The organism is Flavobacterium supellecticarium (assembly GCF_004801375.1).
Lineage (GTDB): Bacteria > Bacteroidota > Bacteroidia > Flavobacteriales > Flavobacteriaceae > Flavobacterium > Flavobacterium supellecticarium.
On the sequence record NZ_SSNZ01000007.1, the window covers coordinates 1 to 57,671 of the forward strand.

General features: G+C 39.7%; 51 protein-coding genes, 3 tRNA genes and 1 pseudogene (1 of these 55 running past the window's edge). 33 read left to right on the forward strand and 22 right to left on the reverse strand.

Annotation, left to right across the window (positions count from 1 at the left end; genetic code table 11):
* Positions 1 to 352: 352 nt before the first annotated feature.
* The 13 genes from E6C50_RS17865 (at position 353) to E6C50_RS13345 (ending at position 11,720) form a co-directional block, all read left to right on the forward strand.
* Positions 353 to 1,117: a toxin-antitoxin system YwqK family antitoxin gene (locus tag E6C50_RS17865; protein ID WP_211089548.1), complete on the forward strand. Its 765-nt coding sequence runs from the start codon at positions 353 to 355 to the stop codon at positions 1,115 to 1,117.
* Positions 1,101 to 2,315: a hypothetical protein gene (locus E6C50_RS13290; RefSeq protein ID WP_136403719.1), complete on the forward strand. Its 1,215-nt coding sequence runs from the start codon at positions 1,101 to 1,103 to the stop codon at positions 2,313 to 2,315. Before E6C50_RS17865 ends, E6C50_RS13290 begins: the two co-directional genes overlap by 17 nt.
* Positions 2,290 to 2,637 carry a hypothetical protein gene (locus E6C50_RS13295; protein WP_136403720.1) on the forward strand — a complete coding sequence of 116 codons (348 nt, stop codon included), beginning with the start codon at positions 2,290 to 2,292 and terminating at the stop codon, positions 2,635 to 2,637. The genes E6C50_RS13290 and E6C50_RS13295 overlap by 26 nt, the downstream gene beginning before the upstream one ends.
* Positions 2,638 to 2,659: 22 nt before the next feature.
* Positions 2,660 to 3,115 carry a hypothetical protein gene (locus E6C50_RS13300; protein ID WP_136403721.1) on the forward strand — a complete coding sequence of 152 codons (456 nt, stop codon included), beginning with the start codon at positions 2,660 to 2,662 and terminating at the stop codon, positions 3,113 to 3,115.
* Complete coding sequence (locus tag E6C50_RS13305) at positions 3,112 to 4,233, forward strand: type II secretion system F family protein (protein ID WP_136403722.1); 1,122 nt, start codon at positions 3,112 to 3,114, stop codon at positions 4,231 to 4,233. Before E6C50_RS13300 ends, E6C50_RS13305 begins: the two co-directional genes overlap by 4 nt.
* 76 nt (positions 4,234 to 4,309) lie before the next feature.
* A complete protein-coding gene (locus E6C50_RS13310; protein ID WP_136403723.1) occupies positions 4,310 to 4,744 on the forward strand; it encodes a type IV pilin protein in 435 nt (144 codons plus the stop codon).
* Position 4,745: 1 nt separating this feature from the next.
* The gene (locus E6C50_RS13315) at positions 4,746 to 5,234 is read left to right on the forward strand and encodes a hypothetical protein (RefSeq protein WP_136403724.1); all 489 of its coding nucleotides are present in this window, start codon (positions 4,746 to 4,748) and stop codon (positions 5,232 to 5,234) included.
* Positions 5,231 to 6,631, forward strand: coding sequence for a GspE/PulE family protein (locus E6C50_RS13320; protein ID WP_136403725.1), 1,401 nt, complete (start codon positions 5,231 to 5,233; stop codon positions 6,629 to 6,631). The genes E6C50_RS13315 and E6C50_RS13320 overlap by 4 nt, the downstream gene beginning before the upstream one ends.
* Before the next feature lie 3 nt (positions 6,632 to 6,634).
* Positions 6,635 to 8,551, forward strand: a complete 1,917-nt coding sequence (locus E6C50_RS13325; protein WP_136403726.1) for a type II secretion system protein GspD — start codon at positions 6,635 to 6,637, stop codon at positions 8,549 to 8,551.
* A complete protein-coding gene (locus E6C50_RS13330) occupies positions 8,551 to 9,741 on the forward strand; it encodes a PilN domain-containing protein (RefSeq protein WP_136403727.1) in 1,191 nt (396 codons plus the stop codon). Before E6C50_RS13325 ends, E6C50_RS13330 begins: the two co-directional genes overlap by 1 nt.
* Positions 9,734 to 10,258, forward strand: coding sequence for a hypothetical protein (locus E6C50_RS13335; RefSeq protein WP_136403728.1), 525 nt, complete (start codon positions 9,734 to 9,736; stop codon positions 10,256 to 10,258). Before E6C50_RS13330 ends, E6C50_RS13335 begins: the two co-directional genes overlap by 8 nt.
* Positions 10,242 to 11,201, forward strand: coding sequence for a hypothetical protein (locus E6C50_RS13340; RefSeq protein ID WP_136403729.1), 960 nt, complete (start codon positions 10,242 to 10,244; stop codon positions 11,199 to 11,201). Before E6C50_RS13335 ends, E6C50_RS13340 begins: the two co-directional genes overlap by 17 nt.
* Positions 11,202 to 11,207: 6 nt before the next feature.
* Positions 11,208 to 11,720 (forward strand): hypothetical protein, encoded by a 513-nt coding sequence (locus tag E6C50_RS13345; RefSeq protein WP_136403730.1) that lies wholly within the window; start codon positions 11,208 to 11,210, stop codon positions 11,718 to 11,720.
* Positions 11,721 to 11,897: 177 nt separating this feature from the next.
* Here the strand turns inward: E6C50_RS13345 and E6C50_RS13350 are convergent, their stop codons facing one another.
* The 7 genes and pseudogenes from E6C50_RS13350 to E6C50_RS13375 form a co-directional block, all read right to left on the reverse strand.
* Entirely contained in the window at positions 11,898 to 12,968 is a 1,071-nt protein-coding gene (locus E6C50_RS13350; protein ID WP_136403731.1) for an ankyrin repeat domain-containing protein, read from the reverse strand.
* Between the two features lie 250 nt (positions 12,969 to 13,218).
* Positions 13,219 to 13,304, reverse strand: a tRNA-Leu gene (locus E6C50_RS13355).
* 146 nt (positions 13,305 to 13,450) lie between these two features.
* Positions 13,451 to 13,789 carry a hypothetical protein gene (locus E6C50_RS13360; protein WP_136403732.1) on the reverse strand — a complete coding sequence of 113 codons (339 nt, stop codon included), beginning with the start codon at positions 13,787 to 13,789 and terminating at the stop codon, positions 13,451 to 13,453.
* A 69-nt stretch (positions 13,790 to 13,858) separates the two neighbouring features.
* The gene (locus tag E6C50_RS18025; RefSeq protein WP_262712825.1) at positions 13,859 to 13,993 is read right to left on the reverse strand and encodes a hypothetical protein; all 135 of its coding nucleotides are present in this window, start codon (positions 13,991 to 13,993) and stop codon (positions 13,859 to 13,861) included.
* A 27-nt stretch (positions 13,994 to 14,020) separates the two neighbouring features.
* The gene (locus E6C50_RS13365) at positions 14,021 to 15,577 is read right to left on the reverse strand and encodes an OmpA family protein (RefSeq protein ID WP_136403733.1); all 1,557 of its coding nucleotides are present in this window, start codon (positions 15,575 to 15,577) and stop codon (positions 14,021 to 14,023) included.
* Positions 15,578 to 16,114: 537 nt separating this feature from the next.
* Positions 16,115 to 16,219: pseudogene (locus tag E6C50_RS18100) on the reverse strand (ABC transporter permease); the annotation flags it as partial.
* A gap of 205 nt (positions 16,220 to 16,424) precedes the next feature.
* Positions 16,425 to 16,504: transfer RNA gene (locus E6C50_RS13375), tRNA-Leu, on the reverse strand.
* A gap of 163 nt (positions 16,505 to 16,667) precedes the next feature.
* Here E6C50_RS13375 and E6C50_RS13380 point away from each other — a divergent pair.
* From E6C50_RS13380 to E6C50_RS13395, 4 genes are all read left to right on the forward strand, one after another.
* The gene (locus tag E6C50_RS13380; RefSeq protein WP_136403734.1) at positions 16,668 to 17,609 is read left to right on the forward strand and encodes a ribose-phosphate pyrophosphokinase; all 942 of its coding nucleotides are present in this window, start codon (positions 16,668 to 16,670) and stop codon (positions 17,607 to 17,609) included.
* A gap of 32 nt (positions 17,610 to 17,641) precedes the next feature.
* Positions 17,642 to 18,253: a 50S ribosomal protein L25/general stress protein Ctc gene (locus tag E6C50_RS13385; protein ID WP_136403735.1), complete on the forward strand. Its 612-nt coding sequence runs from the start codon at positions 17,642 to 17,644 to the stop codon at positions 18,251 to 18,253.
* Between the two features lie 108 nt (positions 18,254 to 18,361).
* On the forward strand, positions 18,362 to 18,985 hold the full coding sequence (gene pth, locus E6C50_RS13390) for an aminoacyl-tRNA hydrolase (protein ID WP_136403736.1): 624 nt from the start codon (positions 18,362 to 18,364) through the stop codon (positions 18,983 to 18,985).
* Positions 18,986 to 19,025: 40 nt separating this feature from the next.
* Complete coding sequence (locus tag E6C50_RS13395; protein ID WP_136403737.1) at positions 19,026 to 19,544, forward strand: hypothetical protein; 519 nt, start codon at positions 19,026 to 19,028, stop codon at positions 19,542 to 19,544.
* Positions 19,545 to 19,600: 56 nt separating this feature from the next.
* Here the strand turns inward: E6C50_RS13395 and E6C50_RS13400 are convergent, their stop codons facing one another.
* Together E6C50_RS13400 and E6C50_RS13405 are read right to left on the reverse strand one after the other, a co-directional pair.
* Complete coding sequence (locus tag E6C50_RS13400) at positions 19,601 to 22,303, reverse strand: reprolysin-like metallopeptidase (protein WP_136403738.1); 2,703 nt, start codon at positions 22,301 to 22,303, stop codon at positions 19,601 to 19,603.
* Between the two features lie 118 nt (positions 22,304 to 22,421).
* The gene (locus E6C50_RS13405; RefSeq protein ID WP_136403739.1) at positions 22,422 to 25,103 is read right to left on the reverse strand and encodes a zinc-dependent metalloprotease; all 2,682 of its coding nucleotides are present in this window, start codon (positions 25,101 to 25,103) and stop codon (positions 22,422 to 22,424) included.
* Between the two features lie 325 nt (positions 25,104 to 25,428).
* Here E6C50_RS13405 and E6C50_RS13410 point away from each other — a divergent pair, with 325 nt between their 5' ends.
* The 4 genes from E6C50_RS13410 (at position 25,429) to E6C50_RS13425 (ending at position 31,335) form a co-directional block, all read left to right on the forward strand.
* A complete protein-coding gene (locus tag E6C50_RS13410) occupies positions 25,429 to 27,507 on the forward strand; it encodes a T9SS type A sorting domain-containing protein (RefSeq protein ID WP_136403740.1) in 2,079 nt (692 codons plus the stop codon).
* A 162-nt stretch (positions 27,508 to 27,669) separates the two neighbouring features.
* The gene (locus E6C50_RS13415) at positions 27,670 to 29,706 is read left to right on the forward strand and encodes a M43 family zinc metalloprotease (RefSeq protein WP_136403741.1); all 2,037 of its coding nucleotides are present in this window, start codon (positions 27,670 to 27,672) and stop codon (positions 29,704 to 29,706) included.
* Between the two features lie 101 nt (positions 29,707 to 29,807).
* Positions 29,808 to 30,752, forward strand: coding sequence for a bifunctional riboflavin kinase/FAD synthetase (locus tag E6C50_RS13420; RefSeq protein WP_136403742.1), 945 nt, complete (start codon positions 29,808 to 29,810; stop codon positions 30,750 to 30,752).
* 127 nt (positions 30,753 to 30,879) lie between these two features.
* Entirely contained in the window at positions 30,880 to 31,335 is a 456-nt protein-coding gene (locus tag E6C50_RS13425) for a hypothetical protein (protein ID WP_136403743.1), read from the forward strand.
* Here the strand turns inward: E6C50_RS13425 and E6C50_RS13430 are convergent.
* Positions 31,329 to 32,090 (reverse strand): UDP-2,3-diacylglucosamine diphosphatase, encoded by a 762-nt coding sequence (locus tag E6C50_RS13430; protein ID WP_136403744.1) that lies wholly within the window; start codon positions 32,088 to 32,090, stop codon positions 31,329 to 31,331. The two genes, E6C50_RS13425 and E6C50_RS13430, sit on opposite strands and share 7 nt — an antisense overlap.
* 4 nt (positions 32,091 to 32,094) lie before the next feature.
* Positions 32,095 to 32,547 (reverse strand): 6-pyruvoyl trahydropterin synthase family protein, encoded by a 453-nt coding sequence (locus tag E6C50_RS13435; protein ID WP_136403745.1) that lies wholly within the window; start codon positions 32,545 to 32,547, stop codon positions 32,095 to 32,097.
* 91 nt (positions 32,548 to 32,638) lie between these two features.
* Between E6C50_RS13435 and E6C50_RS13440 the strand changes: the two genes are divergently transcribed.
* Positions 32,639 to 33,262 (forward strand): 2OG-Fe(II) oxygenase, encoded by a 624-nt coding sequence (locus E6C50_RS13440; protein ID WP_136403746.1) that lies wholly within the window; start codon positions 32,639 to 32,641, stop codon positions 33,260 to 33,262.
* Positions 33,263 to 33,318: 56 nt separating this feature from the next.
* On the opposite strand, the gene E6C50_RS17755 is transcribed toward E6C50_RS13440, so the two are convergent.
* Both E6C50_RS17755 and E6C50_RS13445 read right to left on the reverse strand, forming a co-directional pair.
* Positions 33,319 to 33,495 (reverse strand): hypothetical protein, encoded by a 177-nt coding sequence (locus E6C50_RS17755; RefSeq protein ID WP_168732822.1) that lies wholly within the window; start codon positions 33,493 to 33,495, stop codon positions 33,319 to 33,321.
* A gap of 1 nt (position 33,496) precedes the next feature.
* Positions 33,497 to 34,267 carry an enoyl-CoA hydratase/isomerase family protein gene (locus E6C50_RS13445; RefSeq protein WP_136403747.1) on the reverse strand — a complete coding sequence of 257 codons (771 nt, stop codon included), beginning with the start codon at positions 34,265 to 34,267 and terminating at the stop codon, positions 33,497 to 33,499.
* Positions 34,268 to 34,358: 91 nt separating this feature from the next.
* On the opposite strand from E6C50_RS13445, the gene E6C50_RS13450 reads away from it, so the two are divergent.
* A tRNA-Ala gene (locus tag E6C50_RS13450) sits at positions 34,359 to 34,432 on the forward strand.
* A gap of 116 nt (positions 34,433 to 34,548) precedes the next feature.
* Here E6C50_RS13450 and E6C50_RS13455 read toward each other — a convergent pair.
* The 4 genes from E6C50_RS13455 to E6C50_RS13470 all read right to left on the reverse strand — a co-directional run bounded on the left by E6C50_RS13455 (position 34,549) and on the right by E6C50_RS13470 (position 41,502).
* Entirely contained in the window at positions 34,549 to 35,955 is a 1,407-nt protein-coding gene (locus E6C50_RS13455) for a hypothetical protein (RefSeq protein ID WP_136403748.1), read from the reverse strand.
* 212 nt (positions 35,956 to 36,167) lie between these two features.
* Positions 36,168 to 39,590, reverse strand: coding sequence for a hypothetical protein (locus E6C50_RS13460; protein ID WP_136403868.1), 3,423 nt, complete (start codon positions 39,588 to 39,590; stop codon positions 36,168 to 36,170).
* 132 nt (positions 39,591 to 39,722) lie between these two features.
* Positions 39,723 to 40,976 (reverse strand): aspartate kinase, encoded by a 1,254-nt coding sequence (locus E6C50_RS13465; protein ID WP_136403749.1) that lies wholly within the window; start codon positions 40,974 to 40,976, stop codon positions 39,723 to 39,725.
* 43 nt (positions 40,977 to 41,019) lie between these two features.
* Positions 41,020 to 41,502, reverse strand: a complete 483-nt coding sequence (locus E6C50_RS13470) for a GNAT family N-acetyltransferase (RefSeq protein ID WP_136403750.1) — start codon at positions 41,500 to 41,502, stop codon at positions 41,020 to 41,022.
* Between the two features lie 105 nt (positions 41,503 to 41,607).
* Between E6C50_RS13470 and fbp the strand changes: the two genes are divergently transcribed.
* On the forward strand, positions 41,608 to 42,615 hold the full coding sequence (gene fbp, locus E6C50_RS13475) for a class 1 fructose-bisphosphatase (RefSeq protein WP_136403751.1): 1,008 nt from the start codon (positions 41,608 to 41,610) through the stop codon (positions 42,613 to 42,615).
* A gap of 74 nt (positions 42,616 to 42,689) precedes the next feature.
* On the opposite strand, the gene E6C50_RS13480 is transcribed toward fbp, so the two are convergent.
* Complete coding sequence (locus E6C50_RS13480; RefSeq protein WP_136403752.1) at positions 42,690 to 43,121, reverse strand: tellurite resistance TerB family protein; 432 nt, start codon at positions 43,119 to 43,121, stop codon at positions 42,690 to 42,692.
* A 148-nt stretch (positions 43,122 to 43,269) separates the two neighbouring features.
* Between E6C50_RS13480 and E6C50_RS13485 the strand changes: the two genes are divergently transcribed.
* The 3 genes from E6C50_RS13485 (at position 43,270) to E6C50_RS13495 (ending at position 46,045) form a co-directional block, all read left to right on the forward strand.
* Positions 43,270 to 43,863: a HupE/UreJ family protein gene (locus E6C50_RS13485; RefSeq protein ID WP_136403753.1), complete on the forward strand. Its 594-nt coding sequence runs from the start codon at positions 43,270 to 43,272 to the stop codon at positions 43,861 to 43,863.
* Positions 43,864 to 44,034: 171 nt separating this feature from the next.
* Positions 44,035 to 44,463 (forward strand): deoxycytidylate deaminase, encoded by a 429-nt coding sequence (locus E6C50_RS13490; RefSeq protein ID WP_136403754.1) that lies wholly within the window; start codon positions 44,035 to 44,037, stop codon positions 44,461 to 44,463.
* A 1-nt stretch (position 44,464) separates the two neighbouring features.
* Positions 44,465 to 46,045 (forward strand): S41 family peptidase, encoded by a 1,581-nt coding sequence (locus tag E6C50_RS13495; protein ID WP_136403755.1) that lies wholly within the window; start codon positions 44,465 to 44,467, stop codon positions 46,043 to 46,045.
* 26 nt (positions 46,046 to 46,071) lie between these two features.
* Here E6C50_RS13495 and E6C50_RS13500 read toward each other — a convergent pair whose 3' ends face one another.
* The 3 genes from E6C50_RS13500 to E6C50_RS13510 all read right to left on the reverse strand — a co-directional run bounded on the left by E6C50_RS13500 (position 46,072) and on the right by E6C50_RS13510 (position 47,523).
* On the reverse strand, positions 46,072 to 46,680 hold the full coding sequence (locus tag E6C50_RS13500) for an FAD-dependent oxidoreductase (protein WP_136403756.1): 609 nt from the start codon (positions 46,678 to 46,680) through the stop codon (positions 46,072 to 46,074).
* A gap of 3 nt (positions 46,681 to 46,683) precedes the next feature.
* Positions 46,684 to 46,884: a hypothetical protein gene (locus tag E6C50_RS13505; RefSeq protein ID WP_136403757.1), complete on the reverse strand. Its 201-nt coding sequence runs from the start codon at positions 46,882 to 46,884 to the stop codon at positions 46,684 to 46,686.
* A gap of 63 nt (positions 46,885 to 46,947) precedes the next feature.
* Positions 46,948 to 47,523 (reverse strand): MarC family protein, encoded by a 576-nt coding sequence (locus E6C50_RS13510; RefSeq protein ID WP_136403758.1) that lies wholly within the window; start codon positions 47,521 to 47,523, stop codon positions 46,948 to 46,950.
* Between the two features lie 205 nt (positions 47,524 to 47,728).
* Here E6C50_RS13510 and E6C50_RS13515 point away from each other — a divergent pair, with 205 nt between their 5' ends.
* The 6 genes from E6C50_RS13515 to E6C50_RS13540 all read left to right on the forward strand — a co-directional run bounded on the left by E6C50_RS13515 (position 47,729) and on the right by E6C50_RS13540 (position 56,955).
* A complete protein-coding gene (locus tag E6C50_RS13515; protein WP_136403759.1) occupies positions 47,729 to 48,295 on the forward strand; it encodes a DUF3109 family protein in 567 nt (188 codons plus the stop codon).
* A gap of 275 nt (positions 48,296 to 48,570) precedes the next feature.
* Positions 48,571 to 49,548 carry a ribonucleotide-diphosphate reductase subunit beta gene (locus tag E6C50_RS13520; protein WP_136403760.1) on the forward strand — a complete coding sequence of 326 codons (978 nt, stop codon included), beginning with the start codon at positions 48,571 to 48,573 and terminating at the stop codon, positions 49,546 to 49,548.
* Positions 49,549 to 49,642: 94 nt separating this feature from the next.
* Positions 49,643 to 52,024 carry a ribonucleoside-diphosphate reductase subunit alpha gene (locus E6C50_RS13525; RefSeq protein WP_136403761.1) on the forward strand — a complete coding sequence of 794 codons (2,382 nt, stop codon included), beginning with the start codon at positions 49,643 to 49,645 and terminating at the stop codon, positions 52,022 to 52,024.
* Between the two features lie 107 nt (positions 52,025 to 52,131).
* Positions 52,132 to 52,842, forward strand: coding sequence for an AAA family ATPase (locus tag E6C50_RS13530; RefSeq protein WP_136403762.1), 711 nt, complete (start codon positions 52,132 to 52,134; stop codon positions 52,840 to 52,842).
* A 33-nt stretch (positions 52,843 to 52,875) separates the two neighbouring features.
* Positions 52,876 to 54,210, forward strand: a complete 1,335-nt coding sequence (locus E6C50_RS13535; protein WP_136403869.1) for a deoxyguanosinetriphosphate triphosphohydrolase — start codon at positions 52,876 to 52,878, stop codon at positions 54,208 to 54,210.
* A 96-nt stretch (positions 54,211 to 54,306) separates the two neighbouring features.
* The gene (locus E6C50_RS13540) at positions 54,307 to 56,955 is read left to right on the forward strand and encodes a T9SS-dependent M36 family metallopeptidase (RefSeq protein WP_136403763.1); all 2,649 of its coding nucleotides are present in this window, start codon (positions 54,307 to 54,309) and stop codon (positions 56,953 to 56,955) included.
* 73 nt (positions 56,956 to 57,028) lie between these two features.
* On the opposite strand, the gene E6C50_RS13545 is transcribed toward E6C50_RS13540, so the two are convergent.
* Positions 57,029 to 57,671: the 3' portion of a DUF3078 domain-containing protein gene (locus tag E6C50_RS13545; RefSeq protein ID WP_136403764.1), read on the reverse strand. 308 nt of this gene lie beyond the right edge of the window; the window shows 643 of its 951 coding nt (coding positions 309-951); its start codon lies beyond the right edge, outside the window — the gene reads right to left on this strand; it ends in the stop codon at positions 57,029 to 57,031.

Sequence of the window (57,671 nt, forward strand, 5' to 3'; positions counted from 1 at the left end):
ACGGAAGGTATAGTTTATACTATTCCCTTCACCTTTAACTTCATCGTCCTTTTCCTGGTTTTGGAATCCATAACGATATGATTCTGAGGATTCATGACGGTTTGGCACTAGCATCCCAAACGGATAGGAATTATATTTGTGTAATTCGCATATTTATAAGAACTTAAATCACAATTGTAGTCCGATAAAAATACAAATTATAGCAAAAAACGCCTCTTTTTTTTAACTAAAAAAGTAGGATTTCAGCCCTCAAATTAACGTGCTTTTAGAAATAATATCGGTATAAAAAGGTTTTTTCTCAGGTTAAGGAAAAAATATTATCTTGCGACGATTAAAAATATAATTGAATCCCTTGAAAACAAAGACTTTATTTCGTTTTTTTTACATACCATTAGTAGTACTATTCCTTTCTTTTACGGATCCGTACCTGATAAAACGAATTTCTGATAGTAACTTTCGTTACGAGTTCTATACAACCGATAAAAGTATAAGCCCTAAATCCGGAAAAACGTATTATTGGTTTAAAGGCGGAGCCATCCATAACGCGCAGGGAGGTGTTGCCGGTCAATTGCTACACGACGGTTATACCAAAATGTACCACAGTAACCAACTCGCGGAACAAGGGAAATTTGACGAAGGACTAAAAACCGGCTGGTGGAAAACCTGGTATACCAACGGAACTTTGGAAACAACTCAATACTGGAACAACGGTTTAAAAACCGGAGCGTTTAACCGCTTTAACGATAAAGGGGAGCTGATCGAAAAAGGTTATTTTAAAAAGGATCAAAGACATGGTAAATGGATCGATCTGGCCAAAAAAGATACAGTAGTCTATAAAAACGGAGTTGTTTTTGTCGCCAAACCAAAGCTTACAAAAGAAGAAAAAGCCAAACTAAAAGAAGAGCAGAAAGCAGCAAAAGCAGCTAAAAAAGTGCAGGAGAAGCTGGATAAAGAGAAAAAGGCACGGGATAAAGAAAATAAAAAACAACAAAAGGAACGCGAGAAAGAACAGAAAAACCTGAATCAGCAACAACAGCCTCAGGAAAAAGAAAGTTTCTTTAAGCGATTATTCCGCAAAAAAGAACCAAAAGTAAATACCAATGGTAAAGGCGCATAGTCTGTTATACGCAGTCTATATCTGTCTGATTGTATCTATCATTTGCGGAGCGTTGTTGTATTTCTCCGGTTTGTACAATCAGCTGAATTTATATTACAATTTGCAGGAGGAATTATACATTCACAATCAGTCGGTGGTGAATTATGCGCTGGGGAATAAATTGGCAGGAGAGGAGCTTCCGGTTGACGAAGAATCCGGTGTGGAAGGAAGTTATGAAGCAAAACCGTATGGCTTATTGCACGTGTTGCTAGCTAAAACGATGTTGCGAAATGATACGGTAACGTCGGCACATATTATAGGAAGTTATTCCAAAGATAAAACCGCCATTCATTTGGCAAATCTGACGAAGTCGCTTCGGTATTCGGGAACGGTTCGGTTAAATGGCGATAATCAATTGCCGTCAACATTTATAGAAACATCCTATCTGACCAATAAAGCAAGTAAGCTTACGGTTACCGGACAAAATACAGTATCCGAAATCAAGCTTCCGGAGATCAATGCCAGTTTTAAAAAGATCTTCGAAGGAATCAAAACGGAAAAGGTGGCCTTGTCTGATTTCGAAAACGAAAAAGGGATGCCTTATTTTAATTCGTTTCTAAAGGATACCAAAGAAATTAAAGTGGGCGTAAACACGCTTTCTGGTTTAAACGTGAAAGGAAATTTTGTGTTGCGGGCGAAAGATTCCATCGTGGTGAGTAAAAATGCCATTTTGGAAGATGTGATCCTGATCGCTCCGAAAATAACGTTCGAAGAGGGATTTAAAGGAACGGTTCAGGCTTTTGCTACCAAAGGAATCGAATTACAGGAAAAAGTGATTTTAAAATATCCGTCTGTGGTTTGTGTATATAACGATACCGATGGGGAAAGTAAACTTAAAATCAAAAAAGAGTGTTCGATTGAAGGCGCCATAGTGTTGTTTGGAAGTTCAATTCTCACCGTCAATAGGAATCTTATGGTAGTGGACGAAAAGAGTAGGATACTTGGAGATATCTATTGTACCGGAAAGCTGGATTTAAAAAGCGATGTACAAGGTTCGGTTTATACGAATTATTTTTTTCATAAAAACGGCTCTTCCGTCAATGATAATATGATTGTGGATATTGAAATCGATCCGCAAAAGCGACCGGAATATTTTATGGCGATTCCGCTGTTCGAGGCGAAAAAAAATAAATATGGCATTATTAAAAAAGTATTGTAAAATCCCGGCAAATTCCATTTTGGAATCCGTAATCGCACTGACGATCATTTCGATTTGTCTCTATATCGCGATTTCAGTTTATGCGGCCGTATTTACACCGCGTACATCAGCGAAGTTTTACAATACGCAGAATAAAGTCAATGAAATATTTTACCTGATGCAATTACAAGGCGATTCGTTGCAATATGAGGGTGAAGATCCGAATCTGGAAATAGAAGAAGAAACCGTAAATCCCGGAGTGAAAAAAATATCCGTACACTATAAAGACAGTACCAATTTCAAGTTTGAAAAGAATTTTTACATACAAGGTAACGGCGAATAAAACGCAGCTAAAAGCCTTTTCAATGATTGAGGCGATTGTGAGTATGGCGATTACGGCTATTATTATGAGTCTGATTTTTGTCGTGTTTTCGATTGTAAGCGAAAGATTGCTGGATTTTAAAAACCAGAATCAGCCGGTGAACGATCTGAATCGGTTTACCTATTCGGTCAATAAAGACATTTTTGAAAATGAAAAAATAAAGCTTCAGGAAGAAGCACTCCTGTTTACCGGATATGCCGGCGAACAGGTTTTATATAGTATCGGGAACGAGTATCTGTTGCGGACAAAAGGGGAGTTTGTCGACACGTTTCGAATTCAGATTAAAGAAATACAACTGGATTCGGTTTACAGTCGATCGAAACAACTGGCTTTCCGAAAACTAAATGTAAAGCTCGATGTGAATGAAAAAGAAATGGGATTGCATTTTTATAAACAGATTTATGCCAGTGAATTAATACAGGCAATACAGAAACCATGAGCTTTGATTTAAGTGCCTATAAAAAGGATGCCCCGGAAAAAAAAGAGTTGAAACGCAATACTGGGCAGTTTCAGTTCTCGAAAAAACTATCCGATAAAAAGAAGGAGGTTTTTTACCGCGAATTGGGAATGCTGTTAAAATCGGGCGTGGATTTTAAAAAAGCGCTGGAAATATTAAGCAACCAGTCGGCGAATAAACTGGAAAAGGAAATCATCCTCCGAATTAAAGAACGGGTGGTCGAAGGAAGAAGTATTTACGAGTCGATGCGGGAAACGAATCAGTTTTCGCCCTACGAATATTACAGTATTCAGATTGGGGAAGAAACCCGAAAGCTGGAAGAGGTGCTAACCGAGTTGCAAAAATATTTTAACCGTAAAATCCAGATGCAACGACAAATTGTTTCGGTGTTAACGTATCCGACGATTGTAATGTTGGTGACGATTTTGGTGCTGTATTTTATGTTGAATAAAGTGGTGCCGATGTTTAGTTCCGTGTTTAAACAATTCGGAAGTGAATTGCCTAAAAGTACGCAGATCATTCTAAAAATCTCGAATCATTCGGGAACCATTTTTACGATGGTTGCGATTGTGATCTTTGGTTTGATTGCGGTTCATTTTCTGCTAAAAGGAAAAAACAGTTATCGGGCGTTTACGACTGGTTTGCTACTTCGGATTCCGTATTTCGGAAATCTGGTTCGCAAGATTTATATCTCCCGGTTTTGTCAGGCGATGAATTTGTTGATCACATCAAAAACAACCTTGATTAATGCGCTTACGCTTACGTCTAAGATGATCGGTTTTTATCCGATTGAAGTCGCGATCGAAGCGATTAAGGACGATATTACCCGGGGTGTTTCATTAAGCGATAGCTTAAAAAAACATACTGTTTTTGAAAATAAAATGGTTTCAATGGTCGAAGTGGCCGAACAGGTGAACCAATTGGATACCATGTTCGAAAGGCTTTCGGAACAGTATAATGAAGAAATCAGCCACCAAACCAAAATGATTGGTGTGGTTTTAGAACCGATGATCATCATTGTAATCGGGGTTATTGTTGGAGTCATCATGGTTTCGATGTACGCACCGATGTTCGATTTGAGTAAAATAATCAGGAATTAATACGGATGTCATTAATGTTTGTATTTTAGCGCCCGTTAATAATTAACACTTTTTTAATAAATAAAATAGGATAAAGATGTTTACCACTACTAAAAAATATCTTCAAAAAATAAAGAAAGCAGCTGTTAAGGCCTACTCCCTAACGGAGATTCTAATCGTTTTATGTATCATCGGAATTCTGTTGCTGATGGTGTTGCCTAATCAAACTTCGGTAATCAGTCAGGCGAAAGCGATCGAAGCGCAGGCGATGCTGAATCAGGTGTACGGTTTGCAGAAAAGTTATTTTTACCGCCATTCCAAATATTCCAACAGTTTGGAAGAATTGGGTTTTGAACAGGAAAAAACCGTTCAGGAAGGCGGACAGGCGGTTTATAAAGTAGAAATTATCGAAGCATCAAACGATTCGTTTATGGCAAGAGCTACTTCGGTTTCCGATTTGGATGGTGATGGGAATTTCAACACCTGGGAAATCGATAACAAAAAAGTACTGACAGAGGTTACAAAAGAATAATATGTTACTCGCAGTACTCCTTCTTTGTTTACTTCTAATGGTTTTTCAGGACTGGAAAAGCAGGATGATCCATGTGGCGTTGCCCGTGGTGGTGTTTGTGCTTTCTATGTTGCAGATAAAGCAGGATTATAACGCGACAGTTTGGTCCATAACGGCCTATAATGTTGCCTTTTTCGGGATAACATTTGTAGGGCTTGTCGCATATATGAGCTGGAAAAACAAAGGCTTTCTAAATCCGTTTGAGCATTATTTCGGATTGGGCGATTTGCTGTTCTATCTGTCCATAACACCGTTGTTTTTACTCAAAAATTATGTGGTTTATTTTATCGGATCGATGTTTTTTTCTATACTGTTACAGTTAACACTGAAAAAACGTATGAAACATCAAACCGTACCCTTGGCGGGATTTGCATCGCTTTTATTAGTGGTGCTTATTCTTAAAGATCTCTTTTTAAATGTTTATAAAATTACATTGATCAATAAAATATGACGATAGCGATCAATCAGGATATACAGCATATTATTTCCAGTGATATGGCCAACCATTACCGGGTTTTGCCAAAAGCAGTCACCGAAACGACTATCGAGTTGTATAGCGATGGCTCCGGCGATCGAAACGATTTGAAGGATGAATTGGAGTTGTTGCTTGGAAAACAGGTGGTGTTTGAATTGTGTGACGCAGTGGAAATCGAAAAAGCACTTTCCATCCATTACCGGAAAGAACGGGAAACCGGAAGTAAGAAATCGCTGAATATCGAAAAAGGGGATTTCCTGGAAAATCTGCTGGAAGAGGCGAAATCGCTTAAAAGTAGTGATATCCATTTTGAAGTGTACGAAGAATCGGCGCGAATCCGTTTCCGAATCGACGGTCAGTTGATAGAGCGGTATAAAATCGAAAAGGAGAATTACCTGGAGTTGGTCAATAAGGTTAAGATTCGCTCCAAACTGAATATTACCGAAAAACGATTGCCGCAGGACGGACGGATTACCAACGAGACATTCGATATCCGGGTTTCAATTTTGCCCACCTTGTTCGGAGAAAAAATCGTAATGCGTTTACTCGGTCAGGATGCGTCCAATATCGATCTGAATACGCTCGGATTGGAAAAAGAAGAGCTGAGAAGTTACCTGGAAGCGGTAAAAAAACCAAACGGAATTATATTGATCAGTGGTCCTACGGGTTCGGGTAAAACGACGACGCTATATGCGACGTTACGCTTGCTGAATGATTCGAAACGGAATATTGTAACCGTAGAGGATCCGATTGAGTATACGCTTAAAGGGATCAATCAGGTACAATTAAAAGAAGATATCGGACTAACGTTTGCGTCGGCTTTAAAATCGTTCCTGCGTCAGGATCCGGACGTGATCATGTTGGGGGAGATTCGGGATTCCGAAACGGCTTTAATGGCGATTCGGGCGTCTTTAACAGGGCACCTGGTATTGTCGACGATCCACACGAACTCGGCTATCGGAACCATTTCCCGATTGGTGGATATGGGGGTGCCTTCCTATCTGATTGCGGAAACACTCAATCTTTCCGTAGCGCAGCGATTGGTGCGAAAGCTGTGTAACGATTGTAAAAAAGAAACCGTTTGCAATAAAGACGATTTTCCGTCACATTTTGATTTTCCGTTTGAAATCGAAACCTATTTTAAACCGGTTGGCTGTAATAAATGTTACCATAGCGGCTACAAGGGACGACGTGCCATTTATGAAGTGCTAAACATCAATCATACGGTTTCGGAATCCATAAAAAATAATACCATCGCACAAACGATGGAGAATGATAAAAAACACCAGTCGTTGTCCGAAAAAGCCTTTGCTATTCTGGCCGAAGGAGAAACCTCACTGGAAGAAATATACTCTATTTTAATTAACGCATAAATAATGTTGAAACAAACCGTTTTTTTAATTATAAGTCTTCTGATTACTGGTCTGGCAGCAGCACAGGATGCGGATCTGCAGCAAAAACTGGATGAATTTGCCAAACAGAAAAAAGGACTGAATGAAGTGATCAAGATTGATGTCTCCGGATTGACATTACACGATTTTATCCTTTCCATTGCCGAGGAGCATCAGTTAAACGTAAGTCCGGATGCCGATTTGACACAATCCGTGGTGAATAACTTTTTTGATGTTACGGTAAAGGATGTGTTTGTATTCCTGGCGCAAAAATACGATCTGGAAATTGGTTTTGTGAGCAATATCATCACCTTTAAAAAACGAAAAGAGGTGAAGATTATCGAAAAGAAACAGCCTAAATTCGTTGATGTCAGTTATAATCCGCAAAACGATTTCTTATCGGTAAAGCTGGAAAACGATTCCCTTCCGGCCGTAGCCAAAGCGATTATCGATAAATCGAGTAAAAACCTAATTCTGGCACCGGATATTAAAGGAATGAAGGTGTCGTCGTATATCCTGAACAGACCATTTGATCAGGTTATCGATATGATGGCAAAATCCAACGATTTGATTGCAACCAAAGACGAAAATGGGTTCTTTTATCTGGAGAAAAATAACAATACCAATATGAATACCGGAAGTACAAGTATGTCGTCCGGTGGTGGTAACCGTAGTAAACAGCCGAAAGCATCGGTGGGCGTTCCGGGGTATTATGAAGTCGATTTGAATAAAGCGGGTTATCTATCAGTAAAAGCTTATGTGGCCGATGTGTCGGATTTGATTACCGAAGCCGCCGAAAAATTACACATCAACTATTTCTTGTATAACAAACCTGAAAATGAAAAAACGACTTTGGCAGCTGATAATATTACATTCGACGACTTGCTGGAACACGTTTTTAAAGGAAAAAAATATATTTTTAAAAAACAGGATAACCTATATCTGATTGGCGAACACGCTACGGAAGGATTACGGGCAACCGAATTGATCGCACTGGAAAATCGTTCGATTGAATCGGTGTTGCCGTCTTTGCCAAAAGTGTTTTCTGAAAAATTGGAGATCAAGGAGTTTGTAGAGCTTAACGGATTGGTGGTGTCGGGGTCTAAACTGACCATCGAGGAGCTTCGGGTATATATGAAACAAATCGATAAAGTGGTGCCTTTGGTACAGATTGAAGTGATCATCGCACAATACAATAAATCCTACGATATTCAGTCGGGAATTAAAGCCGGTATTGATAAGAGTAATATCCCGAAAACAAGTGGCGGTTTATTCCCGTCAGCGGATATGACGTTAAACGGGTCGTCTGTAAATAGTTTGATCAACGCATTTAACGGTTTCGGATTGTTTAAACTTGGAAAAGTAACCGAGGCGTTTTACCTGAATCTGAAATTGCTGGAAAACAACTCAATCGTAAAAATCGAATCGACTCCTAAAATCGCAACGATTAGCGGTCACGAAGCCAAACTGGCAATCGGGGAAACCAGTTATTATTTCGAACAAAACAACCGATTATTAACGAATAGTATCGGTAACGATATTTTACAATCCGGTACCTGGAAGTCGACCGATGCCAACCTGAGTGTGTCGATCAAACCGTATGTGTCGGCAGACGAAAATGTAACACTGAATATAGCCGTGGAGAAAAGTTCCTTCCTGGGAAGAGCAGGAGATACCGCACCTCCGGGGAAAGCAACACAGAAGTTTGAATCCCTAGTACGGGTAAAAAATAACGAAATGATTTTATTGGGCGGATTGGATGAATTGAAAAAGGAAAACTCCGGTTCGGGGGTTCCGTTAATTTCCCGTATTCCGATTATTAAGTGGTTTTTCAGTAGCCGTAAAAAAGCGAAAAACGACTCGAAACTGCATATTTTTATTAAACCTACCGTTGTTTACTAATGCTGACTTTCCTGTCTAAAATAATAAAGATCAACACGGTCAATATCGTCGGGGTTTCCAGAGATGAAAATACGGAAACCTATAATCTGCTTACGGTAAAACGCAAGGGGAATAAAATTGATATTGTCGAAACGGCGACCTACGATTCGTTCGAAAGTCTAAAGAAAAAGATCGATCTCAAATTGCCGGTCATTATTGCGCTCGAAGGTAAAGGCGTACTGAATAAAAAGATCGATTTTAATAATGAAGCCGATGTAAACTGGCAAAAGAATGTCGATTATAATTCGATTTACTTTACGGCCTATAAAGCGGGAACGGCCAATTATATGAGTTTTTGCCGGAAAAATGCCGTTACGGAAGTACTGCAAAAATTTACCGCCGAAAAATTTCAGGTAATCGATGTGTATGTCGGTGCTTTTCTGGCGGCTTTGTTGCAAACGGCTATCGGGGAACCAAAAATCCTGGCAAGCGATCTGATGTTGGAGTTTGACGATACCGGACTTTCGGGTTTTGAAAAACAATTCGCCGAAATCCCGATGAAGCTGAAATACAAAATAAACGAAGATACCATCAATAGCGATTTTATTCCGCTTTATGGGGTGCTGGTGCATTTCTTTTTACAACCAAAAGCCGTTACCAAGACGGAAAGCGGTATGCTCAACGTAGAGGAGATCATTTACAAAAAAGCATTTACGCTGTTCGGGACAGTGATGTTGGTTGGTTTCTTACTGAGTTTGCTAACGAGCTATCTGCTGATCCACTATTACGGGAGTAAAAATGCCGAACTCAATCTTCAGAATGTGTATTCCAATCAGTCGTATCAATTGGTGCTGGATATGGAAAAACAAAAAGAGAAAAAAGAAAATATCCTTAAAGAATCGGGCTTTGGATCGTCGCGTTTCCTTTCGTTTTATTCCTACGAATTGATCAAAATGACACCGGGTGATATCGTGTTGAATGAATTAAACGTTGTACCGCTGGCCAAAGAGGTAAAAGCGACCGAAAGAGTATTGCTTGATCCGGGAACGATCGTGTTAAAAGGTGAAACCTATAACGAAGCGTCGTTTAACAACTGGATGGGTAATCTGAAAAATAACAACTGGATTAAAAAGTTTGAGATTACGCAGTTGAAAAAGGATAAAAAGAATAAAACCCAGTTTGAAGTAAAAATCACGATTAAAGATGTTTGAGAATTATTCCTATAAACAGAAATGCGGTGCGCTGGTGGTGGTTTTTATCATGCTGTCGGTTACTGCTTATAAAAGGTCTTTTTCGTCCTTGTTTCAGGTGATAAAAGAATACCGGGAGCTTTCATCGCGCGTGGAGGATATTAACAAGAAAGCCAAAAATGCCGACGAATTGCGAAAAGAGATCGCCTACCTCGATGCCATGTTGGGTAAAGAAGGCGTAACAAAAGAAATGGTGCAACAGGGAATGGTCGATTTTGCTACGCGGTCACAACCGGGAGTGTCGATCCACGAACTGGCGCCAATTCACAGTTTTACGGACGAGAATTATACGGTTTTTACCAACCAATTGGATGTGGTTGGAAATACGAATCAGTTGTTGAAAATGGCTTATGATTTCGAAAAACAATACGATTATTCACGAATGGTCGGAATCAAATTGTTTACAGCAAAAAAGAATAATAAAGAAGAAGTTTTACATTTAAAAATGATATTTCAAAACTATGAGAACAATAAGTAAGATTGCCCTTTTTCTGGTAGCGGTTTTTATGTCTTCCTGTGAAGATATTTTGGAAAAGGATATTTCCAATAGTACGGTTCAGGCGACTTATCCGTTAAATGCGGCAGTTGTTCAGAGCAATGTGGTAAATTTCCAGTGGAATAAAATGGATGGTGCTAAAACCTACAGAGTTCAGGTTTATGATGTTCATCAGTCGCTGATCGCCGAAAAAGAAACGGAAGATTTGCATTTGGAACAGGAATTGCCATCGGGTCAGTACCAATGGCGTGTACGCGGGGAAAATTTTGCGTATCAGTCACAATATACGTTCCCGATTTCGTTTTCAACGCAAATTACCGAAGATCTAACCAATCAGTTGGTCGTGTTGTCCAGTCCGGATTCCGATATTTATACCAATCTGGCTACGATGACATTAAGCTGGCAAAGTCTGCAGGCGGCGACAAATTATAGTGCCGAAGTAGTGAATACTAGTACCGGTCAGTCGGTATATTCCAATACCAACCTAACGGCGACTTCTATTTCGTTGGATAATGTAGCCTTGACGTCAGATGGTGTTTACCAGTGGAAAGTTCAGGCGATGAACAGCAATAATAGTACACAAACACAATTCAGTACCCGTAAGTTTAATATTGATCGTGTAAATCCGAATCAGCCGCAAAATACGGCTCCGGCCAATAATGCTACGTTGAGTCTCAACCAGCAAATCACTTTTTCGTGGACGATTTCGCAGGATTCCGGAACGGTACAATCGCCGATAAGCTATGTTTTACAGTTTTCAGATAATCAGAGCTTTTCGAATATCACCCAGCAATTTGATGTAACATCAACCTCTTTCCAACAAACATTCACGACGGCTGGAACGTATTACTGGCGTGTAAAAGCTAAGGATAAAGCGGGTAATGAAGGAACGTATAGCGCAGGCTTTAAAATTGTTTTAAACTAAACTACTATGGCAAAAAAGAAAATAAATATTGTGCTAATTCTGGCTGTTTTAGGGTTATGGGGAACCGTGGCCTATAAAGCGGTATCTCAATATTTTTTTTCGGAGGAAGTCAAAACGGCAGCCATTGCATCCGATTATAATTTCAAAGCCAGAAAGATCGAAAGGGATACGTTTACACTTGAAAAAATAAACCGCGATCCTTTTCTAAACAAAGCATTGTTACGCGCGGAAAGTAATCCTGCTGTCGCGCCAAGAACGGCTGTTTCCGGAACGAGAAAGGTTGTGCCGGTAAAAACGGTCGACGATAAGCCTAAAGTGGCAAAATACTGGCCAATAGTGTCGTATTACGGTTATATCAAAAGTGGAGATAAAAACGAATTGGTCATGCTTAAAATCGGAAATAAGATTCATCGCCTTCATAAAGGTCAGGAAGTGGAAGGTTTGATGCTGAATAAAGTTTTTAAAGATTCCGTTGAGGTACGTTTTAATAAAGAAAACAGAATCATCCGAAAAGGATAATACAAAAAAATGCCCTGTTTGTCAGGGCATTTTTTGTTTCTTTTATGAAAGAATACACCTTCGTTAAAGCGCCTGAGTGATGCGGAATATCCTACTAAAAATGGTATAACCTTACAGGGATTAGCTTTCTTATATAAAATGAATTTAATCCAGTAAAACCCATGTTTGCTGTTGTTCTTAACGGTTGTAATCTGTAGCAGTAAGATGGATTGGAATTGGATTGTTAAGCACCCATTTTACACCTAATTCACTCATTACATAGATTTTTTCAGTGTTTCTGGCTTTTACTTCATTTGTAATAATGGCTAGTTCTTCTATTTCTTCCTGGGAAAGTGGCTTTTCTTGCTGAATATATTTGAAATAACCGTCCACCATTTTTTTATATTCAGTGTCCCAGTTACCGCCTCCGTTGTCTAATAACTCCCGGGCTACTTTTCCGGTGATACGAATAACTTCTCCCTGTACGGTTTGGGCTGAGCCACGTCCGGGAACCAAAAGCGTCCATAATTCTTCGTGTTGCTTCTGCCAGGTTGTAGCTGTGACGGTAATAGGCGATGTGCCATCATATATAATCCGTCTTGGGACAGGTGTAACCTCAAAGATGCTGTAAAGTTCGTCTAAAGCGTTGCTTGTCTGTTCTGTTTCTTCGTCATAAAAATTCGGCCGGAATTGTTCAAATGTTTTTCCGATTTCTGTAACGAACGCTTTCATTTTTTCGGTTTTCTGAGCACCTGCGTTCAATAATATTTTGGAAGCTTCAAGGGTATGTTCTATATCGATGTTGCGACAACTCATCAAAGCCAACTCCAACGCGGTATAATCACCTTTTTTTTCGCCATAACCTTCAGAAACCAAAGCGTCAATTTCTGCTCCGTATTCAAGTAGTGTTTTTATGTTCTCGGTGTTATGGTTTTTTGCGGCACAATGTAACGCTGTTCCTTTAGGGGTGTTTGTGTTTACGTTTGCGCCCAATTCTAATAAACTCCTGATGTTACCTGAATAACGATTCCCAGAGCGCTCCTGAAGTGGGGTGTAGCTATAGTCATTAAGCGCCTCTATATCGGCTCCCTGTTCAACCAGCCATTTGGCTAGTTCGTGCGGGCATTCTGCAAACGACAAGGCTGTTCCTTTGCTGTATCCGCCACGAGCTTCTATCTCGCATTTGTCAAATAGTTGAATAAGTTCTTGAATGTCTCCTTTCTTTAGAAGTTCCTGAAAGTCTTTCGGTAATGTTTTTCTTTTTGCCATATTGTTTTTTAATTGTAGCTATTGGTTCGGCAGCTTGGCGAGGCAAGGGTAAATTGGACGGAAAGTTCAATTTCGTGGAAACGTAGACAATGCAGCGAGCCCGTTGACTAAAATAGTAAAAATGCCAGTACGGGTAATATTAGTGAGAAAAAATCTATAAACTTTAAATTTTTCCTATTCTGAAGAAAATGTGAATTTTGAATTCAGGTTTATAAAACAAAAAAGCTCCAAACAACGTTTGGAGCTTTTGTACTCAAGGCGGGACTTGAACCCGCACGAACATTACTGTTCACTGGATTTTAAGTCCAGCGTGTCTACCAATTCCACCACTCGAGCATTTCTTGGTATCGGCTGCAAAGGTACTATTATATTTTAATCCTGCAAGCTTTATTTGTTATAGAGTGCCTTTAAATTACAGGGTTTTTCGAATGACGCTGAAAATAAGTACTATTAGCAATTCAAAAAATGTAAAAAAAAGTGTTTTAAAAGAAAACGTCAACGCTAAAATCCAGTACTTCGGCTATTTCGACATTGCGTTGGATCTCTTCAATCCCCTTGGCAATCCGTAATTCGGTAGTGAACTTCCGACTGGTGGCATAAATATGATCCTGAATCACCACGCGGAAAAAATACTTTCCACCCGGGGTTTTAAATTTCAAAAACAAAGTGTCGGCATGGTAGAGTTTTAACATCTGAATATCCCGTACGCAACCCACTTTCTGATTATGACTCGCGCCGGTAAGGATGATCTTTCCTTTCCGCGAAGTATAATTAAAGCGGTATTGTTCGTTTTCTCTTTTGGTGATTACAAATGCCCCCATTCTAAATTGATGCTGTTTTTTTAAAGGACGGCAAAACTAACAAAAAAGTCCCTTATTAGGGACTTTTTACTATGCTTCTTTTTGCATTTCTTTCTTTTTTGTCAGGTCATTTTTTACATAACTTGATTTGCAATTCCAACCGCTTGAGCATGATGCGGATAAAACAGATACAGTAATAATACCTGCGATGAATAATTTTTTCATGGCGTTTGTTTAAGTAATTATAGTGGTTTATTTTTTTATAATGAATTCAACCCGGCGGTTCTGACTTTCCTGTTCTTCAGAGCAGTTGCCATTGCATTTAAACTTAAGTTGCGATTTTCCGTAACCTTTGTACGCTAAACGATCTTTGGAAATGCCGTTGTTGATTAAATAATTGTAAGTTGATTGTGCACGTTTTTCGGATAAAAGCATATTGTAATCGGATTTACCTTTGGAATCGGAGTGCGCGTTAATGTTGATTTTCATATCCGGATTGTCACGCAATACTTCAAGAATCTTGTTTAATGATAATTCCGATTCTTTTTTAAGTGTCACTTTGTTGAAATCGAAATAAATGTTTTCAATCTCAATAGCGCTTTCGGTTACTTTTGCTTTTAACTGACTTAAGTCGATTTTACCGCTATAGGCAATACTGTTACCGTTTGGTTTAAAATAGTAAGTATTCGGTTCGTATCCTTCTTTGGATGTTTCAATAGTGTAATCCACTAATGGATCCATCTTAAGGCCGAATTTACCGTGGTCGTCAGATGTAAGGGTTCTGATGATATCACCAAATTCGTTTTTAACAACAACTGTAGCGTTTGGTAATGCGGTTTTGGTTTTGTTTTCTTCCACAATACCGTTGAAATTTTGTTCTAATACATCCAGTTCGAATTTATAAATATCAAAATCGGATTTGTCGGCTTTTCGGTTGGAAGAAATATAACCTTTGTTCTGATAGCTAAATGTAAAAGCAATTTCATCGTTATTGGAGTTGATCGTTTCGCCCAGATTGGAACGGTTGATAAAATCACCGTTTACCGATGAAATACGGAAAACATCATATCCACCAAACGTTTCGTGTCCGTTAGATGAATAATACAGGTAGCGGTTGTCGCCGGTTACATAGGGGTATTTTTCATCTTTGGACGAGTTAACCGTTGGGCCAAGATTGGTAACATTGGTTAAAGTTCCGTCGATCATTACGTCGGCACTATATAAGTCGTAACCGCCAAAACCACCTTTCATGTCCGATGAAAAGTATATTTTCTGACCGTTTGGTCCCATAAATGGTGTTTCGATCGAGTAGTTTCCATTAATTGCCAAAGGTTGGATGTCTTTCCAGAATCCTTTTGCTTCTAAATCAAGCGTAGCTTTATATAGTGAAAATTGTTTACTGTTTTCTTCTTTCGAACGGGTTAGGTAAATGGTTTTTTGGTCGGCCGAAAAAGTTACACCGCCTTCATTACCGTCGCTATCCAATAGTTTGGAAAAGATTACCGGGCGCGATAGGTTACCGTGTTTGTCAAATTCAACACAGAACAAATTGTGGTTTGGCGTATTTGTTTTCGGGTCGATTGAAACATTGGAAAAGCCTCTTTTCTTATTGGATAAGATGAGGTACTTATTCATAAAGAAGGCGGTGCCAATTTCCGATAGTTCACTATTTACACCTGCGTCATAGGTAGTAAAACTAAAACCGTTACTTTGCGGTATTTTAATGTTTTTAGTAAAACTGCTTTGTCCTTGTGCAAATAATTGAATGGAAAAAAGCAGTGAAAAAACAAAAAGAGTGGGAGATTTCATTTTTGCTATATTGTCAAAGTTTATACTATATTATTTTGATAGTGTCACGAATATAGACGCGATTATTATGATTGCGTTAATAAATCTTTAAACAGACGTAAAAAATCGATAAAATGCACGGATGTAGAATTAGGATTACATTATGCGGATTTTACGCCTTTTTAAGAAATAACAATAGAAGGCGGAAATGTGAAATTTAATTGCTGTTATTTCAGTAGTTTGTTTGTTGATTATGTGGTGATTATATTTTATTTTCGTAAGAGGATATTGCTTGTTTTGGAGTTGTTGTGATTCGTCCGTTTATGAAGAAAAAATTAAATTTTGACGAAATATTTGCGGTTTTTGAAAATGCGCATTTCGGACGTTTTTTTGTTTGACTAATGTAGCGTTTTTCTTTAAGATATTTATTTTCACAATGTTGTGAAAAATGTATATATACAAAATGTACTAACCCTAAAACGGAATTAGGGAGTTTTTTTCTTTTGAGTAGAGGTGATGATTTGGATTTTGCAGGTGAATAAGGTTGTTATAAAAATATTATTCGAAGTGTAAAGCCTCAATCGGATCGAGTTTTGAAGCCTTTAAAGCGGGATAATAACCGAAAAAAATACCGGTTATGGCGCAAACCAAAAACGAAAGTATAACCGAAGATCCTGAAATCAGTGTTGGCCACTGTAGGAATATTTGGATCAGTTTTGAGTAGGCAATTCTAATCTGTCCAATTAATAAGTAGATACATTGTTCCGGATTTTATACTATTGCTAGCTGTTCCTGTGCTAAGGGCTGTGTTTTGTAATTGGTATGAGTGCTAAATAAAAAAGCTCCAAACATCGTTTGGAGCTTTTTGTACCTAGGGTGGGAATCGAACCCACACACCGAAGTACACGAGTTTGAGTCGTGCGCGTCTACCAATTCCGCCACCTAGGCTTGTGGACAACTGGTTGTCAATTGTGGGTGCAAATGTAAATAAAAAAATTAGAAATAATCAAAAAAATAAAGGAAATTATTCTTTAAGTGTGGAATTTAATTTCTAAATTTGCACCTCGTTTAAACACGACAACACTAACTAACTACTAAACAACGAATTAAAATGTCACATATAGAACCGGAAGCAAAAATATTTGCATGTTCTCAAAGTGAATATCTTGCTGAACAGATAGCAAAACACTATGGTGTAGCGCTTGGTAAAGTTACAATTTCAAAATACAGCGATGGAGAATTCCAGCCGTCTTTTGAAGAATCAATACGCGGATTACGTGTGTTTTTAGTGTGCTCGACATTTCCGAGTTCCGACAATCTGATGGAACTTTTGTTAATGATCGATGCCGCTAAAAGAGCTTCGGCACGACACATTACAGCTGTAATTCCCTATTTCGGATGGGCACGTCAGGATCGGAAAGATAAACCAAGAGTGCCGATAGGGGCTAAATTGGTGGCAAAACTGATTGAGGCAGCAGGTGCTACCCGAATTATGACGATGGATTTACATGCCGATCAGATTCAGGGCTTTTTTGAAAAGCCGGTTGACCATTTATTTGCGTCAACTATTTTCTTACCCTATGTAAGAAGTCTGAACCTGGATAAATTAACAATTGCTTCGCCGGATATGGGGGGATCGAAGCGGGCTTATGCGTATTCGAAGTTCCTGGAGTCGGATGTGGTAATTTGTTACAAACAAAGAAAACAGGCTAATGTGATCGATACTATGGAGTTGATCGGAGATGTTACCGGAAGAAATGTTATTCTGGTTGACGATATGATCGATACCGGAGGTACGCTTGCAAAAGCAGCCGATATGATGATGGAAAGAGGAGCCTTGAGTGTACGTGCTATTTGTACGCATGCTATTTTATCAGGCGACGCTTATCAGAAAATAGAAAACTCAAAAATTCAGGAATTGATTGTGACGGATTCTATCCCGTTGAAAAAATCAAGCCCGAAAATCAGAGTGGTGAGCTGTGCCGAATTATTTGCCGATGTGATGCACATGGTACACAATAATAATTCGATCAGCAGCAAGTTTATTGTTTAAGAATTTTTTTATTAATTTAATTATATTTCAAAATGAAATCAATTACGATCAAAGGATCTGAAAGAGAAAGCGTGGGCAAATCGGCAACGAAAGCGGCACGTAATGCTGGAATGGTTCCTTGCGTGTTATACGGAGGAGAACAACCAGTACATTTTAACGCTGAAGAAAAAGCGTTCAAAAGTTTAGTTTATACTCCAAACGTACACACTGTTGTAGTTGAATTGGATAATGGTAAAACTTTCAACGCTATTTTACAAGATATTCAGGTGCACCCGGTATCTGACAAAATCTTACATATCGATTTCTATCAGTTACACGCTGACAGAGAAATCACTATGGAAGTTCCTGTAAAAATCGTTGGTAACTCTAAAGGTGTTATGGCCGGAGGTGTTTTACGTTTAAACCAACGTAAACTTAAAGTGAGAGCTTTACCTGCTAACTTACCTGATTTCGTTGAAGCAGATATCACGGATTTGGAAATGGGTAACAAATTGTATGTAACGAAATTACCTACAAATAACTTCCGTTTATTACACCCGGACAACACAGTAGTGTGTCAGGTGAGAATTTCACGTGCTGCTATGAAAGCTGCTCAGGAAGCTGCAAAAGCTGCAAAAGCACCAGCAAAAGGAAAGAAAAAATAATTATATTTTTTATATACCTGAAAAGCACCGGAATCCCGGTGCTTTTTTTATGGCTATAGCCCAATGCTAACGATTTGATCGCGTTTGGAAATAGCTTACTTTTACAACATGAAAATAATTGACTGGTTATTCCGGAAAAAAGAAATAGAAGAAAATACAGATCCGATGAAAAAGTTTTTAATTGTAGGCCTGGGAAATATAGGAGCCGAATATGTAAATACACGCCATAACATTGGGTTTAAGGTTTTGGATCACCTGGCAAAAAAGGAAGGTCTTTCGTTCGAAACTGTTAAACTGGGAAGTATGGTCGAATATAAAGTAAAAGGGCGTACCTTGTTTTTGTTAAAGCCGAATACGTATATGAACCTGAGTGGAAAAGCAGTTCAGTACTGGATGGATAAAGAGAAAATTGCAAAAGAAAATATATTTGTGATTACCGATGATCTTAACCTGCCGTTTGGAACCATCCGTATTAAAGCTAAGGGGAGTGATGGCGGTCATAACGGGCTTAAAAATATTCAATTAGTACTCAATTCAGTTGAGTACCCGCGTTTCCGTTTTGGAATTAGTGATCAGTTTAAAAAAGGGCAGCAGGTCGATTATGTTTTGGGAGAATGGAGTGAAGAAGAAAAGAATAAACTTCCGGAACGACTGGATGTTGCAGTGGAGTCAATCCGTTCTTTTGCCTTGTCTGGTCTGGATATCACTATGAATACTTTTAACGGAAAGTAATACTTTTAGTATATTTGTTTGATCACTAAATATTTAACGTATGAAGAAATTATTGCTCATCCCGGTATTGTTGACCATGTCGTTTTGCGATACCGCTAATCCAAATAAAAGTAATATGACAACTATAATCAACTCCGAATGTCCAAGCGATGGGAAATGTACTATCCAATTGCTTAAAAACAAGAGTATGGATAAAAAAATTGACGGTATTGGAAAGTTGTTTTATCAACTGGTAGATAGTGATAATAAATCCGTTATTATTTATGAATACAATCGCAATACGGAAGAAGGATTACAGGACGGACAACATAAGGAGGAAATTGTGTTTGAGATCGATAATGGAGTTTTTGATCTTAAATTGAAAGATGCGCAATTGGAAAATGTTAAGATGTTGTTTGGAAGACATTGTTTCTGTCGCGGACAGGCGGGTTTTTTTGCAGTTAGTAAAGGAACACTGAATTTGTCGCAAAAGGAAAGTCATGTAACCTTTGGTCTCGATTTTAAAGTAGACGAAGTGCCGCAGTTGTATACGAAAGTAAATGCTACGGTCGTAAAATAAGGTTAAAATAAAAAGAGTCCCAAGTGGGACTCTTTTTTTGTGGATATAAAATTGTCTTATTCGATAACAATTTTTCTTACTTCTTTGCGATCTCCGTCAAGAACAGATACGATATAAATACCGGACTGAACATTGTTTAACTGGATATCCTGGTTGAATAAACCTGCATTTTGGTAAGATTGGTTAAAGATCTCACGACCTCTGATGTCATGTAATACAACCTTAATTTCGTTGCTCGAATTTGAGTTAAATGAAACTTTGAAGTTTCCATTATTCGGGTTCGGGTAGATGTTGAAATCTTGTAATCCGAAGCTTTCACTACCTAATGTTACCGTTCTGGAACAGATGTTAACACCGAAGCTGTTTAAAGTTCCGCTGTTTGCTACTGTTAAATCAGCAATAACAAGTCTCCATCCTCCTAAAGAACTTTGTCCGTTGTAGATGTCTAACGTGTTTAATGGTTTGTAAGCGTTTCCAACGGTGTTGATACCAGAACAGTTTAAGTTTACTCCTGAATCGTCGAAAGTAGTGTTCATGTTGCTAAACAATGTAGAACAACCTTGTTGGTATACGATACGGATTTCCCCTACTGTTGTAGCACCTGGTTTTAATAAACCGATATATAAATCGTTGATTCTTGGGTGTGTGATGTTCACGTTTAAGTTAAGATCAGAAATCGTTACGTTATCCGGAACGTTAACAGTACCCTGAATTGCCCATGCCGGTTGCGCGGAACCTGCAATAGTAGTGTTAGGGTTAGCGGTATAGGTATTACAAGTTGTAGTTACAGTATAACCAACTGCGATATTTGGAGATAAAGCATAGAAAATGTTTCCTACGGCTTCGATCATAATTCTACAGTTTGGAGAAGCTACGTTTGGAACGGTAATCGCTTCTGAACCGTCGTTTGGAGTGTTGGCTACTAAAGTAGTAAATGTAGCTCCGTTGTCGCTGGAGAATAAAATGTTTACATTAGAAGTATTGATTCCGTTTGCTGTAGTTCCGGCTACGTTCCATGTAATGGTCTGCGAAGAACCTTGCGTCCAGGTAACGTCTGCTGTAGCAGGAGAAGTTACTTTAAATGGTCCGGTGTTGGCAAATGTTACTACCATGTTGCCACGGTTGGTTTGTCCGCCGTTTGGTGCTGCATTATCACGTACCGTTAAAGCGAAATTCATCGTTCTGGCTGCATTTGGTACTACTTCCCATGTTGGTGTAAGGTTGCCGGCTAATACGTCTGCAAATCGAGGCATATAGCGGTTTGGTGATGTTGTTGGAGGGAAGGAACGGAAGTTCGGTCCTGTTGTAGATGTTGCTACCGGTGGTTGTGTTGAAATTTGAGTGTCGGTCTGTTCCCAGCAGTATGTTAGTGTTTGTCCTGGTGTATCGGTTGCACTTCCTTTAAGAATAAAGGCAGTTCCGTAAGGAATCGTGTAGTTCGCTCCGGCGTTTACTACCGGTGCAGTGTTTCCGTTGTTTGTGGTAACAGAACAGGTTCCGGTTGTTGTTACAAATGTTTGCATCTGTGCAATGCTTACCGCGTGGAAGTGGGCATCTGAATTGTTCTGAACGTCAACTCCAGGGCAGATACCGGCATATCCCATAATCGTGTTACCACTACCTGGTTCTACAGCTGTTCCGGCACTACGGGTTGAAGTAGTACAGTTACCACCAATTCCGTTAAAAGTATGCGTTGCTCCGAACTGGTGCCCCATTTCGTGTGCTACGAAATCAATATCATACGGATCTCCAACCGGTGAAGGTGAACCTGTTATTCCTCTGGCTTTGCTGCTTGTACATGGGGAGTTTAACTGTGCTAAACCACCACCACCTGTACTTACAGTGTGTCCGATGTCGTAATTCGCTGCACCAATGTTGGCGTCAATTACCGTCTGGCTTTCGTTGATTAGGATGTTGGCATTGTCGTTTGTAAAGTTATCCGAATCGATAAAGATAATTACATCGTTGTTGGCTACAAGGTTCATGTGAATGGCCATGTCTCTTTCGTAAAGACCGTTAACACGTGCCATAGTAACGTTCATAGCGGCCAATACTGCTGCTTTTTTCTGTGCAGTTGTACCACTGCCTAATCCGGCTGCATTTACATGGAAAGCAGCATATTCGATAGTACAGGCCATAGCAAGACGGTATACTCTGTATTTTCCATCGGTTGCCATTGCAGTTGCACTATTGTTCAGTACACGTCCGGCTACTTCTTCCGCGTCGTCTTCTGTCATACAGCTAAAAGAACGATTTGTGGTTAGTTCGCTTCTGGAATAAACAATATAGTTGTTAAGGTCTTTGGTGTAGGTGTCGATATACGAAGTGCCATTTACACCTGATAAGGTCATGGTGTGAAGACCAAAAAGGGTAACGCTAAAGTTAATAGTCGCACTTGGATCGTCAATACCTTGACCAATATAGGTTTTAATACCAGGATATTTGGCTGCCAATTCGGCTTCCATTACCGGAGATTCGAAAATACGGTAGTTTTCCAGTTTTCCTTGTGGGTTAGGGAATGCTACGACAACATCAGAATTGCCATTGGAAACATCGCGCAAAGGAGCATTTTTTAGCTTGGCTTTCATCGCTTGAAGGTCAAGTGAAAATACTTCAAATTTCTGCGGCTGAGAAGCGCGTTCCATCTTTTCGTACATCTGGATTCGCTCTTCTTTGACTTTCGTCCAGAGAGAACCCTGGGCATAGCCCGATGCTGCGAGGCATAAGGCCGATACTACGAATAGTAATCTTCTTTTCATTAGTTATTTGATTTATAGTTAATAATTGTAAGGTTCGGATTGAAATGTACTCTTTTTAAATAAGCTTGCTATAAATGGAAAAGCCCCAGAAGTGTTTTCTGAGGCTTTTTGAATGGGATTATTCTATAACAATCTTTCTAACTTCTTTTCTGTCACCATCCTGTACCGTTACCAGATAAATTCCGGTTTGTACATTGTTTAGCTGTAAATTCTGGTTGAATAAACCTGAATTTTGGTACGACTTGTTGAAGATCTCTCTACCTCTGATGTCGTGAACAACTACTTTGATTTCGTTGTTAGAATTCGATTTGAATTCCACATTGAAGTTTCCGGTATTCGGGTTCGGGTAGATGTTGAAATCTTGTAAATTGAAGCTTTCAGATCCAAGGGTTACCGATGTTTCTGTTTTACAGAATTGGAAAGTGATGCTGTTTAAGGTTGCCGATCTTGATGCATTGGCTTTTTTAGCAGCAAAAATCCATTGTCCTCCAGAGTTCATTCCTTCGTATACGCTTAATGGTGAACTTGGCTTGTACGTCTGGTTCGTTGCTGTAGCAGCACAACTGAAGTTGGCTCCGTCATCGTCGAAAGTAGCTTTTAAGTTACCGATCGATGCTAAACAGTTTCCTCCTGTAAAGAATAAAGAGTTAATGGTTGAAGTGTTTGGAAGGGCGATACCTAAGCTCAAATCACTTGTTCTTAAGCTGTTGATGTCTACTTTGATGTTGAAATCAGAAATTGTATAGTTGTCCGGAACTGAAATGCCGTATCCGGTATAGCTTGTTGGTAATTCAACTGCTGCAAATGTTCTGGTGTAATCCGTACATGTTTTTTGTACCGTTACAGTATATCCTACAGAAATGTTTTTTGATAAAGCGTAGAAAATGTTTCCTACAGCTTCTATTTTAATTCTACAGTATGGAGCCGCTACGTTAGGAACGGTGATTGCCTGTGAACCGTCGTTTGGAGTATTGGCTACTAAAGTAGTAAATGTTGCTCCATTGTCGCTTGAGAATAAGATGTTAACATTAGCCGTGTTGATGTTGTTAGCGGTTGTGCCGGCAACATCCCAGGTAATCGTTTGTGTAGAACCTTGTGTCCATGAAACGTTGTCGTTTGCCGGAGATGTCACTTTAAACGGACCTGCAGAAGCGTTAACAGTGACAGCCATTGAAGACGTGTTTGTTTGGCCTACGTTGGCTACGTTATCTCTTCCTGTAAGGGTAAAGTTAAGGGTTCGGGCTACATCAGATACCGATTCCCATGTAGTCGTTAATTTGTTTTGTAATACAGTAGCAAAATCAGGCATATAACGTACCGGTGTTGCAGACGGTGCTACAGAGCGGAAAGTTGGACCAGTCGCTTTTGTTGGCGATGCCACACTGTTTGCTCCTGTGTTACCAGAAACAGCAGTGTCATTTTGTTCCCAGTTGTAAGTCAATGGGTTTCCGTCCGGATCTGTTCCTGTACCTCTCAATACGAAAGCTGTTCCTTTTGGAATTGTATAGTTTGATCCGGCATTGATAACCGGAGCCTGGTTTCCTGTTGGAGTGGTTACCGGACAAGATTTACCAGCCATATTCGTTTGAATCTGCAAGATACTTCTGTATGTGAAATAGTCATCAGAATGTGCCTGAACGTTGTAGTCGGTAATTCCGGCATATCCCATGATAGAGGATCCTGATCCCGGTTCAACGTTTACACCTGTTCCTTCGATGTTGTGTGAGAACGTGTGGTTGGCTCCTAATTGGTGTCCCATTTCGTGTGCAACATAGTCGATATCAAAAGTGTCTCCCATTGGTACGTTATCAGAAGGTGAAGTATAACCACTACCTTTGCTGTTGTCTACGCAAACACATCCGATACATCCTGCATTACCACCACCTCCGGAAGCACCAAATAAGTGTCCGATATCGTAGGCAGCATTACCAAGAACAGCAGTTAAGTTGTTTTGTAATTCGGCATTCCATGCACCACCCGCACCAGCTGTTGCGTCAGAATAAGGATCTGTTGCTGCATTGGTGTAAATTACTAACGAGTTGTTGGCAATAATGTTTAAATGTATAGCAAGGTCTTTTTCAAATACACCGTTTACACGTGTCATAGTTGCATTCATAGCCGCTAAAGCTCCGGCAACCGTACCACCGTGGAAAGTAGTGTATTCTCCTGTACAGGATAAAGCCAAACGCATCGTTTTTAACTGACCCGTGTTGGAAAGTTGTTGCGATGGGTTGATTTTGTGTAATAATTCATTGTTTAATACTTCTTCGTGCGGTGTAGAACAGTTAAAAGGAAGTTTTCCTTTCTCTCTTGCCGAAGTGTAAAGCGCATATGTTTTAGAATCTGCCGAATATGGCTCCATGAATTCCGCTTTTTTATCGGCTCTGAATACCATACTCTGAATACCTTCAGGGGAAATACTTAAGCGTAATTGTGCATATTGATCGTCAATTCCGATTCCGATATAAGAACGAATATCCGGAAATTGTAATTGCAATTCCGGAGCAAAGTTTGAAGCTTCGTAAATTCTGAATTTCTCAATTTTTCCGTCTGCATTCGGGATGGAAATAATTACATCCGAATTGTTGGAAAAACGACTAGGTGCTTTGGAAAGCTCTGCTTTTAAGCTGCTGAAGTCTAAGTTATAAAGAGAATAGTTAGTAGGGAAAGATTCTCTCTGTGCTTTTTGTGAAATAACTACTCTTTCTTGTTTTGCAGGGGTCCATAATCGGCCATTTTGGGCATAGCCAACGGACATAGCAAATACTGATGCGAAAGACAAAAGTATTTTTCTTTTCATCTGAGGGATTTTAGGTTGTTAAACAGTTAAGTTTTGTAAAAGTACACCATTTATATAAAAAAAAAAGATTTTTCCTTTTTTTAACAAAAAACGACAAACTAAAAGCATTGATATTGTATATTATAGTCAAATTTGGTAATTGCTACTGTATATTTTTTAGTGTTTTAAAATATGGAATTCAAGTGGGTAATGTTAAAAAACGATGATTAAATCGTGTTTTGTGTGATTTAATTGCGCTTATTTTTGCTTTTTATGGATTTAAGGTTGCTTTATATGAAAAAATAATATTTAATTTTGCAGGTTAAATAATTCTTACCAGAATATTATGAAAAAAACTACATTATTGACAACTTTAGGGTGTTGTGTTATAGCGGGAATGTTTTCCGTTAACACATTCGCTCAGGAGGTTCAACGAAAAAAAGAGTCTAAGCTTTTTGGAAAACCAGCGTTGTCGACGTCGGTGAATCCTAAAAATGGTTTTGTACGCTGTGCAACCGATGAATATGAGGCTTATTTAAGGGCTAATAATCCGAAGCGAAGTACTACTGAAGCTTTCGAAGCCTGGTTGGCTCCTTTGGTCGAGCAGGCAAAAGCCAATCGTTCGGAAGTGGGCGGGGTAATTACCATTCCGGTGGTGGTTCACGTAATTCATAGCGGTCAGGCATTGGGTGTGGCGCCGAATATCACGGATGCACAGGTAATATCGCAGATTACAGTTATGAATAACGATTACCGCAGATTGGCGGGTACTCCGGGATTTAATTCAAATCCGGTGGGTGCCGATACCATGATTCAGTTTGCATTGGCAAAACAGGATCCGAACGGGAATCCTACAAACGGTATCCATCGTGTAAATATGTGTAAAGAGGCCTGGTCGGAAGACGATATCGAAGGAATCCTGAAACCGGGAACCATATGGAATCCAACGCAGTATCTAAACATGTGGTCGGTGAACTTTTTGGACGATACCTTGTTGGGTTATGCGCAGTTTCCTTCGAATTCCGGTTTAGGCGGATTGGATACTGATGGAGGCCCCGCAACTACCGATGGGGTGGTGTCGAATTATTCTACTTTTGGTAGCTCCGATTATAATGACGGTACTTTTATGTTGGCTGCACCTTATGATAAAGGTAGAACCATGACACACGAAGTAGGACACTGGTTGGGATTGCGTCATATTTGGGGAGATAACAGCAGTTGTACGGTTAATGGAACCGACAGTTTTAAAGATTACTGTCCGGATACGCCGGCAGCTTCGGATGCTAATTTCGAATGTCCGGTGGGAACGGATTCTTGTCCGTCGAGTCCGGGATTGGATATGATCGAAAATTATATGGATTATACCGATGATGCCTGTATGAATATCTTTACCAACAATCAGAAGGCAAGGATTACGGCGGTGATGAATAATGCATTGCGCAGAGCCGAATTGAAATTGTCGACAAAAGATCAGCCGATTGCGCTTTTTGCGAATGATGCAGAAGTAATTCTGGATACCGATTGTACGGCTATTTTAGGTGCGGCCTGTGGCAGCGGATCACAAACCATGCGAAAAGTATTGTTGTATAACAGAGGAACCAGCACATTAACGTCGGCCGGATTGAATTATACGGTAAATGGTGGTGCGGCTACACCTTTTAACTGGACGGGGTCATTAGCGCCAAATGCTTATGCTGTGGTAAGTATTCCGGTTACGGTAACGGCAACGGTGCCTTTTACGGTAACGGTGGTAACGGCAAATGGAGTGACCGATCAGAGAAGTTCGAACAATTCGGCTACGGGTACTGTAATGCCATCTACGCCGGAAAATTACGGATCCAACCAGGTGGTATTTAAGTTGCAATTGGATAGATGGGGTTCTGAAACCAGTTGGAATCTGAAAAATGGTGCAGGAACAATCTTGTATCAGGGCGGTGGTTATACGGATTCGAATCCGAGTATGCCGGCTTTGATTACGCAAAACTGGACGCTGGCAAGTAACGACTGTTATACATTTTCGATTTTTGATGATTATGGGGATGGTTTTTGTTGTGATTATGGGAATGGATATTACCGTATCGAAACACCAACAGGGACAATTATTGCCTCTGGTGGACAATTTGGAGAGTCAGAGTCCAAAGCGTTCCGTATAAATGCTTTAGGAACGAACGATTTTACCATGCTCAATGCGCTGTCGGTTTATCCAAATCCGGCAAGAGAAATTTTAAATATCGTGGTGCCGGATGGAGCTGATTTACCGGATAGTTATGTGGTTTATAATAGCCTGGGACAGATAGTATTACAGCGAAATGTATTGGCAACAGCCGATTTAACGATTAATACGAATGGTTTAAGCAACGGGGTGTATTTTATTAAAGTGGCTAAATCGGGTAGTGTTAAAACGATCAAATTTATTAAAAGCTAAAAAATAATATAGGTTATTTCTTATCGAAAAGCTGCGGGTAAAACCCGCAGCTTTTTTTGTGAAGACAGGATTTCGTAAACCTAATTGGAAGTTTCTTATATCAAAATTCATAGGTTGTTTGTTATATTTACAACATTTGGTTTGTGAATTAAAACGAATAAAATGAAGAGAATAGGAGGAAAGCTATTCTTTTTGATTTTGTTGTTACTGCCTTTCGAAGAGAAGGCACAGGATATAATACAGCAAAACAAAGAAGGATATGCGAGATGTTATACGGTAGAAAATGAACTTTTTTTACAGCTTAAAAATACGGGGCGAGCCGCAACAAACGAATTTGAAGCGTGGTTGTCTCCATTGGTGGAACAGGTAAAACAGCATGCGGATAAGGGGATAAGCAGTAGGACAAGTAGTGTGATCAGAATACCGGTAGTGGTTCATATAATTCACAACGGACAAAAAGAGGGAGTTGGTTCCAATATTGCCGAGGCTCAGGTGTTGTCGCAGATCGAGGTGCTCAATCAGGATTTTAGACGGAAAATCAACACGCCGGGTTATAATCAGCATCCGGTTGGCGTGGATACCGAAATAGAATTCTGTTTGGCGCAGCGAACGCCCGATAATAAGCCGACTAATGGAATCGACAGGGTAAATACAGGTGTGTCTGGCTATACATCGCGACAACAAGTGGAGGGTGTGTTAAAACCAGCTACAATATGGGATCCGGAACGCTATCTTAATATTTGGGTACTCAATATTGAAGGAACAGGAGAATGGTCGAAACAGTTGGGGTATGCGCAGCCTCCTTCAGCTTCGAAATTAACCGGACTCAAAGAGCATTATGGAATAGCGAATACAGATGGTATCGTAATAAATTATAGCGCTTTTGGTTCCAGAAGTATTTATCCGGATGGGACCTATCAATTGTTGTATGATCGTGGCCGAACAGTCACCCATGAAATTGGGCATTGGTTGGGATTGCGCCATATATGGGGTGATGGCGGTTGTGATGTAGATGATTTTTGTGCCGATACTCCCTTAGCAGCGGGACCTAACGAGTCATATTGTAAAGATCAGAGAGTGGATTCCTGTCCGGATTCTCCAGGTATAGACATGGTCGAAAATTATATGGACTATACAACAGATGCTTGCATGGATATATTTACCCGGGATCAAAAATATAGAATGCAGGCTGTTTTGTACCATGCACCCCGGCGTTCGGCATTGCGTTTTTCAAATGCCTGCGTACCCTTATATCTTCAAACAGAAGCAGCTATTAGTATGAAGGAGTTGGCGATGCTAAAATGTGAAAATACAGTTGTGCCTTCTGTCGTTTTGAAGAATAATGGGAGTGAAACCATCACTAGTGCAACCATAATCTTTGGAATAGACGAAGCGGATGAACAGCGTTATAACTGGATCGGAACATTGGATAGTAATGCTTCGGTTACCATAAATCTTCCGGAACAAAATAGCACCCCGGGTATACATACGTTTTATGCGAGTCTGAAAACCGTAAATGACAAAGCTGATGAATATAGCGGAAATAATGATATAGGGAAAACGTTTGCAACCAGTTATACTGCCGATGAACTGATATTTACACTTCGAAGAGATTATTTTGGAGCGGAAACAACCTGGGCATTGACCGATAGTGTTGGAACCGTATTGTATTCGGGTGGGCCTTACAGGAATACGCCTAGATGGATTGGCTTTAAACCAAATCCACTTGATCCTCCTATTGTAGAAAACTGGAAACTGCAGGAAAGCGGTTGTTATACCTTTAGGATGTATGATCTCGGTGATGACGGAATTAACAACAGAAGAGGCGGGGCGGGCTATTATACTATAGAAACAGTAAATCATATCCCTATAGTTAAAGGGGGCGTTTTTGAAACGAAAGACGAACATAGTTTTAAAATCGATAAGTTGAATGCTGGGCTTGATGATGCCGATCAGGCAGGAGCAATTAGTCTTTACCCGAATCCATCGAACGAAAAAATAACAATTTCACTTCCTTCCGCAATCGGATTGCCGGAGTACATGGGCTTGTTTAATAGCTTGGGACAGGAATTATTGCGGGTTGATGTTCGAACGGATAACGATTTAACGATGGATGTTTCCGGGTTGAGTGTCGGTATTTATTTTGTCAGACTGAACAAATCAGGGCGTTTGAAAATATTAAAATTCGTAAAAAATTAAAAGGAATACTCTAATTATTGTTTCAATGAGGGTCGTTTTATTGCCATCCTCTTTTTTTATATAAACGGGAACATGTAAATTTGCGAATCAAAATCAATCCATTGAAAGTATTTTCATCAATTCAGGAATTTAAAACGAATACCAGAACGGTAGTTACGCTGGGAACGTTCGATGGTGTCCACTTGGGACACAGAAGTATATTGGAAAAAGTAATGGCCAGTAGTAAAAAAATGCAGGCCGAAAGTTTATTGCTGACCTTTTTTCCACATCCAAGGATGGTGTTGCAACAGGATTCGGATATTAAATTACTGAATACAATTGATGAGAAAATTATTTTACTTCGCGAATTCGGAATCGAAAATTTGATTATTCATCCGTTTGATCAATCGTTCTCAAGGTTAACAGCGGAAGAGTTCGTGAAAAACATACTGGTCGATCAGTTTAATATCTGTAAAATAATTATCGGTCATGATCATCGATTCGGACGAAACAGAACGGCAACCATTGATGACCTGATTCGTTTTGGGGAGGAGTATGGTTTTGAAGTGGAACAAATTTCGGCTCAGGAAATTGACGATGTGTCGATCAGTTCGACCAAAATACGAAATGCATTGGCCGAAGGAAATGTGGCGCTGGCCAATTCGTACCTCGGTTATGATTACTTTTTTACCGGAACAGTGGTAAAAGGAAATCAATTAGGAAGAACCATCAATTTTCCGACTGCCAATTTTAAAATCGAAGAAGATTACAAGCTGATTCCGCAAAATGGGGTCTACATCGTGTCGTCTATAATTAATGATCAGTTTGTGCCTGGGATGATGAATATCGGAGTGCGTCCAACGGTAGATGGGGTAGCGTTAACCGTAGAAGTGAATTACCTGGACTTTGATGGTGATTTATACGGACAAAAGCTAAGTGTTTCCATTTATGAAAAAATCAGGGACGAACAAAAATTCCCTTCCCTCGACGATCTGAAAAAGCAATTGGCGCTGGATAAGCAAACGGCTAAAAACTACTTTTTAGAAAGAGAAAATAAATCACTTTAACGATTAATTTGCTAAATTAAAATAACCAGGCTTAAAATTTTGTAAATTTGATAAGTGCTTGAGGCTGAAACTATTCATTTTTTAGCTTCAAAGACAAAATCCATGTCTCACTTTAAAATTTACGATTATGTTTAAGTCAAGAGAATTTAAAAACGGGATGGTTATTTTTATCGGAATTGCGCTATATTTCCTGATCATGGAACTATTAGGACTAACCGATAAATTGTATTTGCGATTGTTTAATGCGGTAATTGTACTCTATGGTGCCAACAGAACCATCAAAGAAAATTTCAGAGATGGCAATACCGAATACCTGAACAATATGCTTTCAAGTTTTAAAACCTGTGTAATCGGTATCGTAGTCAGTGTGGCCGCGCTTATTGTTTATGTCCATATACGAGGCGGCGAACCGTATCTGGCGCGTCTTTCAGATGGCTTCCTGTTTGTAGGTGGAAAACCAAAAGTAAACGAATATTGTATCGGACTACTATTTGAAGGAATTGCATCCTCTGTAGTAGGTTGTATCTTATTAATGCAATATTGGCATGGTAAAGTCCTAAAACCAAGACCGCATCATCATTGATCGGTGAATTTTTTCAGTTCGAAAGTGGCTCCGTCAAAAATACCGTAGGTAAAATAATGAATCCAGTCACCAAGATTGAAATATTTGGCCGTCTCGGAAAGCGTAATTTCGAGCGGTAAATGCCTGTGCCCAAAAACGAAATAGTCGTATCGTTTCGATTGCAGTTTCATTTTGGAATACTGTACCAACCATTCGTTTTCTTCGCCCAGGTATTTTACATCTTCGGCGCCCGAAATCAGTTTGTTTTTTACCGAAAGGTATTGTGCCAGGCGTACGCCCAAATCCGGATGTAACCAACGGAACAACCATTTCGAAAACGGATTGGTAAAGACTTTTTTCATCCTTTTGTAACCTTTATCGCCGGGACCTAAACCATCACCGTGACCAATCAGGAATAGCTTATTGTTAAAGGTGAATTCCTGTGGCGTATGATAGACCGGAATGTTTAATTCCCGTTCGAAATAATCGTACATCCACAAGTCGTGGTTACCCACAAAAAAATAAATCTGAATACCGCTATCGCGCAATTCGGCCAGTTTACCCAAAACCCGGATAAATCCCTTAGGGACAACTGTTTTGTATTCAAACCAGAAATCGAAAAGATCGCCAAGTAGGAAAAGTACTTCAGCGTCTTTTTTGATCAGGTCCAGCCAGGCCACAAATTTCTGTTCCCGCGGAAAACTTTTTTCCGGAGTTGGCGCACCAAAATGTTGGTCGGAGGCAAAATATATTTTTTTGTTTAACGGAATGTTCATAAGCCTACAGATTATCCGATTGATACCATTCTGCAAATGAAGTTTCCGTTTCCTGTAAGCGTAGGGAATGCAATTGAATGCCTTTCGGAAGTCGGTTTTTGATTTTTGAAGCAAAATCGATGACCATATTTTCGCTCGTTGGTTGATAATCGACCAAAATGACATGGTGACCACGGTTTTTTAATTCGTTCGCCAATTCAAGATGCGGCGTATTCTGGTTGAAAACCGTAGCATGATCAAAAACATCTACAATCTCTTCTTTTACAATATGCTTTAAATCGCCAAAATCGATGACCATGCCAAACTTTACATTCGAACTGTCCGTGATCGGAGTACCAATTACCGTCACCGATAACTTATAACTGTGTCCGTGTACGTTTTTGCATTTGCCGTCGTAGCCATATAGCGCATGACCGGTTTCAAAAGTAAATTGTTTGGTGATTCTGATGTTACTCATCCTGTAGAAATTAGATTGCAAATTTAGTAAATAAATTTAAGCGATCGAATTTCACTTTTGTCATATATTTGTTGCCACTTTATAACAGAGTATGAGCGATTTCCAATTGAATCCACTATACGAACAAATCATCGACGATTTGTTAAACCAACAATTCAGCATTGCTGATCACTTTTTCTCGGATGACGAGGTAATGGCCTTGCGAGAAAGTTTACGCCACAAATACGAAGAAGACCAGTTTAAAAAATCCGCTATCGGAAATCAAACCAACGAACAAATCGTAACAGCCGTTCGTGGGGATTTTATTTTCTGGCTGAATGAAGCCGAAAGTAATCCGGCCGAAAAAGCCTATTTCGATAAGATCAATGATTTTATAGAATACCTGAATCGGACGTGTTTTATGGGAATCCGTGATAAGGAGTTTCATTATGCCTATTACCCGGAAGGAACGTTTTATAAAAGACATTTGGATACGTTTCAGAATGACGACCGACGAAAGTTGTCAATCGTATGTTATCTGAACGATCAGGACTGGCAACCGGAGTATGGTGGTGAACTGGCGATTTATATCAATAAAGAGGACGGAGAAGTAACCGAAACGATTTACCCGGTAAAAGGACGTGTGGTTATTTTTGAAAGTCAGGTGCTGGAACACGAGGTAAAACCCGTAAAACAACCGCGGTTAAGTATTACCGGCTGGTTGCGAACCCGATAATTAAAAACACCTATATAGTACACCTGACAGGTTTCGAAAACCTGTCAGGTGTTTTTTTAAGAGTTGCTTTTATTCCTTTTTTTCGCGCGGTAATACATCAGATAGGCAATACAGGCGAGTACTACAAACGGAACCAACGAGCCAATAAAGACACCGATTTCATAATTTTTATCGGGTGCATTCTGGATTTTCTCTTCAATATTAACTTGTAGCAGTAGGAATAAAGCCCTCATTTTATTTCTTTTTAAATTGATTCAGTGCGTTTACGGTAAAATCGGATAAAACCAGTTTTCCGGAAATTCCGGCACGTTCGTATAATAAAGTGTCCCAGTTTTCGGTTCCTTCCCACAACACTTTTTTCATTTCGGATAAGGCTTCCGGATTATAGCTGGCTAATTTCGAGACAAATAAATCCAATTCTTTGTCCAGATCGGAAACATTTTCGAGTACTTTCGCATACAATCCTTTTTCCTGCGCCCAATAAGCATTTTTCCATTCGTGTGCGGCTAAGGTCATTTCGGCCAATGCGGCTTTTCCGATTTTACGGGAAACGGCCGGTTCGATTACAAAAGGTCCGATTCCAATCGCTAATTCCGAAAGTTTAATCGCGCTTTGTTCGGTAGCAAGGGCATAATCGCAGGCCGCGGCCAATCCAACACCACCGCCTACGGCTTTTCCGTGGATACGTCCAACGATTAGTTTGGAACAGTTGCGCATCGCATTGATCACGTTTGCAAAGCCCGAAAAGAATTTTGCGCCTTCTTCCAGATTGGATACGGCGAGTAGTTCGTCAAATGAAGCACCGGCACAAAAAGCACCGTCGCCTTCGCTTTGTAATACAATTACCGAAACTTCGGAATTCGTACTTAAGATGTTCAATTCGTCGGTAAGGCGTTGTAAAAGTTCGCCGGGAAAAGAGTTGCTGGCCGGATGACCAAATTCCACAAAGGCGATTTTATTTTCAATTCGGGTGTATAAAGAACCGTTTTGTCTGTCTGTTGTCATGCGTAAAAATAATTTGCCTTAAAATTACACTTTTTGCCACAAAGTATTGGTAGGTTCTCCGAAAAAGCTATATTTGTACCCGAATTCAAACGGGGATGTAGCTCAGATGGCTAGAGCGTTTGGCTGGCAGCCAAAAGGTCGTGGGTTCGAGCCCCATCTTCTCCACTGGAAAATAAAAACCTGTACTGAAAAGTGCAGGTTTTTTTGTTTGAAATCAAGGTATAAAAAAAGTCGGAAGATTTCCTTCCGACTCAGACTGCTCCAATAGAGACTTTTATCTTTTAAAATTCAAAAAAAGTAACCTTATAATAATCGTTATTATCGGATTCGATCAGCCAAACCCCTTTTTCGGATGCTTCACTATTAACAGATATTTCTTTTTTCGATGATTTGTTTAATTCGATCAGGTAATCCTGAACTTTTTTGTTACTACCGTTAAAATACAAAGTTGTAAAATCAAACTTTAATTTTTTGTATTCTTTTAATGTGAAAAAAGCTAAAACCGGAGTATGGCTAAGTTCTATTTGCCACATTTTATCAACACTGAATGGAACTTTAGCTGAATTTATTCTATTTCCCGATGCTAAATCGATCTGGCTATAGTAATAAAATTTTCTGGAGAAGTGTTGGTAAAAGGAAAGATGCCCTTGTTTGTTCACTATAGAAAAACCAAGATTGATTCGTGTTTTAGAAGCATCATGCGTTAGGTCGTCATCTGAAAATTCCTCCGTTTTTTGCCATAGCAGTTTTCCTTCGGCATCAAATTTAACAACATAATATCCGCCTACGTCAGTATTGTATAACCTTTTGTCTTTTTTTCCATACAATCCATAAATGTATAGCTCATTTGTATCTTCATCTAAATGATAATTATTAATAGATAATTGATCAACAAATTTAAGAGCGTTGGATGATACATGAGCACTCACATCCATTTTACCACCTCCATTATTCGAAAATATGAGTGGTTTTTCAATATTTACATTGTACGTTATGGTTTTAATGTTCTTCCCGTTAAGATCAAAAATAGCCCTGTGAAGGACAAAAGACTTAATGTCCTTATTGATATATTTAGTAGCGATCTCAAAAGAGTTTTTGTTATAGTATGCTCTATAAGCAAGGTCATCTAAATCATAGTAGTCCTTTTTATTTACGTTATTAAAAAAAGAAGGTTTTTGTAGTTTGATAACCTCCGTTTTCTTTAGCTTGTTGTCGTATTTATGCCAAAATAAATCATGCTTTTCAATATTGTCAACTATTTTGTTTTTTTCATTTCCCAGACCATAGGAAAAGTCTTTTGAAAAAAGAAAGAGTCTCTTGTCTCCATCTACTGTAGCGATTACTTTATTTCCGTCGTAAATTTTAGTGTCAGTCTGCCAACCCACAGTGTTAAATCCATCACCGGAATAGATGTTGTCGTCAAATGGTGACGGTATAAAGCGTAAGAATTTCTCATCTTTAACCAATTCTGTTGGTTTGGGGTTGTCAAAACTATATAGTTCTACTTTGTTAATTCCTCGGATAGTACCATACGCTTTTCCTTTTTTGAGGAGCAACTTGTTTTGCTTGGATAAGACCTCAAAGCCCATCGGGGTGTTGTCTTTTTCTATTTTTTCATTGATAATAGTGGTTTGAGCCGATGAAAGAAGAGATGTAAGTAAAGCAATGCTAAAAAATAGTCTTTGCATGAATTTTTGTTTTTTTAAATTGGCGGCAAAAATAGAATATTTTTATTACAAAAGGCTGTCAGATCCCAGAGTATGCGCCTTTAAAGGGTAATTTATAATACTTCTTTTTAGTGTTTGTTTTGTGGTCTTGAAAATCAGAATGATAATTGGTTTTAGACTGATGTCTGGTACAAAAAAAGTATTATGAATAATTGGAAGTTTTAGTCTGAATTTTAAAAATAAGCCCGCAATTGGATATTCCCGGTATGAATCGTCTGACTCGTTTCGCTTTTACGTCCCTGGTAGTTGAGGTTAACGTCCAGATATTGCGTCAGGTTTTTTTGTAAAAGTAGTCGCCAGGTTAGGTTTTCACCGGCCTGTAGGCCTTCCAACATCTGATAGGCCACTGGCGATAGTTCGTTTCCGGTAAATTTATTCTGATAGTAGGATAACTCTCCGTTTATCGTAAAACGTTTGTCGGAGGCATAGCTAAACGACGTTCCGATCCGTTGTTGGTTCAGTGTTTCAAAATCGGATATTTTATTCTCTTTTAATTGGTATTCGTAGAAAACATCCCAGCTGGCATTTTTGGAAAATAAATAGGATACTTTGGGTGCCAGTTGATAGCCTTTTAATTCAAAATTCCGACTCGCATAGTTTTCGGAATAGGTGTTGGATTGGATGGTTTTTCCGTTAAATCCAAACAGCCAGATTTTCTGAACCAGATGCGCATACTGAATCTGATGGGACGAATTGGTGTTTTCCTGCGAGCCTACCGATAGTAAGTTTTTCGAACGATTGGTCAAAAAAGTATAGGTCACGGAATGATCCTGTTTGCCGCGGTTGTAAAACAAACTGTTTCGGAAACTGGAATTGAGTCCGAGTAAGTCGTCGTCTTTTCCAAAAAAAGGATTCAGATCGAAGTTGTCGCTTTTACGGATGATTTTCCGATCGATGATAAAAGACGTCTGGTTATAAAAATACGATAACAGTTTTCGAAATCCGGTTTCGTTTTGCCATTGGTTCGGGTTTAAGGTTACCGATTGCGAAAATTTGTTCTGATGGGTTTTGATAAAAATCTGGTTTGGTAAAAATACGCGGACATATTTCGCCTGATCCGGGAATTGCGCAATCTCAAATTCCTCCAGTTCCTGAATACCGTTGCCGTTATAATCGTTCCACATATAAATCCCTTGTCCGGGTTCGACCTGTAAATAGGTAAATTCCTGCTGGGCAATGCGCCCGGAAGTGGTTTCGTAGGCGGTTGTAACCTGAATCAATTGATTAAAATAACGATCGTTATACAATAAACGGGAGTTTAAAGAAGGTTCGCTACCACGTGCCGGATCTTCGTATTTCAAGTTTCGGTAGTTGACAAATACCGATAAATCGCTTTTTTCAGTTTGTAGTAAACGCGATTTCAGATAATAGGAACGAGATGTATTGACTTTGGTGAGCAAGCCGTTTTGTAAACTGTCGTTTGTACGTTGTAAATACCCGAATTCCATATAAACTTTTGTACTGTCACCACGACCCATAAACGCACCAAATTCTTTAAACCGCTGACTTAAGGCGGTAAATTGGTTGGTTTCTTTTATTTTTTCTTCGTTATTTTCCATACGTACGCTACCGCCAACCCAGTTTTTGCCAATATGATATTTGGCCTGGGTATTACTTCGGATAAATTTGGAAGTGGAATACGTACTGCTGCTATTTAGAAAACTGCTGTTGTTTCGAAACGTCCATTTATCCAGTTGAAATTGACCTTCGATCACATGACGGGTTCCGGAAAAGCTTTCGGAAAAATCGAGTTTCTCCAATTGATAGCGCGCAAAACCGTTATTGCGGGAATGGGTTGTTTGTGGTAAACGGAAATTTAATCCCGAAACCAATAGGCTTTGATCACCAAGTGGATTCGTCAGGTTCCAGTCGCGGTCAAATTCGATACTGAAAAGACGTTCGATGGTTTTGAATTTCTGCTGTACAAACTGATAGTTTGCAAAACCGTCTATTTCCCAACGTTTGGACCATAGCCGTTGTTTGACGTTAAAGCGTCCGGCTAATCCTTGATTGTCCTGATCATCGATATTTGAGAATAAGTTTTTGTCGTTGTTGCTTAAACCGATTTCAAAGTCAACGAGTGTTTTTTCACTGGGATTAAATTTTCCAAGGAAGGTTGCAATCTGAATACTCGTTGGTGCCACCAGTCGAACAATCGGTTCGTAGTTTCCCTGCGGAATGCCGTTTAACGGTGCGATATATTCATAGATACGGCCAACGGCCTGGTTGTTGGCCAGAATATAATTTCCCTGATTGTTGCCAACTAAGGTAAAGCGAACGTTGTACAATTCGTCCTGTGGATTGTTGGAATACACATAGGTGGTCACACCGTTAACGATGACTTTTTTATACAGGATTTTGTTTTCGGAATAGCTGTCCGGATAAGCCGAAGGGGCATTCATCTTGGAGGGATCGTTCCCGGCCTCGCTCAAGATCTGAATTTGCTCGGCCGATAGGTTTTGTTGTAACGGCTGACTTTTAATATCGCTTTCGGAATACAAAAATCCACCTACACTCCAGGTGTCGCGTTCGTGGGTTACGCCACCATAAGCCACATATCGGGTGTAATTTCGATCGGTATATTGGTATTCGATGTTGATCCGCATTTCGGAAGTGATCGGAAATAAGGACGTAAAACGGATCTCACCTGCATTATAGTCGATAATATAATCGTTGCTTTCACCGCGTTTCAATAGGATTCCATTCACATAAACCCGTTCGGATCCGGAGATAACCAATACGTATAATTCGCCATTCGGGCCTTTAAGTTTATAGGGTCCCTGATTGCCTTCTTGTCCCACAAAGGTACTGCGGGTATATTGTCCGCGAACCAAGGCTCCGGCTGCGAAAATATCGGTTTTGCTACCCGTGTCGCCAAAGGTAAAATGTGTGGATAATCCCTGTACTTTTTTGTTGAAATTCAGAAAACGGGATTGTCGGTTTTCTAAAAATAAGTCTCCGGCACGGACATTCCATTTATCGGAAAATAATTCGATAAAAATCTGATCGAATTCGTCCAGTTTCTGCGAATAACCACCTTCCTGTAATGGAATGTTGCTGTCCTGAATCGACGCGCGAAGGCTTACTTTGTCGGAAATTTTTCCGGTGATTTGTAAGTCAAGATTGGAATTTAAAACGGTGTTCTGATTGTTTCCAATCGTGATACCTCGGGTGATGCTTCCGGACGTGTTTAATCCGTCGAACGGTTTAAAGTTGTTAACCGGTTCTCTTTTAATGGTGTATAATTGCTGGCCATTTCCGTTGCTCACTACGCGCGACGGATCGTAAATCGTATATTTTTTAGTGAGGTATTCCGGGAATTTTAAATAGCGGACGGTTAGTGTGTCGCTACTTTGGAAATTATTTCTGAAATGCAATTTGCCTTTCTGAAAATCGACGGCATAATAGGTGGTGTCAATTTCATTTCCGGCTTTATCCAATACTTTAAAAAAAGCTTTGTTGATGCTAACGTTGTCAATCGCAATGGTATCCTGGGTTACCCGGATTTTTTTGGATTTATAGGGCGTTTCAATTTCCTGGGCATAAAGGCCGGAAACACAAAACAATACCAGAATCAAAATCCATTTTTTCAGCATACAGATATAACTCCAAAATGCCAAAAGTAGTGTAATTTCAATAGAAATTTTAAAAAGCGGGAAGTGTAAGCCGAAAAAACCGGTAAAAAGAACCCTTGTTTGGCTGTTCCTTTTACCGGTTTGCGGTTTTATTTATTCTTTAGTGATGATCTGCATCGTCTCACGGCTCATTTGTTTTACCAGTACCGTTTTGTCTTTTTCGACCATTTGTACCGCTTTGTCTGTGAAATGACGAATTGTGTACAAGGATACATTTTCGTTATAGGTCACTTTGAATTTTTTAGAGAGTGCCGCTTTTAGTTCGTTGAAATGATTAAACTTGTCTTCAATGCAAACGGAAAAACTAATCGCCGTATTCTGGATCAGGCTCACTTTTATTTTGTATTGATGGAATAATCCGAAAATCGCACTGATGTTTTCTTCCATGATAAACGAAAAATCAATGGATGACAGGGAAATCAACAACTGGTTTTTCTTAACGATAAAGCAGGAAGTCTGTGGTTCCAGATCGGCTCCTTTGGAAACACTGGTTCCCGGTAATAATGGGTTGACAAACGACTTTACATATAACGGAATTTCCTTTTTTTGTAGCGGTTGTAAGGTTTTCGGGTGAATTACCGAAGCTCCGTAAAATGCCAATTCAATGGCTTCGCGATAAGAAATCTGATTTAGAAGGACTGCGTTTTCAAAATACCGCGGATCGGCATTTAAAACACCCGGTACGTCTTTCCAGATCGTTACGCTTTCGGCATTCAGACAATAGGCAAAAATAGCCGCCGTATAATCGGAACCTTCCCGTCCCAGGGTAGTTGTAAAATTGTTTTCATCCGAACCTAAAAATCCCTGGGTAATATTCAGTACACTCTTTTTGATGTTTTTGGAAATGGTTTTCTGCGTTAATTCCCAATCGACAATCGCATCACGATAGGTATTATCTGTTTTGATCAAATTACGTACGTCCACCCATTGGTTTTTAATGCCGCTATGGTTAAAATAATAGCTCAGAATGCTAGTCGATACAATTTCGCCATACCCGACAATCTGATCGTATACAAAGTTGTAGTTGGGCGATTTGTTGCTGCCGAGAAAATACTCCATATCCGTAAAATGCCGGTTTACCGCTGTAAAGACCTCGTGTTTTTCGTCTTCAAACAAATCCAGTAAAATCTGGTTGTGGTATTTCTTGACTTCCTGAATGGAAGCCTTGAGCTCCGCCGATTTATCAAAATAGTTCTTTATAACCACTTCTAAAGCGTTTGTGGTTTTCCCCATTGCCGAAACAACCAGAAGAACATCGTCAAAACCTACTTTTTGCAAAACGTCGTATACGTTTTTAATACTACTGGCGTCTTTTACAGAGGCGCCACCAAATTTGAATACTCTCATTGTTTAAAAATTAGACCTGTATAATAGTGTGATTACAGTCGCTTTAACGCGGCAGTAAGCTGTTTGTGAAATTACTGATTCCGGCTTCGTCCATTTGTACGACGTACCAGTCTTTTAAAACTTTTGCACCCGATTTTTCGTAAAAGTCAATCGCATTTTGGTTCCAATCCAGTACGGCCCATTCGATACGACGAACATTGTCTTTTTTACCTTGTTTGATTACTTCTGCATATAAAGCATGTCCCAATCCGGTGCCGCGCATTTTTTCATTTACAATCAGATCTTCCAGATGAATCGTTTTGCCTTTCCAGGTTGAATAGCGATAGTAGAATAAAGCCATACCAACTATCTCATGGTCGACTTCGGCGATAAAGGTTTTAAAAAGTGGGTTTTCACCAAAACCGTCGCGTATCAGTTCGTCTACGGTAACTACTACGGCATCGGGTTCTTTTTCAAATACAGCCAGTTCGCGGATCAGCCCGAGTACCGCCGGCATATCTTCTTTTTGTCCTATTCGGATATTCATTTTACGGAAATTAAGTGTTTTGTTATTGCCGGAATAAAATATACTGGCATTGCACAAAAATAGCGATATTTGTACTCGAAAACACAACAACAACTCTAATAAATAATGAAAGATCGCAATAAAACGTTAGGTGAGTTTATCATTGAAAAACAGGAAGAATTCAAGTACTCATCCGGGGAATTGTCCCGAATTATCAATTCCATTCGTCTGGCGGCAAAGGTGGTGAGCCACAAAGTAAATAAAGCTGGTTTGGTCGATATCGTAGGAGCGGCCGGGGAACAGAATATTCAGGGCGAAGATCAGCAAAAACTGGATGTATATGCCAATGAGGTTTTTATTCAAACGTTGATCAATCGTGAGATTGTCTGCGGAATCGCGTCCGAAGAAAACGACGATTTTATTACCGTACAGGGAAAAGATGCCAGTCATAATAACAAATATGTAGTGTTAATGGATCCGTTGGATGGATCGTCCAATATTGATGTAAACGTATCGGTGGGAACCATTTTCTCGGTTTACCGCAGAATCACACCTATGGGAACGCCGGTAACACTGGAAGATTTTCTACAACCGGGCGTAAATCAGGTAGCAGCAGGTTATGTAATCTATGGTACGTCGACCATGTTGGTGTATACAACCGGTCACGGCGTAAACGGTTTTACATTAAACCCGGCTATCGGTACATTTTACCTGTCGCACCCGAATATGAAATATGCGCCGGACGGAAAAATCTATTCGATTAACGAAGGGAATTATATTCATTTCCCACAAGGGGTTAAAGATTATATCAAATATTGTCAGTTGGAAGAAGGGGATCGTCCGTATACATCGCGTTATATCGGAAGTTTGGTGTCCGATTTTCATAGAAACATGATCAAAGGAGGGGTTTATATTTATCCGACCAGTTCCAAAGCGCCAAATGGAAAATTGCGTTTGTTATACGAATGCAATCCAATGGCTTTTATCGCCGAACAGGCCGGAGGAAAAGCATCCGATGGTTTTGATCGTATCCTTGAAATTAAGCCAACGGAATTGCATCAACGGGTACCGTTTTTCTGCGGAAGTCGGAACATGGTGGAAAAAGCGGAAGAATTTATGACCAACGCGACGTAATAAGATAAGACCTGACAGGTCTATAAAGTAAAAAGTCCTGAATTTTCAGGACTTTTTTATTCGGTAAAAACGGATTATTTGTTCATGTTTTGCATTTCGTATATAAACGTGTCCAGGTCTACATTTAAAAGCAATAACGAAAACGCTTTGTCTACAATATATGAAGCGTTACTTGGTGTAAAGCCTAATGCCAAAACGAAACGCATCAGAATTTCTTTTTGTTTCGGACCCAGAATATGATCTGCATAAACCATACGGGATAAATCATACAAACGCTCTAAACGTTGTGTGTATAAATAAGGAGGGTTAATCGGATATTTTAAAGGATTCTCCAGAATTTCTTCATACTCCTCTTTCGAAATCTCCAACTGAATAGCCAACTTGTCTAAGAAGTTTCTTTCTTCCTGAGTCAGGTCGCCGTCTGCAAGAGCAACTCGTACGATAGCTGAAAAGTGGCCTTTGTTACGGGACTTAAATTCGCTATCAAATAAATCTGAAAATGACATATTTTTACAATTAAATGGTGTTGTACAGGTACAAATATACTTTATTTCCTATCCTGTTAAAACAAAATGTCGGCTTTTGTTGGCAGAGTATAGAAATATCAAAAATAATTGTAAGTTTGGATTCCCAAGTCAAATTAAAAGAAATACTATGTCAGAATTTTGGATATACTTTAACATCGGATTACGCCATGTGCTCGATATCAATGCTTATGATCATGTTTTGTTCCTGATCGCTTTGGTGGTTCCCTATGCGTTTAAAGACTGGAAGCGGGTGTTGTTACTCGTGACGCTTTTTACTTTGGGACATACCTTGTCGCTCATGTTATCGGTGTATGGAATCGTATATATTAAGGCCAATCTGGTCGAGTTTCTGATACCGATTACCATTTTGGTGACGGCATTATTTCATTTGTTTACCGCCGGAAAGTCATCCAAAAACGAAAGTGTCAGTTTTGTGGCTTTCGTAACGCTTTTCTTTGGAATTATTCATGGATTGGGTTTTTCCAATTACTTTAAAACCATATTGCCGGGCGCTGCATCCGATAAATTACTGCCGTTACTCGAATTCGCATTGGGTATTGAAACAGCACAAATTATTGTGGTGTTGGTAGTGTTAATCCTTTCCTATATTATTCAGACTTTTTTCCGCTTTTCCAAACGCGACTGGACACTGGTTATGTCGGCTTTTGTGATCGGTGTGGTATTACCGATGATCATAAGTAGTGAAATTTGGAATCGCTAAAAAAAAATGCTTACCTTTTCAGTATCAGTAGCGAAACGTTTGTGTATTTTTGTATTCCGTATTCCTGCTGTCCGCTATATCGTGTTGGTGCAACAAGGATGTCGCTCCCATCAGGGCTATAGGGATAGGTCATTACCTTTTGTGATGGTTTACAAGTAACTAATACATTGAATGAAAGAACAAAAACGGAATAAATACGATAAGGCCTACCTGAGAATTGCTAAAGAATGGAGCCTGTTGTCGTATTGTAAAAGAAAACAGGTTGGTGCCATCATTGTAAAAGATCGTATGATTATATCCGACGGTTATAACGGAACGCCATCCGGATTTGAGAATTGCTGCGAAGACGATGATGGTTATACCAAATGGTATGTGTTGCATGCCGAAGCGAATGCCATTTCGAAAGTGGCGCGATCCACTCAATCCTGCGAAGGAGCAACCTTATATATTACCTTGTCGCCTTGTAAGGATTGTAGTAAACTGATTCATCAATCCGGAATTAAACGGGTTGTTTATTATCAGGGCTATAAAGATGAAGAAGGACTTGATTTTCTAAGAAAAGCAGGTGTTGAGGTAGAGCATATTGCTGATTTGGATTAGTATGAAAATTAAAAAAATATACTTGCCGGTAATAATCACTACGGCACTCGCAGTGGGTGTGCTTATTGGGGGCTATCTTAACTTTTCGGCTCCAACGGCGAATTTTTCTTCAAACGCGAGTAAAAATAAACTCAATAAGCTACTGGATTTTATCAATAACGAATATGTTGATGAGGTCAATACCGATTCGATTGTGGATCTTACTGTAAACGGTATTCTCGAAAAACTCGATCCGCATTCGGTTTATATTGCTAAAAACGAGTTTGAATCCGTGGCGCAAAGTATGAAAGGTGACTTTGTGGGAATCGGTGTTAATTTTTATACCTATAAAGATTCGGTAGCGGTTATCAAACCCATTGCCGGCGGACCTTCTGAAAGAGCCGGAATCCGTGCGGGCGATCGTATTCTGTTTGCCGGTAATACCAAGTTGTTTGGAAAGAAAATATCCAACGACACGCTTTTTTCAAAACTCAAAGGAGAAAGAGGATCCAAAGTAGAGCTGACCATTTTTAGAAAAACGGAAAACAAAAAGTTTAAAGTTAATGTGACCCGCGATTTGGTGCCAATCAAAAGCGTGGATGTGGCTTTAATGCTCAATGATAAAATCGGATATATTAAAATTAATCGTTTTGCTGAGACCACTTTTAAAGAATTTCATCAGGGATTGTCAAAGCTTAAAGCAGCCGGTGTGCAGGAACTTATTGTCGATGTACGCAATAATGGTGGTGGCTATATGGAACGCGCGGTGGAAATTGCAGACGAATTCCTGAAAGATAAAGAGCAAATCGTTAAAATCAAAAACCGAAAAGGAGTGGAGGATATTAGTAATGCTACTTCGAAAGGAAGTTTTGAAAACGGAAAACTATATATTCTGATCGATGAAAACAGTGCGTCGGCAAGTGAAATTTTAGCCGGAGCGATTCAGGATAACGACCGCGGACTGATTGTGGGAAGAAGATCGTTCGGAAAAGGACTGGTGCAACGGGAAATGCCGTTGGGAGATGGTTCTGCTGTTCGTTTAACGGTGGCGCGTTATTATACGCCTTCGGGACGATCGATCCAAAAACCGTATAACAAAGGTCTGGAAGCCTATTACGGTGATTTTGAAAAACGTTTTGAAAATGGTGAATTATACGCTTTTGATAGTATCAAAGTTGCGGATAGTTTGAAGTTTAAAACCAAAAAAGGAAAAACGGTTTATGGCGGCGGCGGTATCATTCCGGATATTTTTGTTCCGATGGAAGGAAAACATGGCGATGAGGCATTGAATATGATCATGCAATCTGGAATCGTGAGTTATTTTGTTTTTGAAGAACTGGATCATGAAAGATCGCAATTTCAAAAGTTAACGATTCCGCAAGTGGAAAGTAAGGTGAAAAATACCGATTTTTATTACGATGGTTTCCGTAAGCATTTGTCGAAAAGTGGGCTTATTTTTAATCTGGATAAAAACAAAGATAAGGTCAAACAATATCTGGCTGCCGAATTTGTACGCCAGTTATTTGATGAGCAACATTATTATCAGTTGGTTTTAAAAGAAGATCCGATGATTAAAGCGGTGTTTGAAGCTGCTAAAAAATAACATAAAAAGGAGCCTGGGCTCCTTTTTTATTTTCGTATACTGTCGTGAGAGTGGGTTTCAATTCCGTTGTTCCATAACGTTAGGAGGTCGGTTGCTACCGATGCACCACTTCCGGCGGCTATCGCAAGCTGACTTCTCCATCCGGCCAGCGTCCCGGCTACATAAATACCGTCGGCTACAAGATGATCATTGTTTTTAAGCTGGATACGATTCTTTTCCGGTAGCGCTTTGCGATGCGGTTCAATATAGTGTTCCAGGCCTTCTATTCCGAAAAGGTTGGAGGATCCGATGGCGACAACAATTGCGCGGGTTTTATAAGAGCCTTTGTTTGTCGTTACGGTAAAGTCACCTGATGTTCCTTCGACTTTGATGACTTTTTCGTCCGGAATTTGTATAATATGCGGGTAGGTTTGTGCCAGATGATCGGTGCTTTCGGTTAGAATTTCCGAACCCGGTTTTCCTGCCGGAATACCATAAGCGTTATTGAATAGTGCGTCTTGTAATGACGACGCTTTCTGGTGGGTGATAATGCCTATTTTTTTATCGGTTACAAAACTCTTTTTTTGAGCCGACCCTAATATAAGGGCACACGAAACCCCGGCTACACCGCCACCAATTAGCAAAACATCAAACATGTCTTAGTTTCCTTTTGTTTTTTCTTCGATGGCTTTCGACATCTTGAAGATTAATAAAATACAAACAGCGCATAATGAGGCCACAATGCCGATTAACGCCACTAAACTGTTGCCTTCAAAAAGATTCGAAAAATCCAATAGGGTCAGGTTAAAAATAATTAACCCCAACGCGGCAGCGATTAGTATGTATGAGAAAATTTTCATTGTAAATAAAAAAAAAGAACTACGAGTAGTTAAATTATGGCGGTGAAATTAGTAAAAATCTGCTTAAACAAACAGACCTTTAACATTAGCTGCGAATAATTTAACAGCGATGGCTAAAAGAACAACACCAAATACCTTACGGATAACGCCTAGCCCGTTTTTACCCAATGTTTTTTCGATTCGGGATGATGATTTTAAAACCAGGTATACGATTAGAATGTTGGCCAGAATGCCTAAGATAATGTTGATCGTCTGATATTCCGAACGCAATGATAATAAAGTAGTCATCGTTCCGGCTCCGGCAATTAAAGGAAAGGCGATGGGTACAATGGATGCCGTATTGGGTGCATCGTCTTTATAAAGTGTGATGCCTAAGATCATTTCCAGTGCCAGAAAAAATAATACAAACGAACCGGCTACGGCAAACGAGTTGACATCGATTCCGATAAGTTTTAAAATTTCATCTCCCACAAAAAGAAAAGAAATCATGATGACAGCCGCAACTATAGAGGCTTTTTCAGATTGTATATGGCCTACTTTATTGCGTAAATCAACAATAATCGGGATGCTTCCGAAAATATCGATCACCGCAAATAAAACCATTCCTACCGTAAAAAATTCTTTCCAATCGAATCCCATACCTATTATTTTTTTAAGACTGCAAAATTATATAAATTTATAACAAAAAATCTAAAAATAGGGTTAATTTTTAACATAAAAATAAAATTGACCTACAAATGTCTTTTTTTATTGCTTATTTCGTAATTAAAGTGAGGTTTTAGTAGCGTTTTAAAATCCGTATTAATTTGTACCTTTGTCGGCTAATTAATGAATTCCGAGTATAATGTTTCAGTTAGGGAAAACCATCGTGTCTGAAGAAATTCTTGAAAAAGAATTTGTGTGTAATCTGTCGGCTTGTAAGGGAGCTTGTTGTGTAGATGGTGATGCCGGTGCGCCACTTGATCAAAGTGAAGTCGCGATTCTGGAAAAAATTTATCCTATCGTAAAACCGTTTTTACGTCCCGAAGGTGTTGCTGCAATCGAAGCGCAGGGAACCTCGATCGTAGGTTCGGATGGCGAACTGGAAACACCGCTGATTGACGGAGCGGATTGCGCGTATGTTATTTTTGATGGACCAACGGCACTTTGTGGTATTGAACAGGCGTACAACCAGGGTCTGGTCGATTGGAAAAAACCGGTTTCCTGTCATTTGTACCCGATACGGGTTAAAGACTTTTCCGATTTTGCTGCGGTGAATTACCATAAATGGCATATCTGTGACGATGCTTGCTCGCTTGGAAAAGAGTTGGAGGTTCCGGTGTATAAATTCGTAAAAGAAGCACTGGTTCGTAAGTTCGGGCCGGAATGGTATAGCGAACTTGAAAAGGTGGCCGAAGAACTTAAAAAGTAGGTTGACTGTTTTTTTTCGGAAAGGCTTTAATCAGGTGTGTTGACACTGGTGTGGCTTCTTTTTTTAACATTACGTTATTTTGTAATGTGTTGTTTTTCAAAAATATAGGTTTTTAAACATAGCTTGAAAGAATTTTCTTCGCTTGTTAAAAACTCGTCCTAATTGTGAATAAGTTTGACTCGATTTGTCTTTCTTTTTCCGTTTCAAATACCAATCTTTGTAGTGTGTTTTTCTAAAGAAAAACATAAAATTAATCTTTTAAAAGTCAATGTACTATGTCGGTGATCGAACCAATTTTGCAAGAGAATAAAGACCGTTTTGTTATTTTTCCAATCAAACACCACGATATCTGGGATTGGTATAAAAAAATGGAGGCTAGCTTTTGGACGGCAGAAGAAATTGACTTGCATCAGGATTTGACCGACTGGAATACAAAGTTAAACGACGACGAAAAATATTTTATCAAACATATTTTGGCATTCTTCGCAGCTTCCGACGGTATCGTAAATGAAAATCTTGCGGAAAACTTTGTAAACGAAGTACAATATCCGGAAGCGAAGTTTTTCTACGGATTCCAGATTATGATGGAAAACATTCATAGTGAGACGTATTCTCTTTTGATTGATACCTATGTGAAAGACGAGGCTGAAAAAAATGAATTGTTCCATGCTTTGGATGTCTTTCCTGCCATCCGTAAAAAAGCAGATTGGGCGTTACGTTGGATTGAATCCGATTCGTTTGCCGAAAGATTAATTGCGTTTGCGGCCGTGGAAGGAATCTTCTTCTCCGGAGCGTTCTGTTCCATTTTCTGGTTGAAAAAACGTGGTTTGATGCCGGGTCTTACGTTCTCGAATGAATTAATTTCAAGAGACGAAGGGGTGCATTGCGATTTCGCGGTTCACTTGCACAACCACCATTTGGTGAACAAAGTACCGAAAGACAGAATTGTGGAAATTATCACCGATGCATTAAATATTGAAAGAGAATTTATTACCGAATCATTGCCGGTTAGTTTAATCGGAATGAATGCCACACTAATGACACAATACCTGGAGTTTGTAGCCGACAGATTGTTGGTGGAGCTGGGTTGTGAAAAAGTATATAACGCGAGCAATCCTTTTGACTTTATGGATATGATCTCGTTACAAGGGAAAACCAATTTCTTCGAAAAAAGGGTGTCCGAATACCAGAAAGCGGGTGTATTAAATAAAGATACCGACTCGCAAAAAATTAGCTTCGACGCTGATTTTTAAAGAACTGTAATTGACCATGCTAAATGGCGATTGGAACGAAAACCAATGTGTTTTCTGTAAAATTATTTGTATCAATTCATAAATTTTCAATACGATGTATGTAGTAAAAAGAGACGGACGACGTGAGCCTGTAATGTTTGATAAGATTACAGACAGAGTTAGAATTCTATGCTATGGATTAAACGATTTGGTTGATCCTGTAAAAGTAGCTATGCGAGTTATTGAAGGTTTATACGATGGTGTAACCACATCAGAACTGGATAACCTGGCTGCCGAAACAGCAGCGTCAATGACGGTTTCACACCCGGATTTTGCACAGTTGGCCGCGCGAATTGCCGTGTCGAACCTGCACAAAAATACCAAAAAATCATTCTCGGAAACGATGACGGATATGTATCAGTACGTAAATCCGAGAACCAATCAGGAATCACCGTTGATTTCGGATGAGGTTTATGAAGTGATCATGGCCAATGCCGAACGATTGGATTCCACAATTATCTATAACCGGGATTTTAACTACGATTATTTCGGATTTAAAACTTTGGAGCGTTCCTATTTGTTGCGTATCAACGGGCAAATTGTGGAACGTCCGCAACATATGTTAATGCGTGTTTCCGTAGGGATTCACCTTAATGATATCGAATCGGCTATCGAGACCTACGAATTGATGTCGAAAAAGTTCTTTACGCATGCAACGCCAACGTTGTTTAATGCCGGAACACCAAAACCACAAATGTCGTCTTGTTTCCTGTTAACCATGCAGGATGATAGTATCGACGGAATTTACGATACCCTAAAACATACGGCTAAGATCTCGCAATCGGCCGGAGGAATCGGTTTGTCAATCCATAATGTACGGGCTACCGGTTCGTATATCAGAGGAACAAACGGAACATCTAACGGTATTGTACCGATGTTGCGTGTGTTTAACGATACCGCACGATATGTTGATCAAGGTGGTGGAAAACGTAAAGGTAGTTTTGCAATTTATGTAGAGCCATGGCATGCCGATATCTTCGATTTCCTGGATTTACGTAAAAACCACGGAAAAGAAGAAATGCGTGCACGTGATCTTTTCTATGCGATGTGGATGAACGATTTGTTCATGAAACGCGTTCAGGAAGATGGACAATGGACGTTGATGTGTCCGAACGAATGTCCAGGATTATACGATGTATATGGGGACGAATTTGACGCGATGTATATCGCGTATGAAAATGCCGGTAAAGGTAGAAAAACCATAAAAGCCCGCGAGCTTTGGGAGAAAATCCTGGAATCACAAATCGAAACCGGTACGCCATACATGCTTTATAAGGATGCAGCCAACCGTAAATCAAACCAGAAAAACCTGGGGACGATCCGTTCTTCGAATCTTTGTACCGAGATTCTGGAATATACTTCAGCCGACGAAATTGCGGTTTGTAATCTGGCTTCCATATCACTTCCGATGTTTGTGGAAAACGGAGAATTCAATCATACACTACTTTACGATGTGACCAAACGCGTAACCCGTAACCTGAATAAAGTAATCGACAGGAATTACTATCCTGTTAAAGAAGCTGAAAATTCTAATATGCGTCACCGTCCGGTTGGATTGGGCGTACAAGGTCTGGCCGATGCTTTTATCTTATTGCGTATGCCGTTTACGAGCGATGCCGCTAAAAAGCTGAATCAGGAAATTTTCGAAACCATGTATTTCGCTGCGCTTACCGCATCGATGGAAATGGCAAAAGAAGAAGGACCATATTCAACTTTCGAGGGTTCTCCGATTTCAAAAGGAGAATTCCAGTACAATCTTTGGGGATTGAATGATGATGATTTAAGCGGTCGTTGGGATTGGGCAAGCCTGCGAAAAGAAGTGATGCAAAACGGAGTCCGTAACTCCTTGTTGATGGCGCCGATGCCAACAGCTTCAACATCACAAATCTTAGGAAATAACGAAGCTTTCGAACCGTATACCTCCAATATTTATACCCGTCGTGTATTATCGGGTGAGTTTATCGTGGTAAACAAACACTTGTTGCAGGATTTGGTAAATCTGGGCTTGTGGAACGAAAGCCTGAAACAGGAAATCATGCGTGCTAACGGATCGATTCAGAATATCGATATCATTCCTCAGGATATTAAAGAACTGTACAAAACGGTTTGGGAAATGAGTATGAAGGATATTATTGATATGTCCCGTCAGCGGGGTTACTTTATCGATCAGTCGCAATCGTTAAACCTGTTTATGGAAGGTGCTACTTTTGCAAAATTAACATCAATGCATTTCTACGCTTGGCAGTCCGGTTTAAAAACAGGAATGTACTACCTGAGAACGAAGAGTGCTGTCGATGCAATTAAGTTTACATTAAACAACGAGGTGAAGCAGGAAACACCGGCAAAACAGGAAGAAATCGCTGTAGATGAATTCCGCGCGATGTTGGAACGTTCCCGAAATGCAGAACCGGACGATTGTGAAATGTGTGGTTCATAATCTGAAAAAAGCAATATACAAAACAGCTGTCTTTTAAGATGGCTGTTTCCTTTTTAAGATAAATTGTATTTGTACATTTGTTCACAACTTAACTAAAACCGTATCGCTTGAGTACTTTATATTTTACCGACAGAAGTAATGTTAATCTGGAAGATGTTGTTTTTAATGAAGCTGTTTCAGGACAGATCAACCAGTTTTTAAAAGAATATCATTTCCGCGAAGTATTGGAACGCTATGAATTGCCGGTGGTGAATAAAATGCTGTTATACGGAAAAACGGGTTGCGGAAAAACAATGACGGCCAAAGCAATTGCCAAAAAGCTCGATAAAAAGATTATTATTGTAAATCTGGCGAGTATTGTTTCGGCCAAATTGGGTGAAACCGCCAAAAATATCGAAGGCTTGTTTAAAGAAGTGCTGTATGAAAGTGCCGTATTGTTTTTTGACGAGTTCGACTCGTTGGGACAAATACGGGATTATGATAATAAAGACAGTAGCGAAATGAAACGCGTGGTGAATGCGATCTTACAGCTGATCGATAATTTCCCGAAAAAATCGATACTCATCGCGGCAACCAACCAGATTCAAATGATTGACGAGGCCTTGGTGCGAAGATTTGAATTAAAACTGGAGTTTACACTGCCGTCGCGTGCCGTACTCGATACGTATTATAATAGTCTGTTGTCGAAATATCCGGCCGAATTCTGTAAGTTGGAACGGATTTACGACGTGTCGTTTGCCGAAGCTAAAAATCATGTGTTTACAGCGGTAAAAAATAATATTATTCAGGCTGAAATCGAAAAACAACAAAATAACTAAGATCCCGTTGGGAATTAAAAATATACTCCTATGATGCATTGGGAACAATTACTGTCGCTAAAGAGACAGGGCGATACAAGCAAACGTTTGCGTAAGGAACAGGATGATACCCGTTTGGGTTTTGAAGTAGATTACGATCGAATTATCTTTTCATCTGCTTTCCGGAGTTTACAGGATAAAACGCAGGTTATACCCTTGTCAAAAACCGATTTCGTACATACCCGACTTACGCATAGTTTGGAGGTTTCGGTCGTAGGGCGTTCGCTGGGACGTTTGGTAGGAAAAAAAATCCTCGAAAAATATCCCTATCTGAAAGAAGTACACGGTTTTCATATGAACGATTTCGGAACCATAGTTGCAGCCGCGGCATTGGCACACGATATCGGTAATCCACCTTTTGGACATTCGGGTGAAAAAGCAATTGGTGAATACTTTAAAACCGGGAAAGGAATAAAGTATAAAGAACAATTAGCAGATAAAGAATGGCAGGATCTGATCGATTTTGAAGGAAATGCCAATGGTTTTTCGGTGCTCACAGGTTCGCGTCCGGGTAACGAAGGTGGTTTGCGGATTTCATATGCGACTCTGGGGGCTTTTATGAAGTATCCGAAAGAAAGTTTGCCGAAAAAACCAACGTCCAATATAGCGGATAAAAAATTTGGCTTTTTTCAGACGGATAAAGTGTTTTTTAATGATGTGGCGGCCGAGTTAGGGCTTCTTTCCAACAAAAAAGGTGATGCTATCGGTTTCGAAAGACATCCGCTGGCGTTTTTGGTCGAAGCGGCCGACGATATCTGCTATACCATTATCGATTTTGAAGATGGAATTAACCTGGGATTAGTCGAGGAGGATTTTGCATTGGAATATCTGGTGAAGCTGGTCGGTCATATTATGGATCGAAAGAAATACAATAGCCTGATTACAAAAGAAGATCGGATCAGTTATCTGCGTGCATTGGCTATTAGTAGTCTGATCAGCGATGCGGTTCGTGTGTTTCTCGAAAATGAAGAAGCGATTCTGCAAGGGAAATTCCACATGGCATTGATGGATAAAAGTCAGTATAAAGCGCAGATGGATGATATCATTAAAATCAGCGTAAAAAATATTTACCAGAGTAACGATGTGATCGAAAAAGAAATTATGGGGTATCAGGTGATCAATACGTTGCTGGATAAGTTTTGTACGGCGTATAACAATAAGTTTGAAGGAACGGCTACTAATTACGATCAGTTATTGCTAAAATTACTTCCGGAAAAATTCGTAACCGAAAAAATGAGCCTGTACGAACGACTCATGCACATCTGTCATTTTATATCCATGTTAACTGACGGTAAAGCCTTACAAATTTTTAACATAATTAAAGGTTAAGTGTGATATTATTGATAAGTTAGCAATATTTTTTTGTTAAGTTGAATAAAATTATAATTTTGTGAAACTTGAATTAAAAAGCTAACTAAAAAAATTATGAAAAAAACTACCCTAATGATGCTGCTGTTGGCTGGTAGCGCAGGGTTTGCACAATCTCAAAATGAGCAAATCCAACGCTATCTAACCAATAACCATCAAAAGTTAGGCTTATCCCGACAAGATATCGCGGATTGGTTTGTGGAGAGTGAAGCGAGTTCTTCAACAACGAATATCAATAACTACTACGTAAAACAGCGTTATAAAGGAATTGAGATTTTTAATGCGGTAACCAACTTTTCGGTTAAAAACGGAGAAGTGATTAATGTTGGAAACCGTTTTATAGCGGATGTAGCAGCAAAAATCAATACCCAGACACCGGTTTTATCGGTAACGGATGGATTGTTAAAGGCACAAACCCATTTAAAAGTGCCGGCTTTCAGTTCGCAGATTGCTACTAAAATCAGTGATAAAGAATATAAATTAACCAACGGAACGTTAACGGACGATCCGGTTAGTGCAGAGCTTGTTTTCCAACAAATGGAAGACGCTTCCCTGCGACTGGCCTGGGATTATACGTTCTATACGTCCGATTATAAACATTTGTGGAGTGTTCGGATTGATGCGGTAAACGGTGCAATGCTGGAAAATTTTGATCTGGTATTGAGCTGTAACTTCGGTGATGCGAATCATAAAGAACACAACCATACGATGAACTTCAGCAGCAAAGCATTTAAAGATGCAAGTGCATTGGCTCAGGTACAGGGTGGATCGTATCGCGTTTATCCGTATAACGTAGAAAGTCCGAACCACGGAAACCGCGAATTATTAGTGTCACCGCATAACGCTTTGGCTTCTCCTTACGAATGGCATGATACCAATGGTGTTGCGGGTCCGGAGTTTACGACGACCAGAGGAAATAATGTTTGGGCAAAAGAAGATATTGCCGGAAATAATGCGACTACAGGAGCCAGCCCGAACGGTGGTTTAAGTTTGACTTTTGACTTCCCTTACGGAGGAACCGGAGTAGCGGCCTCGACCTATACCAGTGCAGCGACAACAAACCTTTTCTATATGAATAATATCATGCACGATATTATGTATCAGTACGGGTTTAATGAAGCTAATGGTAACTTCCAGCAAAATAACTATGGTCGCGGTGGAACCGTGACTTTTAACGGAGATCCTGTTTTAGCAGATGCTCAGGATGGTAGTGGTACAAACAACGCAAATTTCTCCACTCCGGTTGATGGTCAGTCGCCACGTATGCAAATGTATTTGTGGAATGTAGGGCCACGACCTAACTTTTTCCGTATCAATTCACCAGCGTCTTTGGCGGGAGCCTATTTTGCAGTAGATAATAACTTTACAAGCGGTCACGTAGCAGTGCCAGCGGCACCAGCAGGAATTACAGCCGATTTAGCTCTTTTTGATGATGGTGTGCCAGATAATGCCGATGCTTGTACAGCAGCCATCAACGGAGCACAGTTAGCGGGTAAAATCGTTTTGGTTCGCAGAGGATCTTGTGATTTTGTAAATAAAGTAATGTTTGCTCAAAATGCCGGTGCCGTGGCGGTTATCGTTGTGAATAATCTGGATGAATATATGGTTATGGGTGGTGCAAATGCAGGCATCACGATCCCGGCTATTTTGGTAAGCCAGTCCGTAGGAAATGCAATAATTGCCGGTATGCAATCCGGAGCGGTTAATACGACCTTATCTTATGAAGCGGTTAACTTTGTGAATTCGGATGGTGATTTTGATAATGGAGTGATTTCACACGAATATGGTCATGGTATTTCTTCCCGTTTAACTGGTGGACCTGCTGCTGCAAACTGTTTGACCAGTACGGAGCAAATGGGTGAAGGTTGGTCGGATTTCTTTGCCTATTTATTACAAATCAAGGCAGGTGATTCTCCGGTAGCCGGAAAAGGAATCGCAACTTTCCTGGCGGGTCAGCCTACGAATGGTGTGGGAATCCGTCAATATAAATATTCAACCGATTTTGGAATCAATCCACTTACCTATGGTGATACCAACGGTTTATCCTATACCGATCAGAATGGTACGTTACGTGTTGATGTACACGCGGTAGGAACCGTTTGGGCTACTATGTTGTGGGATTTAACATGGGCCTATATCAACAAATATGGCTATGATCCGAATATCTATACCGGAACCGGTGGTAATAATAAAGTTTTACGTTTGATCATCGACGCGTTAAAATTACAACCGTGTAATCCTTCGTTTGTTTCCGGAAGGGATGCGATTATCGCAGCTGATCAGGCGACAACTGGTGGGCAGAATTACTGTATGATCTGGGACGTTTTTGCCAGAAGAGGTTTAGGAGTACATGCATCAGCAGGTATGAATAGTGGTGTGGCTGCAATCAACGATCAGGTGGAAGATTTTACAACGCCTCCGCAAGGACCTAACTGTACGATGGCTGTAGATTATTTTGAGAATAAAGATATGATCAAAGTATATCCAAACCCATCTAACGGAACGTTTAATGTGTTTATCGGAAACTATACTGGTAAAGTATCATTACAGGTGTTTGATATAAACGGAAGAAATGTATACAGTCAGAAAGTTGAAGATTTCAATGTTGAAAAAACAATCAACCTGAAAGGATTACAATCAGGAATGTATATTCTTAAAGTTGAAGGTGATAATTTAAATCATACCCAAAAGGTGATATTGAATTAATTCTAAAATATAAAAGGTTCCTTTTGAACTGCCCCCAAAAAGTTAGATACTATTTGGGGGTATTTTTTATATCTTAAAAGGTGTAACTCAAACCGATTCCTAACAGTTGTTTAAACTGGATTTTAGGTCCTTGGGTAACCTGTACGCCGTCGATCTCCTTTTTTGATTTGATATCATCGTCATAAACGAGATTGGTGCCGATATTGGCTTTGACATATTCGTTAACGACAAGATCCAGTTGTAATTGCCAGTCGACATCAATATTCCCGAATCTGTTTATATAATCGGTATAAAGACTTAAACGATGATCGAGGAAAATATTCTTGTAAATCTCACTTTTCCATTGGTTGGTAACTAAAATACCGACTTCGGTTCGCGATCGTTTACCGTGGGTAATCAGATTACCGGCTTCGTCATACGTCGCTTTGTCGACCCCAAAAGCACCCTGATCGGCTAAACGCTGATCCAATACTAAAGTAGTTTTCTGGGTTAAAGGGGAGAAATAGGCATTTAGCTTTTGTTCCTTATTGGAGTACTCGGCTCCGACACCCAGAAATAAATAGGCAGGAGCAAAGGCTTTGGAAATCGCCAGATCGGTATTCGGATAGGCATATCCGCTGGTAAATTGCGTGTTGAAATTTAGTTTGGCACTGTGGTACCAGTTTGAAATACTGTCGTGACGGTAACCAAAAGTCGAATTCAGCTGAATCGCGTCA

Excerpts from the sequence above, each read along its gene's own strand:
- E6C50_RS18025 (WP_262712825.1), bottom strand. The coding sequence starts at position 13,993 with ATGAAAAAATTATTCATCGCAGGTATTATTACTGTATCTGTTTTATCC.
- E6C50_RS13535 (WP_136403869.1), top strand. The coding sequence starts at position 52,876 with ATGCATTGGGAACAATTACTGTCGCTAAAGAGACAGGGCGATACAAGC.
- E6C50_RS13480 (WP_136403752.1), bottom strand. The coding sequence starts at position 43,121 with ATGTCATTTTCAGATTTATTTGATAGCGAATTTAAGTCCCGTAACAAA.
- E6C50_RS13460 (WP_136403868.1), bottom strand. The coding sequence starts at position 39,590 with ATGCTGAAAAAATGGATTTTGATTCTGGTATTGTTTTGTGTTTCCGGC.
- E6C50_RS13315 (WP_136403724.1), top strand. The coding sequence starts at position 4,746 with ATGTTACTCGCAGTACTCCTTCTTTGTTTACTTCTAATGGTTTTTCAG.
- E6C50_RS13435 (WP_136403745.1), bottom strand. The coding sequence starts at position 32,547 with ATGAGTAACATCAGAATCACCAAACAATTTACTTTTGAAACCGGTCAT.
- E6C50_RS13520 (WP_136403760.1), top strand. The coding sequence starts at position 48,571 with ATGTCGGTGATCGAACCAATTTTGCAAGAGAATAAAGACCGTTTTGTT.
- E6C50_RS13330 (WP_136403727.1), top strand. The coding sequence starts at position 8,551 with ATGCTGACTTTCCTGTCTAAAATAATAAAGATCAACACGGTCAATATC.
- E6C50_RS13335 (WP_136403728.1), top strand. The coding sequence starts at position 9,734 with ATGTTTGAGAATTATTCCTATAAACAGAAATGCGGTGCGCTGGTGGTG.
- E6C50_RS13515 (WP_136403759.1), top strand. The coding sequence starts at position 47,729 with ATGTTTCAGTTAGGGAAAACCATCGTGTCTGAAGAAATTCTTGAAAAA.
- E6C50_RS13495 (WP_136403755.1), top strand. The coding sequence starts at position 44,465 with ATGAAAATTAAAAAAATATACTTGCCGGTAATAATCACTACGGCACTC.
- fbp (WP_136403751.1), top strand. The coding sequence starts at position 41,608 with ATGAAAGATCGCAATAAAACGTTAGGTGAGTTTATCATTGAAAAACAG.
- E6C50_RS13415 (WP_136403741.1), top strand. The coding sequence starts at position 27,670 with ATGAAGAGAATAGGAGGAAAGCTATTCTTTTTGATTTTGTTGTTACTG.
- E6C50_RS13325 (WP_136403726.1), top strand. The coding sequence starts at position 6,635 with ATGTTGAAACAAACCGTTTTTTTAATTATAAGTCTTCTGATTACTGGT.
- E6C50_RS13470 (WP_136403750.1), bottom strand. The coding sequence starts at position 41,502 with ATGAATATCCGAATAGGACAAAAAGAAGATATGCCGGCGGTACTCGGG.
- E6C50_RS13525 (WP_136403761.1), top strand. The coding sequence starts at position 49,643 with ATGTATGTAGTAAAAAGAGACGGACGACGTGAGCCTGTAATGTTTGAT.
- E6C50_RS13505 (WP_136403757.1), bottom strand. The coding sequence starts at position 46,884 with ATGAAAATTTTCTCATACATACTAATCGCTGCCGCGTTGGGGTTAATT.
- E6C50_RS13360 (WP_136403732.1), bottom strand. The coding sequence starts at position 13,789 with ATGGGGGCATTTGTAATCACCAAAAGAGAAAACGAACAATACCGCTTT.
- E6C50_RS13445 (WP_136403747.1), bottom strand. The coding sequence starts at position 34,267 with ATGACAACAGACAGACAAAACGGTTCTTTATACACCCGAATTGAAAAT.
- E6C50_RS13295 (WP_136403720.1), top strand. The coding sequence starts at position 2,290 with ATGGCATTATTAAAAAAGTATTGTAAAATCCCGGCAAATTCCATTTTG.
- E6C50_RS13345 (WP_136403730.1), top strand. The coding sequence starts at position 11,208 with ATGGCAAAAAAGAAAATAAATATTGTGCTAATTCTGGCTGTTTTAGGG.
- E6C50_RS13385 (WP_136403735.1), top strand. The coding sequence starts at position 17,642 with ATGAAATCAATTACGATCAAAGGATCTGAAAGAGAAAGCGTGGGCAAA.
- E6C50_RS13395 (WP_136403737.1), top strand. The coding sequence starts at position 19,026 with ATGAAGAAATTATTGCTCATCCCGGTATTGTTGACCATGTCGTTTTGC.
- E6C50_RS13405 (WP_136403739.1), bottom strand. The coding sequence starts at position 25,103 with ATGAAAAGAAAAATACTTTTGTCTTTCGCATCAGTATTTGCTATGTCC.
- E6C50_RS13500 (WP_136403756.1), bottom strand. The coding sequence starts at position 46,680 with ATGTTTGATGTTTTGCTAATTGGTGGCGGTGTAGCCGGGGTTTCGTGT.
- pth (WP_136403736.1), top strand. The coding sequence starts at position 18,362 with ATGAAAATAATTGACTGGTTATTCCGGAAAAAAGAAATAGAAGAAAAT.
- E6C50_RS13425 (WP_136403743.1), top strand. The coding sequence starts at position 30,880 with ATGTTTAAGTCAAGAGAATTTAAAAACGGGATGGTTATTTTTATCGGA.
- E6C50_RS13455 (WP_136403748.1), bottom strand. The coding sequence starts at position 35,955 with ATGCAAAGACTATTTTTTAGCATTGCTTTACTTACATCTCTTCTTTCA.
- E6C50_RS13430 (WP_136403744.1), bottom strand. The coding sequence starts at position 32,090 with ATGAACATTCCGTTAAACAAAAAAATATATTTTGCCTCCGACCAACAT.
- E6C50_RS13400 (WP_136403738.1), bottom strand. The coding sequence starts at position 22,303 with ATGAAAAGAAGATTACTATTCGTAGTATCGGCCTTATGCCTCGCAGCA.
- E6C50_RS13305 (WP_136403722.1), top strand. The coding sequence starts at position 3,112 with ATGAGCTTTGATTTAAGTGCCTATAAAAAGGATGCCCCGGAAAAAAAA.
- E6C50_RS13300 (WP_136403721.1), top strand. The coding sequence starts at position 2,660 with ATGATTGAGGCGATTGTGAGTATGGCGATTACGGCTATTATTATGAGT.
- E6C50_RS13365 (WP_136403733.1), bottom strand. The coding sequence starts at position 15,577 with ATGAAATCTCCCACTCTTTTTGTTTTTTCACTGCTTTTTTCCATTCAA.
- E6C50_RS13350 (WP_136403731.1), bottom strand. The coding sequence starts at position 12,968 with ATGGCAAAAAGAAAAACATTACCGAAAGACTTTCAGGAACTTCTAAAG.
- E6C50_RS13410 (WP_136403740.1), top strand. The coding sequence starts at position 25,429 with ATGAAAAAAACTACATTATTGACAACTTTAGGGTGTTGTGTTATAGCG.
- E6C50_RS13290 (WP_136403719.1), top strand. The coding sequence starts at position 1,101 with ATGGTAAAGGCGCATAGTCTGTTATACGCAGTCTATATCTGTCTGATT.
- E6C50_RS13465 (WP_136403749.1), bottom strand. The coding sequence starts at position 40,976 with ATGAGAGTATTCAAATTTGGTGGCGCCTCTGTAAAAGACGCCAGTAGT.
- E6C50_RS17755 (WP_168732822.1), bottom strand. The coding sequence starts at position 33,495 with ATGAGGGCTTTATTCCTACTGCTACAAGTTAATATTGAAGAGAAAATC.
- E6C50_RS13310 (WP_136403723.1), top strand. The coding sequence starts at position 4,310 with ATGTTTACCACTACTAAAAAATATCTTCAAAAAATAAAGAAAGCAGCT.
- E6C50_RS13440 (WP_136403746.1), top strand. The coding sequence starts at position 32,639 with ATGAGCGATTTCCAATTGAATCCACTATACGAACAAATCATCGACGAT.
- E6C50_RS13340 (WP_136403729.1), top strand. The coding sequence starts at position 10,242 with ATGAGAACAATAAGTAAGATTGCCCTTTTTCTGGTAGCGGTTTTTATG.
- E6C50_RS13490 (WP_136403754.1), top strand. The coding sequence starts at position 44,035 with ATGAAAGAACAAAAACGGAATAAATACGATAAGGCCTACCTGAGAATT.
- E6C50_RS13510 (WP_136403758.1), bottom strand. The coding sequence starts at position 47,523 with ATGGGATTCGATTGGAAAGAATTTTTTACGGTAGGAATGGTTTTATTT.
- E6C50_RS13320 (WP_136403725.1), top strand. The coding sequence starts at position 5,231 with ATGACGATAGCGATCAATCAGGATATACAGCATATTATTTCCAGTGAT.
- E6C50_RS13540 (WP_136403763.1), top strand. The coding sequence starts at position 54,307 with ATGAAAAAAACTACCCTAATGATGCTGCTGTTGGCTGGTAGCGCAGGG.
- E6C50_RS13485 (WP_136403753.1), top strand. The coding sequence starts at position 43,270 with ATGTCAGAATTTTGGATATACTTTAACATCGGATTACGCCATGTGCTC.
- E6C50_RS13380 (WP_136403734.1), top strand. The coding sequence starts at position 16,668 with ATGTCACATATAGAACCGGAAGCAAAAATATTTGCATGTTCTCAAAGT.